49 protein-coding genes and 3 pseudogenes (1 of these 52 cut by a window edge) are annotated in these 46891 nt (G+C 59.1%); 36 read left to right on the forward strand and 16 right to left on the reverse strand.

Annotation, left to right across the window (positions count from 1 at the left end):
• Positions 1-194 carry the 5' portion of a hypothetical protein gene (locus ACXAED_RS24245; RefSeq protein WP_027255794.1) on the reverse strand. Its footprint begins 130 nt before the window's first position, so the window shows 194 of its 324 coding nt (coding positions 1-194); the start codon lies at positions 192-194; its stop codon lies beyond the left edge, outside the window.
• 313 nt (positions 195-507) lie between these two features.
• Here ACXAED_RS24245 and ACXAED_RS24250 point away from each other — a divergent pair, with 313 nt between their 5' ends.
• The 26 genes and pseudogenes from ACXAED_RS24250 (at position 508) to ACXAED_RS24375 (ending at position 20590) form a co-directional block, all read left to right on the forward strand.
• Positions 508-936: a MerR family transcriptional regulator gene (locus ACXAED_RS24250; protein WP_211235972.1), complete on the forward strand. Its 429-nt coding sequence runs from the start codon at positions 508-510 to the stop codon at positions 934-936.
• Positions 937-947: 11 nt separating this feature from the next.
• Entirely contained in the window at positions 948-1613 is a 666-nt protein-coding gene (locus tag ACXAED_RS24255; protein ID WP_475054284.1) for a hypothetical protein, read from the forward strand.
• A gap of 99 nt (positions 1614-1712) precedes the next feature.
• On the forward strand, positions 1713-3185 hold the full coding sequence (locus tag ACXAED_RS24260) for a hypothetical protein (RefSeq protein ID WP_475054286.1): 1473 nt from the start codon (positions 1713-1715) through the stop codon (positions 3183-3185).
• 4 nt (positions 3186-3189) lie between these two features.
• Positions 3190-5682 (forward strand): heavy metal translocating P-type ATPase, encoded by a 2493-nt coding sequence (locus ACXAED_RS24265; RefSeq protein ID WP_475054289.1) that lies wholly within the window; start codon positions 3190-3192, stop codon positions 5680-5682.
• The gene (locus tag ACXAED_RS24270; protein ID WP_475054292.1) at positions 5679-6401 is read left to right on the forward strand and encodes a cytochrome c biogenesis CcdA family protein; all 723 of its coding nucleotides are present in this window, start codon (positions 5679-5681) and stop codon (positions 6399-6401) included. The genes ACXAED_RS24265 and ACXAED_RS24270 overlap by 4 nt, the downstream gene beginning before the upstream one ends.
• A gap of 120 nt (positions 6402-6521) precedes the next feature.
• Positions 6522-6980 carry a hypothetical protein gene (locus ACXAED_RS24275; RefSeq protein ID WP_475054295.1) on the forward strand — a complete coding sequence of 153 codons (459 nt, stop codon included), beginning with the start codon at positions 6522-6524 and terminating at the stop codon, positions 6978-6980.
• Positions 6981-7120: 140 nt separating this feature from the next.
• Complete coding sequence (locus ACXAED_RS24280) at positions 7121-8566, forward strand: multicopper oxidase family protein (protein WP_475054298.1); 1446 nt, start codon at positions 7121-7123, stop codon at positions 8564-8566.
• A gap of 391 nt (positions 8567-8957) precedes the next feature.
• Positions 8958-9545: a WD40/YVTN/BNR-like repeat-containing protein gene (locus ACXAED_RS24285; RefSeq protein WP_475054301.1), complete on the forward strand. Its 588-nt coding sequence runs from the start codon at positions 8958-8960 to the stop codon at positions 9543-9545.
• 17 nt (positions 9546-9562) lie between these two features.
• A complete protein-coding gene (locus ACXAED_RS24290; protein WP_475054304.1) occupies positions 9563-10033 on the forward strand; it encodes a DUF411 domain-containing protein in 471 nt (156 codons plus the stop codon).
• Between the two features lie 132 nt (positions 10034-10165).
• Positions 10166-10342, forward strand: coding sequence for a hypothetical protein (locus tag ACXAED_RS24295; protein WP_475054307.1), 177 nt, complete (start codon positions 10166-10168; stop codon positions 10340-10342).
• A 2-nt stretch (positions 10343-10344) separates the two neighbouring features.
• A complete protein-coding gene (locus tag ACXAED_RS24300) occupies positions 10345-10815 on the forward strand; it encodes a c-type cytochrome (protein WP_475054309.1) in 471 nt (156 codons plus the stop codon).
• On the forward strand, positions 10812-11384 hold the full coding sequence (locus ACXAED_RS24305; RefSeq protein ID WP_475054311.1) for a DsbE family thiol:disulfide interchange protein: 573 nt from the start codon (positions 10812-10814) through the stop codon (positions 11382-11384). The genes ACXAED_RS24300 and ACXAED_RS24305 overlap by 4 nt, the downstream gene beginning before the upstream one ends.
• Positions 11381-11902 (forward strand): TlpA family protein disulfide reductase, encoded by a 522-nt coding sequence (locus ACXAED_RS24310; protein ID WP_475054314.1) that lies wholly within the window; start codon positions 11381-11383, stop codon positions 11900-11902. The genes ACXAED_RS24305 and ACXAED_RS24310 overlap by 4 nt, the downstream gene beginning before the upstream one ends.
• Positions 11903-11905: 3 nt before the next feature.
• A complete protein-coding gene (locus tag ACXAED_RS24315) occupies positions 11906-12181 on the forward strand; it encodes a hypothetical protein (RefSeq protein ID WP_475054317.1) in 276 nt (91 codons plus the stop codon).
• A gap of 26 nt (positions 12182-12207) precedes the next feature.
• On the forward strand, positions 12208-12462 hold the full coding sequence (locus ACXAED_RS24320; protein WP_475054319.1) for a hypothetical protein: 255 nt from the start codon (positions 12208-12210) through the stop codon (positions 12460-12462).
• Positions 12463-12524: 62 nt separating this feature from the next.
• The gene (locus ACXAED_RS24325) at positions 12525-13283 is read left to right on the forward strand and encodes a DsbA family protein (protein WP_475054322.1); all 759 of its coding nucleotides are present in this window, start codon (positions 12525-12527) and stop codon (positions 13281-13283) included.
• Positions 13284-13377: 94 nt separating this feature from the next.
• Positions 13378-13929, forward strand: coding sequence for an SCO family protein (locus tag ACXAED_RS24330; protein WP_475054325.1), 552 nt, complete (start codon positions 13378-13380; stop codon positions 13927-13929).
• On the forward strand, positions 13926-14366 hold the full coding sequence (locus tag ACXAED_RS24335; protein WP_323780771.1) for a copper chaperone PCu(A)C: 441 nt from the start codon (positions 13926-13928) through the stop codon (positions 14364-14366). Before ACXAED_RS24330 ends, ACXAED_RS24335 begins: the two co-directional genes overlap by 4 nt.
• The gene (locus tag ACXAED_RS24340) at positions 14363-14968 is read left to right on the forward strand and encodes a TlpA family protein disulfide reductase (RefSeq protein WP_475054328.1); all 606 of its coding nucleotides are present in this window, start codon (positions 14363-14365) and stop codon (positions 14966-14968) included. The genes ACXAED_RS24335 and ACXAED_RS24340 overlap by 4 nt, the downstream gene beginning before the upstream one ends.
• Positions 14969-14983: 15 nt before the next feature.
• A complete protein-coding gene (locus ACXAED_RS24345) occupies positions 14984-15712 on the forward strand; it encodes a cytochrome c biogenesis CcdA family protein (protein WP_323780766.1) in 729 nt (242 codons plus the stop codon).
• Between the two features lie 392 nt (positions 15713-16104).
• Positions 16105-16767 (forward strand): annotated as a pseudogene (gene tnpC / locus ACXAED_RS24350) (IS66 family transposase); the annotation flags it as partial.
• A complete protein-coding gene (locus tag ACXAED_RS24355; RefSeq protein WP_141889230.1) occupies positions 16767-17063 on the forward strand; it encodes a hypothetical protein in 297 nt (98 codons plus the stop codon). The pseudogene tnpC (ACXAED_RS24350) and the gene ACXAED_RS24355, both read left to right, overlap by 1 nt.
• 794 nt (positions 17064-17857) lie before the next feature.
• Positions 17858-18259: an IS66-like element accessory protein TnpA gene (tnpA, locus tag ACXAED_RS24360; protein ID WP_167510219.1), complete on the forward strand. Its 402-nt coding sequence runs from the start codon at positions 17858-17860 to the stop codon at positions 18257-18259.
• On the forward strand, positions 18256-18603 hold the full coding sequence (gene tnpB, locus ACXAED_RS24365) for an IS66 family insertion sequence element accessory protein TnpB (RefSeq protein WP_141889229.1): 348 nt from the start codon (positions 18256-18258) through the stop codon (positions 18601-18603). Before tnpA ends, tnpB begins: the two co-directional genes overlap by 4 nt.
• A gap of 62 nt (positions 18604-18665) precedes the next feature.
• A complete protein-coding gene (tnpC, locus tag ACXAED_RS24370) occupies positions 18666-20294 on the forward strand; it encodes an IS66 family transposase (RefSeq protein WP_141889295.1) in 1629 nt (542 codons plus the stop codon).
• A complete protein-coding gene (locus tag ACXAED_RS24375) occupies positions 20294-20590 on the forward strand; it encodes a hypothetical protein (RefSeq protein WP_141889230.1) in 297 nt (98 codons plus the stop codon). The genes tnpC (ACXAED_RS24370) and ACXAED_RS24375 overlap by 1 nt, the downstream gene beginning before the upstream one ends.
• Here the strand turns inward: ACXAED_RS24375 and ACXAED_RS24380 are convergent.
• From ACXAED_RS24380 to ACXAED_RS24410, 7 genes are all read right to left on the reverse strand, one after another.
• Complete coding sequence (locus ACXAED_RS24380; protein ID WP_475054331.1) at positions 20568-21173, reverse strand: competence protein CoiA; 606 nt, start codon at positions 21171-21173, stop codon at positions 20568-20570. The genes ACXAED_RS24375 and ACXAED_RS24380 overlap by 23 nt on opposite strands.
• A gap of 73 nt (positions 21174-21246) precedes the next feature.
• A complete protein-coding gene (locus tag ACXAED_RS24385; RefSeq protein WP_475054334.1) occupies positions 21247-21618 on the reverse strand; it encodes a ubiquitination-like system serine protease family protein in 372 nt (123 codons plus the stop codon).
• A 1-nt stretch (position 21619) separates the two neighbouring features.
• Positions 21620-23014 (reverse strand): ThiF family adenylyltransferase, encoded by a 1395-nt coding sequence (locus ACXAED_RS24390; protein ID WP_475054336.1) that lies wholly within the window; start codon positions 23012-23014, stop codon positions 21620-21622.
• Positions 23011-23862: a multiubiquitin domain-containing protein gene (locus ACXAED_RS24395; protein WP_475054338.1), complete on the reverse strand. Its 852-nt coding sequence runs from the start codon at positions 23860-23862 to the stop codon at positions 23011-23013. The genes ACXAED_RS24390 and ACXAED_RS24395 overlap by 4 nt, the downstream gene beginning before the upstream one ends.
• 69 nt (positions 23863-23931) lie before the next feature.
• A complete protein-coding gene (locus ACXAED_RS24400) occupies positions 23932-27330 on the reverse strand; it encodes a UvrD-helicase domain-containing protein (protein ID WP_475054341.1) in 3399 nt (1132 codons plus the stop codon).
• The gene (locus tag ACXAED_RS24405; protein WP_475054344.1) at positions 27314-27862 is read right to left on the reverse strand and encodes a hypothetical protein; all 549 of its coding nucleotides are present in this window, start codon (positions 27860-27862) and stop codon (positions 27314-27316) included. The genes ACXAED_RS24400 and ACXAED_RS24405 overlap by 17 nt, the downstream gene beginning before the upstream one ends.
• The gene (locus tag ACXAED_RS24410; RefSeq protein WP_475054345.1) at positions 27855-28658 is read right to left on the reverse strand and encodes an RNA polymerase sigma factor; all 804 of its coding nucleotides are present in this window, start codon (positions 28656-28658) and stop codon (positions 27855-27857) included. Before ACXAED_RS24410 ends, ACXAED_RS24405 begins: the two co-directional genes overlap by 8 nt.
• 122 nt (positions 28659-28780) lie before the next feature.
• On the opposite strand from ACXAED_RS24410, the gene ACXAED_RS24415 reads away from it, so the two are divergent.
• From ACXAED_RS24415 to ACXAED_RS24425, 3 genes are read left to right on the forward strand one after another with little or no spacing between them, the layout of a single operon-like run.
• The gene (locus ACXAED_RS24415) at positions 28781-29374 is read left to right on the forward strand and encodes a DUF6088 family protein (protein WP_170497075.1); all 594 of its coding nucleotides are present in this window, start codon (positions 28781-28783) and stop codon (positions 29372-29374) included.
• Entirely contained in the window at positions 29374-30399 is a 1026-nt protein-coding gene (locus tag ACXAED_RS24420; protein ID WP_475054346.1) for a nucleotidyl transferase AbiEii/AbiGii toxin family protein, read from the forward strand. Before ACXAED_RS24415 ends, ACXAED_RS24420 begins: the two co-directional genes overlap by 1 nt.
• Complete coding sequence (locus tag ACXAED_RS24425; RefSeq protein ID WP_475054349.1) at positions 30399-30701, forward strand: hypothetical protein; 303 nt, start codon at positions 30399-30401, stop codon at positions 30699-30701. Before ACXAED_RS24420 ends, ACXAED_RS24425 begins: the two co-directional genes overlap by 1 nt.
• Positions 30702-31023: 322 nt before the next feature.
• On the opposite strand, the pseudogene ACXAED_RS24430 reads toward ACXAED_RS24425, so the two are convergent.
• Positions 31024-31162, reverse strand: a pseudogene (locus tag ACXAED_RS24430) (Tn3 family transposase); the annotation flags it as partial.
• On the opposite strand from ACXAED_RS24430, the gene ACXAED_RS24435 reads away from it, so the two are divergent.
• Positions 31152-31358, forward strand: coding sequence for a hypothetical protein (locus ACXAED_RS24435; protein WP_475054351.1), 207 nt, complete (start codon positions 31152-31154; stop codon positions 31356-31358). The pseudogene ACXAED_RS24430 and the gene ACXAED_RS24435 sit on opposite strands and share 11 nt — an antisense overlap.
• A gap of 184 nt (positions 31359-31542) precedes the next feature.
• On the opposite strand, the gene ACXAED_RS24440 is transcribed toward ACXAED_RS24435, so the two are convergent.
• From ACXAED_RS24440 to ACXAED_RS24465, 6 genes are all read right to left on the reverse strand, one after another.
• Positions 31543-32688, reverse strand: coding sequence for a tyrosine-type recombinase/integrase (locus tag ACXAED_RS24440; RefSeq protein ID WP_475054352.1), 1146 nt, complete (start codon positions 32686-32688; stop codon positions 31543-31545).
• Positions 32685-33959 (reverse strand): tyrosine-type recombinase/integrase, encoded by a 1275-nt coding sequence (locus ACXAED_RS24445; protein WP_475054353.1) that lies wholly within the window; start codon positions 33957-33959, stop codon positions 32685-32687. Before ACXAED_RS24445 ends, ACXAED_RS24440 begins: the two co-directional genes overlap by 4 nt.
• 885 nt (positions 33960-34844) lie before the next feature.
• Positions 34845-36416, reverse strand: a complete 1572-nt coding sequence (locus ACXAED_RS24450) for a BCCT family transporter (RefSeq protein ID WP_475054354.1) — start codon at positions 36414-36416, stop codon at positions 34845-34847.
• 157 nt (positions 36417-36573) lie between these two features.
• Positions 36574-37596, reverse strand: a complete 1023-nt coding sequence (locus ACXAED_RS24455; protein WP_027233584.1) for a GlxA family transcriptional regulator — start codon at positions 37594-37596, stop codon at positions 36574-36576.
• A 252-nt stretch (positions 37597-37848) separates the two neighbouring features.
• A complete protein-coding gene (locus ACXAED_RS24460) occupies positions 37849-39069 on the reverse strand; it encodes a M24 family metallopeptidase (RefSeq protein ID WP_027233583.1) in 1221 nt (406 codons plus the stop codon).
• 100 nt (positions 39070-39169) lie between these two features.
• Complete coding sequence (locus ACXAED_RS24465; protein WP_027233582.1) at positions 39170-40066, reverse strand: LysR substrate-binding domain-containing protein; 897 nt, start codon at positions 40064-40066, stop codon at positions 39170-39172.
• Between the two features lie 98 nt (positions 40067-40164).
• On the opposite strand from ACXAED_RS24465, the gene ACXAED_RS24470 reads away from it, so the two are divergent.
• The 5 genes from ACXAED_RS24470 to ACXAED_RS24490 all read left to right on the forward strand — a co-directional run bounded on the left by ACXAED_RS24470 (position 40165) and on the right by ACXAED_RS24490 (position 44954).
• Positions 40165-40980 carry a creatininase gene (locus ACXAED_RS24470; protein WP_036796624.1) on the forward strand — a complete coding sequence of 272 codons (816 nt, stop codon included), beginning with the start codon at positions 40165-40167 and terminating at the stop codon, positions 40978-40980.
• Positions 40981-40999: 19 nt separating this feature from the next.
• Entirely contained in the window at positions 41000-42118 is a 1119-nt protein-coding gene (locus ACXAED_RS24475) for a polyamine ABC transporter substrate-binding protein (protein WP_027233580.1), read from the forward strand.
• An 82-nt stretch (positions 42119-42200) separates the two neighbouring features.
• Positions 42201-43046 (forward strand): ABC transporter permease, encoded by an 846-nt coding sequence (locus ACXAED_RS24480; protein WP_027233579.1) that lies wholly within the window; start codon positions 42201-42203, stop codon positions 43044-43046.
• A complete protein-coding gene (locus tag ACXAED_RS24485; RefSeq protein WP_027233578.1) occupies positions 43043-43843 on the forward strand; it encodes an ABC transporter permease in 801 nt (266 codons plus the stop codon). Before ACXAED_RS24480 ends, ACXAED_RS24485 begins: the two co-directional genes overlap by 4 nt.
• Before the next feature lie 16 nt (positions 43844-43859).
• Positions 43860-44954 carry an ABC transporter ATP-binding protein gene (locus ACXAED_RS24490; protein ID WP_027233577.1) on the forward strand — a complete coding sequence of 365 codons (1095 nt, stop codon included), beginning with the start codon at positions 43860-43862 and terminating at the stop codon, positions 44952-44954.
• Between the two features lie 62 nt (positions 44955-45016).
• On the opposite strand, the gene ACXAED_RS24495 is transcribed toward ACXAED_RS24490, so the two are convergent.
• Positions 45017-45727 (reverse strand): IS6 family transposase, encoded by a 711-nt coding sequence (locus ACXAED_RS24495; protein WP_027233576.1) that lies wholly within the window; start codon positions 45725-45727, stop codon positions 45017-45019.
• On the opposite strand from ACXAED_RS24495, the pseudogene ACXAED_RS24500 reads away from it, so the two are divergent.
• A pseudogene (locus tag ACXAED_RS24500) lies at positions 45707-46333 on the forward strand (biotin/lipoyl-containing protein); the annotation flags it as partial. The gene ACXAED_RS24495 and the pseudogene ACXAED_RS24500 overlap by 21 nt on opposite strands.
• Positions 46334-46891: the final 558 nt, after the last annotated feature.

Genomic DNA, 46891 nt, shown 5'->3' on the forward strand with positions numbered 1-46891 from the left:
ACAGTCCATGCCGAAAGCAAGACTGCGGTTGAGATACCAAGGACGTAGTAGCTTGCGGCGGCGATTTTCCCAAATATTGCAAGCCAGCTTCCACCAAGTCCGAACAAAATCATCGTCATCGGCAAGACGCAGCACGCCGCAACACCAAGTGATGAGAGCGATCCAACATAGCTGGCCCAGATTGATTTTTTCATGAATTCACCTCACGCCAAAGGGCGACCATATCATGGGAACGCTTATGCACCCTGTAGCAACCACAGGATCAAGAAGAGATTCTTCACGTGATCGCGATTGAAGAAAGGTAAGGTTCCGGGGACAGCCGGACTTATCATCGGATCGTAGCCGCGATCAGACAGCAGCCCCCGGAACCTCACAACGGAGGGGCTCATTCAGGCCTTATTTTTGGCTGCCGTTCACGTTGTTGCGCTCGATCTGGCAACCTGTTGACTCCGTACTACTGTACGGAGTGTATCCGTGGAAAAACTTTGGTGAGCTATGGCACGGCGAATGACCATCAGCCGCGCTGCCGATGAGGCTGGCGTCGGCGTCGAGACCATCCGCTTTTACGAGCGCAAGGGATTGATCGAACAACCGCTTCGCCCAAGCGGCGGATATCGCGAATATGACCGCGAGACAGTGGAGCGCATCCGCTTCATCCAACAGGCGCAGGAGCTGGGCTTTACGCTGCGAGAGATTGGCGAACTGCTGGCGCTGAGGACGGACAGGAAGGCAGATTGCGCCGATGTGCGCAACCAGGCAATTGCCAAGCGCGATGAGGTCGAATGCAAGATTGCACGGCTTGAAGAGATACGGGCCGCTCTCGACGCCGTAATAGCAACATGTCCGGGCGGTGGGAGCCTCAATTCCTGCACGATTATGGAGGCGCTGAGCGACCATCGTGCAAAGGCCGCGGTTACCACTGAGTCTCCAGACTAATGGAATTCGGCTTGTTCAACCTCCTGGTGCTGCCTGCCGGGCTTGGCCTCTTCGGCTTCATCGAACCGTGTTCGATCGGATCGAGCCTGATCTTCATCAAGTATCTGGAAGGCAAATCCGGGGCGCAAAAACTCTTTGAAACGGTGCTTTTCGCCCTGACCCGGGCGCTGTTCATCGGCGGGCTCGGGGCAGCTGCGGTTCTGGTCGGCGCCGCCTTCGCAGGGTTTCAGCGTGGTGCATGGATCGTGCTTGGGTCCGCGTATGCGGCAATCGGCATCCTGTTTCTCGTCGGGCGTGCCGGGTTTCTGATGCGGACCATCGGACCCCGGCTACGCGGGTTGAACGGCGCGCGCGGCTCGGTCGGGCTCGGTCTGATCTTCGGCCTCAACATTCCTGCCTGCGCCGCGCCCTTACTTTTGGTGTTGCTTGGCTTCGCCGGCGCCGGCGGGGCGAGTGGGAATGCCGTTCTGGGGGGCTTCGTTTCGCTTGGCGTGTTCGGTCTGGCGCTGTCAATGCCACTCGTCGCGGCCGCCGCCTATGCGCCGGCGCGGCGGCTCCTTGACCGGCTGGCCGCGCTGACGGACAGAATGCCGTTCTGGGCGGGGGTGCTCCTTGTCGCCCTTGGCCTGTGGTCAATCTGGTTTGGCATCTTCGCAGCGCTACCCGAACCCGCCTGAATTGCTCATCTGCGTCTCTTGACACCGTATCATGGTACGGAGTGCAGAATGGCTTTTGAAGCGGTTCCCATAAGGGAGCCCGAGGAAATGGAGGCTGTCATGAAGTTACTCTCCAGATACGCGCGAACCGGCGTCGCCACGCTTTTCGCAGGGGCTATGGCCGCTGCGACTTACACCCCATTGCCAGCCCACGCCGAAGAGGAATTTCATTACAACGAGACCAATGTAGCTCCGGCAGTCTATTATGCGGCGCTGTCAAATCTAGCCAGTGCGGTGATGTTTTCCGGACTGGGCGAGGCGTTGGTGATTTCTCCCTACGAGCGCGACGAATGGCTGAGGCGTTCGGGTTTCGTCACGCGGCCAGCCATGCCCGACATGGCGGCGGTTGGGCCACTCTATGCCGGGGCCGAGCCGCGCTTCGCGGAGGCGCCGGATTTTTCTGCTCCTGCAACATTGGCCTGGGACCGCTCCACCTTTAACCGGACGCTGGACCCCGCTGCGCAAGCCTGGGCAATGATCAAGATCACCAGTCCCGAATTTCACCTGCAATTTCACGACATGCCTGAAAACAAGCTGGCTGGGCTGATGATGATCCCGCAGGCCCGCGCGCAGGCGCAGACGCTGGAGGCGCGGTTGACGAACGGCGAGGGGCTATTCGCGCTGCGCTCGCCCGATGGCGCCTTTGGCAAGGCACTGCCGCGTGATCAGGTCGCAGTGCTTTGGGCGGCATCCAACATGGTGCTGGCTGGGATCAGCGGTCGCGGCGACTACTGGCATGCCGCCTACCGGGATCTGACGGACCCGGACATTTATCGTGATCTTTTGGAGGAGGCCCTTGCAGCCGTCAGGACGATGCCGCCCGAGACCCCGGGCGACCGTGGCCTGGCTATCGCAGCATTGGCGCGCTTCACCGTTGCCACCGATGACGACACACAGCGCAGCGAGGCTTTGGCACTTGCACGCGAACAGGCCGAAAGCCTGACCGGCGATCCCGGCACGGGCATAGAGGAGCTGGCGCTCGCCGTCTATGGGTTGACCGAGGCGGGACGGCTTCTGACTGAACCGGCTTTCGCGGAGGCCGCGCGGGGGATCTTCAACGACCGTCTGCTGCCGCTCTGGGACGACGCGGCAGGGCTGTTCCGGCAGGGCGAGGGGGCGCAATCCTATAGTCCGCGCTCAGCCGGGGCAGTGGTGGCCGCTCTGAGTGCGATGCGCTGGCATGGGGAAACTGCCGAAGCCGGCCGGGCAGCGGCGCTGTATCCGCGCTTTTTCGAAACGGTGATTATCCGCTCCGGCCTTATGCAGGCCAGCCCGCTGCCGCTTGTGGCCGCGCCCTACCTGGAAGGCGTGCCGCCCGAACATTTCGCCCACCCTGCCTTGCCAGGGGCGGATACTTTGGCGCCGGTCTTTGCCTCGGAAGTATTATTCGAGGATGGCACATGGCGGGTCAGCGACCCCGCCTTCCGAACCGGCGACGCGCTATTTCTGGCCAACATGCTGGCGCTCCGGAGCGAGGGCGGGCGGAGCGATCTGTTCCTCTCCGACGACCTGCTGGCCACCTTGAGGAGGTAACGCCATGACCACCGCAACCTCGGACCCCAGCACGCTGCAACTTAAGATCGGCGGCATGAGTTGTTCGTTCTGCGCCAATTCCATCTCCTCGGCGCTCAAACGGGACAGAGGCGTCAGAGAGGCGCATGTATCGCTCGCGCATGAAGAGGTACTGATCCGCTTCGCGCCAGACCAGACCGATGAGACCCGAATCAAGCGCACGCTGACCGATCTGGGCTTCACCATTCGCGATCCCCGTAAAGTGAGCGCTTACGAGGAACAAAAACGCGCGATCCGCGAGGAAGCGACGGACTTGGCCATGGCGGCCGCGGCCGCGCTTGTCCTGTTCGCGGCCATGGCTGCCATGTGGCTGGGTTGGTGGCAAATGCGTGACTGGCATGTCTGGATCGCCTGGGCGATTGCTACCTTTGTCTTCCTCTGGAACGGGCGGCGCATCACCCGCATGGCCTGGGGCGCGGCGAAACGCGGGATTACGAACCAGCATGTGCTTCTTTCGGTGGGGGCCATCGGCGCCTATATCGGGGGACTTCTTGGCGCGCCGATGCCGTGGTTCGACTGGTACGGATTCGTCGGCTTTCCCGCGGTCGATTTCTTCGGCGTCGTGGTTTTTCTGACTGCATATCACCTGCTGTCGGGCTGGGTATCACTGATCGTTCGTACAAAGGCATCGGAAAGCGTGCGGCGGCTTCTATCCATGCAGCCGCCAGTGGCGAACGTGATCCGGGACGGCACCGAACGGGAAGTTTCCATCGAAGAAGTTATTGTCGGCGATCATGTGCGGGTGCGACCCGGCGAGCGCGTGCCCGTCGACGGGCGGGTTTTGTCGGGCGAAAGTGCGGTGGACGAGGCAATTGTCACCGGAGAATCGGTGCCCGTGGAAAAGGTGCGGGGGGCGGAGGTGATTGGCGGCTCGATCAACCAGACCGGTGCGCTTGTGGTCGAGGCCACTCGCATCGGCGAGGATAGTTTCCTGCATCAGGTCGCCCGTCACGTAGAGGAAGCCAAGGCCATGAAGCCCGGTATCGTGGTGCTAGTGGACAGGGTGCTGAAGCGCTACGTGCCTGCCGTGCTGGCCATTTCCCTTGCAGCGCTTATGTTTTGGGGGCTTGCGCCCGACAGCTGGAGCCGTGAGCCGCATTGGGTACGTGCCATCTATGCCGCAGTCACTGTTCTGGTCATGGGTTACCCATGCGCGCTCGGTATGGCGACGCCGCTGGCATTGATCCGGGGCGGCGGCATTGCCGCCACACGGGGTATCCTGATCCGCTCGGGCGAAGCTTTCCAGATCCTCAAGGACATCACGCATGTGGTATTCGACAAGACCGGCACGCTGACCGAAGGCAAACCGCGGCTGGTCGAGGTCATTTCCCTTAACGGGTTTGAACGGGGCCGGGTTCTGGCCCTTGCCGCCGCCGCCGAGGAACAGTCGGAACATCCACTGGCAAAAGCGATTGTTACCAGCGCGCAGGAAGAAGGCGTGACCTGGACGCAAGCAAAGGATTTTCATTCGGTGACGGGCGGCGGTGTATTCGCCCGTGTCGGGGAGCTATCGGTTCTGGTCGGCACAGCGCGGCATCTGCGCGGCCGGGGCGTTGATACCAAAACCGCCGAAGCAGTGCTGCTTGAGCAGGAAGCCCGCGCACATACCGCCGTACTGCTGGCAGTAAACGGCGAGCCCGCCGCCGTGCTGGCGCTTGCCGACACGTTGAAACAGGATGCGGCAGTGGCCATCGCGGCCTTGCATCAACAAGGCATACGGACCCTGCTGGTAACCGGGGACAACCGGCGGACGGCAAAAGCCATCGCGGAGCAAGCGGAAATAGCCGAGGTGCGCGCGGAGGTTCTTCCCCAGGACAAGGCCGGGTTCGTGCGCGAACTGCAAGCAAATGGCGCACGCATCGCCATGGTGGGAGACGGCATCAACGACGCTCCGGCGCTGACCCAGGCCGATGTCGGCATCGCTATTGGCGCGGGCACCGACATTGCAATCGAATCCTCCGACGTGGTGCTCACCGGCGGACGCGTCGGCGCCGTGGGCGAGGCGGTGCGCATTGGTGCCATCAGCTACCGCAAAACTGTGCAGAACCTTTGGCTTGCCTTCTTCTTCAACGGGCTAGGTGTGCCTCTGGCGACAACCGGGCTGGTGCATCCCTCCTGGGCGATGATCGCTATGGCGCTGTCGGTCTCGGCGGTGCTTGCCAATTCCTTCGGAGGGCGGCTCTTTGACAAACCGCCCGCGCCGCTTCAATCCTCATCAAGAAAGGCCAGTACCATGCAGAAAACCGCCACGCTTTCCGTGCCGAGTATCCATTGCCAAGTCTGCGTCGATACTATCGCTGCCGGGTTAAGCCTGACCCCCGGCATAGCTGAGGTCAGTGGCGACCCGCTGGCCAAGACGGTGCGCATTTCCTACGACCCTGGGCAAGTAACACCCGACATGCTGCCCGATGCCATCCGCCGTCTGGGGCACAAAGTGGACGGAAGTGTCAGCCTATGATCGACGTTGAATCCCTGTTGCAGAATATCGGCGACCTGACACCGGCCAGCGTTGCGCTCGTCGCCCTGGCTGGACTGATCATCGGAGTCGCACCCAGTTCGTTCCCCCTGCTTGCGGTGGCCGGCGGATTGGGCACCCGCGATGGGACCGCCGCAAACGGCGTTTCCCGTCTGCGCGGGTTCTGCCTGGCGGCGGGATTCGGGCTCGGGATTACTACGGTCGATGCGGTACTGGGGGCTCTGTTCGGCTATGCCGGGTTTGCGGTGCTGCGGGTTCTCAATAGTGCCATGGCCTGGGTCTATGGCTTGCTCACGGTCATTTTGGTTCTGACCGCTCTGACGCTATGGCGCGTGGTCCATTTGAAAATACCTGTCCTGCGCCCTTCCGCGCGTACCGCGCAAAGTTTCGTCGGGGCGTTTGCCTTGGGGCTGCCATTCGGACTGTCCACATGTCCTGCTTGCACTCCCCTGCTTCTGCCCGTGGTCGTGGCGGCCACCTCCTCGGCAGATCCCGTCAAGGGCGCGGTGCTGATGGGAAGCTTCGGTTTGGCCCGGAGTATTCCGCTCGTTGCCGCTGGAATCGCGGCATCCAGCCTGGCGCATTGGCCCGGTGCCAGCCCGGTCATGCGCTGGACCGAACGGATTGGGGGAGGGCTGCTGATAGCCGCGGCCGCTTGGTTTGCTTGGCAAACAGCTATCTATGCTGGATGGGTTGGTTAGGGCTGACGCTGACCGGACATAGCAACTTTCGCGCCACGATTATTTCGATTTGCGCATCACAGATTATTAGGCACTTCAACCGGTGCGGCCGAAAGTGAATATAGAGACAGAAGCCGAGTAGTGCTGATGAATGTTCTGCAAGAGCCTGTTCTGGCGCGGAACACCGCTGCTGATTTTGCCGCACGCCAGTGTGAATCGACATTCCAGAATTTTTGTCCTATCTCGATAACCATGCGAAAGTTCGTGCATATGCTTGCCATCATGTTTCTCGCCCTGTTTGCGGTGGGCAGTGTTGTGCATGCGGTTAGCGCGAATTCAATGGCACTGGATATGGCTGCGGCAGCGGGGGACACAGATGTCATGCCCGATTGCCAAGGATGCAAGGCTGACGAAGCAGGCACCAGCAACTCCGGCTCTTGTGACATCGACTGCACAACGCCAGGCATTGCGGCGCTTGATGCCGCTCCCGGGCCGCTAAATGCAGTGTTTCCCTGGCGCCAAAATCGCATGCCCGGTATGGCCCTGCCATCTGGTCTACGCGGGGTGCCGGACCCATTTCCTCCAAGATCTCTCATCTGAGGTGACGTAGCGATCGCGCTTTCGCGCTATCGCAGACGCGCACCGTTCAAGCCGGTCGCACCTTCTGGGCGCCGGTGCCGCATTTTGGCCAAGCTACACAGGCTTGGTTGTTCCAGACGGTGATCAGATGAGATTGAAACATGAAACCACTCCCTCGATCCGCGCTGTCGCGACGGTCTTTCCTTGCCGCGAGTGCTGCTGCCGGTGCCGCGCTCCCCTTCCAGGGCGCTCTGGCTGATACCTCCCGCACTTATGTATTGCGCGCTGCCCCGGACCGCGCACGCCTCGTCTCCAAGCCTTGGGGCGAGACCGATATTTGGTGCTATGGCGGCACTGTACCCGGCCCGGAAATCCGCGTCCGGCAAGGGGACCGCCTGCGCATCGAGGTCGAGAACGCGCTTGACGAGGAAACCACCGTTCATTGGCACGGGATGCGTTTGCCCAACGCCATGGACGGCGTTCCGCATTTGACGCAACAGCCGATCGCGCCGGGCGGAAGGTTTACCTATGAATTCGATGCAGTGGATGCCGGAACCTTCTGGTACCACCCGCATCAGCGCAGTTTCGAGCAGGTGGGCCGGGGTCTTTACGGAGCCCTGATCATCGAGGAGGCGGAGCCGCCAAGGGTCGACCGCGACCTAGTATGGGTTCTGGACGACTGGCGGCTGACCGCAGAGGTCGAGATCGCCGGCGGCTTCGGCGGGTTTCACGACAAAAGCCATGCCGGGCGGCTCGGCAATACCGTCACAATCAACGGCCGGGTTCCCGATCAGGTTGCGGTGCGCAGCGGTGAGCGCATCCGCTTGCGCCTGATCAACGCGGCCAATGCCCGGATTTTCGCGCTGGATTTCGGGGGGCTTGCGCCGCAGGTGATCGCGCTCGATGGCCAGCCGGTCACGCCGCATGAGCCCGGCGGCCGCGGCTGGGTTCTGATCGGTCCGGCGATGCGGGTGGATCTGATCCTCGACATGACCGGCGCGCCGGGTGAGCGGGTAACGGTTTCTGACCGGTTTTATGTCGAAAACAATTTTCAACTGATCGATCTGGCCTATGCCGATGCACCGCTCCGCGACGCCTCACCGGATTGGCCGGTGCAGCTTCCCCCCAATCCGCTTCCCGAACCCGACCTGAACAGCGCCCGCCGCCACGAAGTGACCTTCACCGGCGGCATGATGGGCGGGATGGTCGAGCGGCAGATGGGGCTTTCCGGCGAGGGCCGCATGGCGGGCAACGACATGATGGGGATGATGCATGGCGAGGACATCTGGTTCGTCAATGGAATCGCCGCCAAGGGCCACATCCTCGACCCGCTGCTGGTGCTGGAGCGGGACCGGAGCCACGTCATCGCGATGACCAACGCCACGGCATTCCACCACCCGATCCACCTGCACGGCCATTCCTTCCGGGTGCTGAGCCGGAACGGGCAGCCCACCCTCCATCGCGAATGGCAGGACACGGTGCTGATGGCCCCGCGCGAGCGGGTCGAGATCGCCTTCGTCGCCGACAATCCCGGCGACTGGATGTTCCACTGCCACATCCTCGAACACCAGGCGGGCGGGATGATGGGGGTGATCCGTGTTGCATAAGGAGACGGGAATGGAACGATCTGGCGCCTTGAAAAAACCGCCCGAAGCGACTGGCGGCGGGGACTCGGGGACCCTCTGCCGGCGGATGTTCCTCGCCATGACAGGCGGCACTTTCATTGCCGCGCTTCTTCCAGGGCGCAGTGCGCAGGCCACTGGTTATGCGGCTTCGGCGGTCACTTTCAGCGGCCAATCGGTGGTCGTGGCAGGGGATGGCGTCCGATCTGTTGATGTTTCAACGGGCACAGCCTCCGGTCTGACGGCAACCGACAGGCCAATTCGAGCGCTTGCCAATCACCCCGATCATCCAGACCGGCTCTTTGCGGCACCGGCGGGTGGAGGCATCGCACGGTCGGATGACGGAGGGCGCGTATGGCGTTCATCAATCAATGGGTTGCCGGATGCACAGGTCACTGCACTCGCCGTCGCTGCGGCAGCGCCCGGCACGGTCTACGCTGCGGTTGCGGGCGATGGACTGTGGCGCAGCGAAGACGCGGGCAGGACCTGGAGCTTTGTCATGGACCGCCCCTGGATCGAAGAGGCCGAACGGGACGTGCTGGCGCTAACTTCCGTCAATCTTGCCTCCGGCATGGGCGGGATCTGGCTCTATGCGGGGACCAGAAGGGGCCTGACCCGCGTGCCGGACTGTTTCTGCCGCTGGCAGGATGTGGTGGCGGGCGATGCGATGGATGCACTTGCCGCCGGGACCGCACCGCCACCGGAGGCCCCGCTGCCCGAGGGCGAGCCGGTTCTGGCACTTGCCTCGGCTCATGCCGCTCCGGAACGGCTTTACGCGGCTCTGCCTTCCGGACTCTGGGCCTCCGCAGACAGCGGCGTGACGTGGGAACGCAGGTCGAGCCTTCACGCGCGGGCTCTTGCCGTCGACCCCGCGGACCCGAGCCATATCGTCGCCGCGACCGATGCCGAACTGAAACACAGCCGCGACGGGGGCGCCAATTGGACGACCCTCGCGGCCCTTTGAGAACAGGAAAGCTGGTAATGAAAAAGATACTTGCATTGACCTTGGGTGTAGCTGCCGCCGCCTACCTCGTCACAGATCGCGACGCGCCGTCACCATTGATGGCATCCGCTGCCGCCCAAGAGGCTAAACCCGTCACTATCTGGCGCGCGCCCGGCTGCGGCTGCTGCGATGCCTATGCCGAATACCTTCGGAACAACGGTTTCGAGGTTAATGTGATCGATGACCGGAATTTCGATGACCGCTCCGTCGAGGCTGGGGTGCCCGAGCGCGGGGTCGGGTGCCACCTTGCCATGATCGGCGGCTATGCCGTGAGCGGGTTGGTGCCTTCCGAGGTCATCGAACGCCTGCTGAAAGAGCGCCCGGAGATCACCGGCATCACCTTGCCGGGCATGCCCGCAAACGCTCCCGGCATGGCGTCGGAGAAGACTGGCACGCTGCGTATCTACTCCTTCGGACCTGAGGGCGTGGCGGTCTATTCCGATGAGTGATGCCGGGGAAATTCTGACAGAAATGATTGGCACCGCAGCGGCCATCCTGGTGATGACGCTCGTGCCACTGGCGGGGATAGCCGCGTTTGTCGCAGGCATCGTGTTCCTCTGCAGATATTTCAGGAGGTCGAAATGAACGGACAAGTTGGCGGGCCCTGCACCGGTTCCATAGGCGATTGCATGGTTCAAATGATGGGCGGACCGATGATGGGAATGATGCTGGGAGGCGGGCTGGTCGTGCTTCTCCTGATCGCGGTCCTGGTGCTCGCCGCGCTCGCACTTATCAAGTACCTGCGAGCGCCGTCATGAGGATGCCTTTGCTTGCATTCGCGGGTGTGGCGATCTCTGGCTTGACCTTTGCCGTTGGGGCCGGTGCCAAGCAGGCCGAACCGGCGCCGGTCACCTTTCTTGGCGAGGTTATCGCACCGGAGCAGATCGCGCGCGGCAAAGCACTTTATGCCGAAACCTGCGCGTCCTGTCATGGCGCCGATCTTGAGGGTGCGCCGGACTGGCGCCGTCGCAATGCCGACGGCCGCATGCCTGCGCCGCCGCATGACGAGACCGGCCACACCTGGCACCATTCGGATCGGGACCTATTCAATATTACCCGGCTTGGTGTCGGCGGAGTTGTCCCGGGCTACGAAAGCGACATGCCCGCCTATCAAGGTGTTCTGAGCGACAGAGAGATTATCGAGATCCTCTCCTTCATCAAGAGTACATGGCCCGAACGCCAGCGTGCTGCACAGGCCCGGATCAGCGAGAGCAAAGAGGATGGGTCATGAATTCAGATACAAAACGCCGGACACGGCGCTATTCCCTGATAATGCTGCTGCCGCTGGTCATGTTTGCCGGGTTTGGCGCATTTTTCTCTTGGGGGCTCTTCAACAACGACGACCGGCTTCCCTCGGCTCTTATCGGGCGGCCAGTGCCGGAATTCACGCTACCGCCCATCGAAGGCCGGGAGGACGGGTTCTCCTCGGCCGACCTGACGGGGCACGTTTCCCTTGTCAATGTCTGGGCGTCCTGGTGCGTGCCCTGCCGGGCCGAAAACCCGCTGATGGTGGAACTCGCCGGAACGGGCGAAGTGCCGATCTACGGTATCAACTATAAGGACGCAGCCGCCGAGGCACAGGCGTTTCTGGACGAGCTGGGCAATCCGTTCACCCGCATTGGCGCGGATCGAGATGGTCGCGTGGCAATCGACTGGGGCGTCTACGGCGTGCCTGAAACCTATGTGATCGATGCCGAAGGCCGGATCGCACACAAGCACGTCGGGCCGTTTAACCGGCAAATCCTGGAGACGGAAATCCTGCCGCTGGTGCGCAGGTTGCAAGAGGAGGCCGCGCAATGAAACGGCGACTTTTTCTGACGGGAGCGATGGCGCTGGCATCCGGGCCCGCCTTTGCACGGCCTTTGATACAGCTCCATGACAATCCGCGTCCGATGCTATCGCCGCCTTTCGTGGATGGCGAAGGTAGTGACCTCACGCTCGATGATTTCCACGGCAAGGTTGTGCTGCTGAATATCTGGGCAACTTGGTGCGTGCCCTGCCGCGAGGAAATGCCAACGCTTGACACGCTCCAGGCGCGACTTGGAAGCGACGATTTCCAGGTTCTGCCGCTCTCAATCGACCGCGCTGGATTACCGGTGATCCGCCGGTTCTATGAAGAGATCGGGGTTCAACATCTCGGAATGTACCTGGCTGAAGATATCCGCGTCATGATGGCTTTTGCGGCCTATGGGCTGCCGACGACGATCCTGATTGACCGCCAGGGCCGCGAACTCGGCCGATTGGTTGGTCCTGCTGAATGGGACAGCCCTGAGGCGATCGCGCAATTCCAATCCATTATCGCGAGAGGGAGAAACTGACCGATGCCTGACACACCTGACCTGACAAACCCGACCCGGTCTCCAGGCTTTCGGCTGCCGCTTGGCCGAAGGGGTCTGGTGATTGCCGCCATGGCTGTCATCGGCGCCGGCATGGCGCTGAACTGGGGATGGCTAACTGCAATCGGAGCGCCCCCCCTGATCCTCAGCCTCGCTCCCTGCGCTGTGATGTGCGCCACCGGATACTGCGTCATGTGCAAAAGCAAGGGCTGTGATGCCAAGAAAACGCCGAAAAGCGCGCCCGTCGATACGAGTGACTGAATTTCAACCAAGGAAAGGAACTGAAGATGAAAACCGCATCCAAACTCGGTCTTTCGGCCGCACTCGCTATGGCCCTGACCTCTCCGATCGCATTCGCACAAAACGACGAGTCACAGGGACAAATGATGCAAGGAAATGGCATGATGATGGGCGAGGGCAACATGTCCGGCATGATGGGCATGATGCAGCAGATGGGACCTATGATGGAGGCTTGCACCGAGATGATGCAGGCCATGACAGACCACATGGGGCAGCACGACCACTCGACGGACAAGGGCTGAATGAAATGGACCGGGGGAAGGGACCCCCCCCCGGTCTTGCAGCAGATACGAAAGGAAATGGCATGACTGGAATTAGAGCGCGCATTCTCGGCGCCGTCACGGCTTTGCTGACCGGCGTGGGTCCGGCCGCCGCGCAGCAATCGACACCGTTCAGCGACATGCAGCAGGATGCGATCCACGCTCTGATCCTGGACACGATCAGAGAAAACCCCGAGGTCATCATCGACTCGATTATGGCTTACCAGGACCAGGTTGCGGCCGAGACTGAGAAAAGGCGGCGCGCGGCGATTGCGGATCTTAGAAGTGAATTGCAGTCCGATCAGAATGCCGCAAGCCTCGGCAACCCCGATGGCGGCACCGTCATTGTCGAGTTCTTTGACTACAACTGCCCGTATTGCCGGCGGGCTGCGCCGGAGGTGAATGCCCTTATTGACGAGGATCCCGATTTGCGGGTTGTCATGCGAGAGTTTCCGATCCTCGGGCCGGATTCCGAGACCGCCGCCCGTGCGTCTCTCGCAGCGCGGGCTCAGGGAAAATACGCTGAGTTTCATGATGCTCTGATGGCACAACCTCGGGCCAACGCAGCCACGATCCGCCGTACCGCAAATGAGGTAGGATTAGATTTCGAACGGCTTCAAGCCGATATGCACGCCCCCGAAGTCGATGAACATATCGCCCGGTCGCGCGAACTTGCGCAGCAGCTCGGAATTTCCGGCACGCCAACCTTCATTATCGGCGGCAACATTGTGCCCGGGCTTGCGAAACAAGACCAGCTCGCAGCCATGATCGCCGAAGCGCGGGACCTATCTGGAGAACCTTAAGATGCAGAGAACGAGCCTTTACAAGGTCCGGCTAGCCATCTGGGGCTTTGCTGCCGTGGCTGTGCTCACGTTCGCAGGAGCTTTTTTCTGGCGAATGTTACATCCGCCTGAACTGCCCGCCCCTGTTGTCACTGGTGAGGCCGCGATCCGCAATGCCTATTCCCTGACCGATCACACCGGGCAGGCCGTGACGGCGGAAAGCTATGCCGGGCGCTGGCAGCTTGTCTTCTTCGGCTTCACCTACTGCCCCGACATCTGCCCGACGACGCTGGCTTATCTGGCTAGTGTTATGGACACTCTCGGTCCGCAGGCCGAGCGCGTGGTGCCGATCTTCATTACTGTCGATCCAGCGCGAGACACGGCAGAGGTGATGGCTGAATATGTCTCCGCCTTCCATCCGCGAATGGTCGGACTGACCGGCACCGAAGCACAGGTGGCCGAGGCGGCCGGCAATTTTCGCGTCTGGTATGAGCGGTCCGAAGACGAGGCCGCGCCCGACGGCTATCTCATGGCCCATCCCGGCCACATCTACCTGATGCGCCCCGATGGACGTTTCGAGGATGTATTCATTGAGAGCGACCAGTCGGCCGGGGACCTGGCGGAACACATCTCAAGCCTGATTGAAAACGAGGAACGATCTGGATGAAACATTTCTTAGGTGCGGCATTCATTGCCGCTCTGCCAACGTTGTCCATAGCTGAGGTGACAGTCACCTCCCCGTGGGCGCGCGCAACGATCATCGCGAACCGTCCCGGCGCCGGCTACCTGAGCCTGACCAGCGATACGGGCGACCGCCTGCTGTCGGTGTCTAGCCCGGTTGCGGGCATGGTGATGATCCACGCGGTCGAAACAGACGGAAACGGTGTCTCTCGCATGGTGCATCTCGACGCGCTCGACCTGCCCGAGGGCGAAACCGTGACGCTTGCGCCCGGTGACATGCATCTGATGCTGATGCAGCTCACACAGAAGCTCGAAGAGGGCACGAGCTTTCCGCTGACCCTGACTTTCGAAACCGCGGGTGAGATCGCGGTCGAGGTGAGGGTTCTGGGCATTGTCGCCACCGGTCCGGAGAGCGCGGAATGAAACGCATGGTTGTTGCCCTCGCGCTGCTAGCTGGGACTGCCATGGAGGCCTCCGCCCATCACCCCGGCGAGAGGATCGACGAGGTGATGGCCGAGCGGGAGCCGGCATTCGAACCGACCGACCTGAGCCGGACACCGCAATTGGCGCTGACAGATGCCAGCGGCTCGGTTGTCCAGATACACGATATGAAAGACAAGATCGTGGTACTCAGCTTCATCCCAAGGACCTGTGGCGCCCCCTGTGCGGCGCAGCAGGCCCTCCTGAGAGAAGTTCAGGAGTCGGTGAATGTCACGCCAATGCGCGAGATGGTTGTCTTTCTGACTGCTGGCACCGCACCTGATCCGGGCTGGGACGACGCGAACTGGAGCCGTGTCGCCGTGGAAAACGGAACGGCACCCGCCGCCGCCTCATTCTCTGCCCTGTCTGAGCGTGAAAGCGAGGCGCCCATGGTCCACATCATCGCATGGGGCGGGCGTCATGCGGGCATTTTCCATGGAGTGGAGTTCGGCCGGGTCAACCTTGTTCTCTATATCAATGAGTTGACCCGCGCGCCCTTGCCAGAGCCGGGACTTCTGGATCGTGTCCTTGGAATTTTCAACTGAAATTGGAGATAGCGCATGGCTGATCTTTCACTTCTGGGGATGATCGCGGCCCTTCTGGCCGGAGCGATCTCCTTCGTATCGCCCTGTGTGCTGCCATTGGTGCCGGGCTATGTCTCCTATATTGCAGGGCGGACCACTTCTGGCGATGCCGAGGCCGGCCGGGCTCAGACCCTTTGGCTCAGCCTCTGCTTCGTGCTCGGGTTCTCAACGATTTTCATGGCACTCGGGGCTTCGGCAACGGCCCTGGGTCAGGCACTGTTACGGTGGCGGTATGAACTCAACCTCATCGGCGGCGGCATCGTGATCCTGTTCGGGTTGTTCATGATCGGCGCGGCGCGGATCGGCGCCATGGAGCGGGATCTTCGGTTCCAAATTGACATCCCCGGCGGCAGGCCGACCGCGTCCTATGTTCTGGGGCTCGCGTTCGGTTTCGGCTGGACTCCTTGCATCGGCCCTATTCTCGGCGCGATCCTCACTGCCAGCGCGGCGAGCGCAACGGTTGGGCAAGGTGTCACCCTGCTGGCAGTTTATTCGGCCGGCCTCGGCGTGCCGTTCCTGATTGTTGCCGGGTTCACCGATCGGCTTGTTGGCCGTTTGCGAGGTGCCAGACGGTTCGGGCGCCGCCTGCATCAGGCCGCCGGTGCGGTGATGGTTGTGATGGGACTGGCGATGATGACCGGGCAGCTCACCGCGCTGTCCTACTGGCTGCTCGGTGTCTTTCCGGTCCTCGGGCGGATCGGGTAACTGCCAAATGCTTGTCAAACGCTGATAATTGATCCGGGGATCAAACCTGTCTGTTCCACCGCCACGAGTACAAGACCGGCATCACAGGTGCATTCTATTTGCACGAGCCGACAGTCAGCCAACCAGTCAATCCTCGCGGTTGGATCCAGCGCATGAACGTTCCGGGCGAGTTGGCCGTAGTCCGTCTCGCCCGTATAGAATGGGACATCAATGATCAGCTTTCGGTTCATTGCCAAACACAATGCGATGTTCCGGCGCTGGAGGGTCAAGACTTATCCGGTACGGCACAAGAGCTGCGCCACGTCCATAACGAAGATCTGCGTGTCAATCGGCATGATACCGGGACGTGGCATATGCATTCAAAAATGGCCCTGAATCAATACTGATACAAGACCAGCGGCATTCTCCAGGCTGATGGCTACAAGGGGTATGCCAAGCTCTATGCCGCGGACCTGGACGGCAAGAGCCAGTTCCGGGAGGCCGCGTGCTGGGCGCATCTTCGCCGCGACTTTCACGATGTCTGGACCGCGACGAAATCCGCAATCGCGCGCGAGGCGCTCGACCGTATCGGCAAGCTCTACGACATCGAACGAGAAATCAGCGGCAAGCCTGCCGAACTGCGGCTGGCCGTGCGCCAAAAGGAAAGCAAGCCCAAGGTTGATGCGTTCCGGGACTGGGCCGAAAGGCAGCTCACCCGTATTCCCGGTAAGAGTGATCTGGCCAAGGCGTTCCGCTACGGGCTGAGCCGTTGGGCTTCATTCACGCTGTTTCTGGAGGACGGGCGCGTGGCCATCGACAACAATCCCGCCGAGCGCGCGCTGCGGCCCATTGGCGTTGGCAGGCGGAACTGGCTATTCGCGGGTTCGGATACCGGCGGTGAAACGCTCGCCCGCGCCATGACCGTCATCGAGACGGCAAAGATGAACGGCCTCGATCCGCAGGCCTACCTCGCAGATGTCTTGGACCGTATCCACGATCACATGGTCAACCGGCTGGCCGAATTGCTCCCTTGGAACTGGAAGCCGGCAGATCAGAGCCGCAGCGAGGCTGCGTGATGGCAGCGACGACCTACGTCTGCTCCATCGCCCATGTCGCCAGCCTGCTGGGCGAGGATCCTGGACTTCTCGAGGCCATCGTCAGCAACGACGACAACCTCTCCTACGGCAACATCGTCAGCGTCCACATCGGACGGGACGACTACATTACGGCGCTGACCGACGAGGGCATCGACGAATTGCGCGACATGCTGGCATCAGCACGAGTGTCCGTTGAGGCTTGGCACAGCTTCCTCGAAGACTTCGTCGCTGAGCCCGGCATCATCGCCCGCGTCAACAATCAACCGCTGCGGTAAAAATCGGGCGCTTACGATACATCTACGACGTCCCCCATATCAGAACACTTTAACGAGCCGTGCCCTGAACAGGTCGATGTTCACCCTGCTATCGAAGCCGTCGCGTGGCGCGATGGGGCAAAGCCGAACATATGAGCAGCTTGGGTCAATGGCAGGTTTGTCTGCGCGACCTGTGAGTTCGACTTCTGATCCTCGCTGCGGTCTGCATGAATGACCGTTCCTACCGCTGCACAGCGGCGCCAAATTTCTCGCGCACGCGGCATTTCTGAAGCTGCGAGCACACGCAGCGAAAAATACCAAGGAACAGGTTGGGCTCACCGCCGTCATGCGGCGGCGCGGCACCAGGGGCAGCTGCCAATAGCACCGCACGTGGCGAGCTGCTCCAACGCAGGCAGCCCGAAGCGGTCCCATGCCTAGTGACCACTCAGGCGGGCTAGCACGTGCAGGTCGGGCGGAGAGTCGCCATTCGCTGCACGTGCGGAATGACTAACCTCACAACCTAAAAGCTGACATTGAGAAGCCAATCTAGGAATCGCTTCAGGCACCAGACAATCAGCCGCTAAGAAGCCGCCTTATTAGTCAAAATCTGGCCCGGCGGCGATGGTATCTTGCTGTCCGACGTTCAGGCTGGCCAAATAACACATCGGGGATGGGCCTGCTTTCAGAGATATGCTCGAGCAGTTTGAGTTTCGGGTACTCAAATCCATATACCCAATCGTTCGTAACCGCCCGATTTGAACCGCCTGCTCGTGTGTCCTGGAGATTGGTAAGAAACGTCCATAAAGACGTCTTTAATGACGTCTCCTACAGGGAGGGAGGCAGCTGTGCGGGGCGAAATTCTTGGCTTGGAGCGTCGGCGCCGCTGGAGTGACGACGAGAAGTTGGCGATTGTGCTTTCGGTCGGGGTGAACGGCGCGACCGTGTCGCAGGTCGCACAGCGCCACGAGATCAGGCGGCAGCAGATCTATGCCTGGCGATACGAGCTGAGGAGGAAGGGGCTTCTGACGCCAGACGACGCGACGCTATTCCTGCCCGTCGATATTACGTCGCCGCCGGAACCGCAGGAAGCGTGCGCCCCTGAAGCGAGCTTGGCGTTGATTGAGGTGGTTCTACGCAATGGTCGCAGCTTGCGGGTCGATGCCCATGTGGATGCGGCGGTGCTGACCCGTTTGATCCAGGCGGTGGAGGCGGCATGATCGGCCCGGGAACCGGCATTCGCGTTTACCTGGCCTGCGGTCACACTGATATGCGCAAAGGTATCGCGGGGCTTTCAGCGATCGCGCAGGATGTCTTGAGGCAGCGGCCATCGAACGGTGCCGTGTTCGCGTTTCGAGGGCGCCGCGGCGACAGGGTGAAGCTTCTGTATTGGGATGGCCAGGGCTTTTGCCTGTATTACAAAGTCCTGGAGAAGGGTCGTTTCCCATGGCCTGCGGCGACGGATGGCAGCGTGCGTCTGACCGCCGCTCAATTGGCCATGCTCTGGGAGGGGATCGACTGGCGCAGGCCGGATTGGGGCGCGCCACCAGCCCGGACGGGCTGATTTATCTCCCTGGAATCGTTTGTTTTTATGGCGTCCGACCTTGGAGAATGGTATCCACCACCATGTCCGTAGAAGCCACGCCTCTCCCCAATGATCCCGCCGTTCTGAAGGCGATGATCGCCGCGTTGCAGGCGGAAAACCAGAAGATGTCCGCCAGTTTGCGGGCGCATGATCTGCTGGTTCAGGCGCTGCGCGTCCGGATTGCCAGATTGCAGAAGCAGAAATTCGGCTCCAGTTCGGAAAAGATCGAGCGGGAGATCGAGCAACTGGAACTGGCGCTGGAGGACCTGCAGGTTGCGCTCGCCGAGGCGGATGAACTGCCGCCGGAGGGCGACGATGAGCCGGAGACGGACAACCAGACCCCGGAACCAGCCGAACCGCGGGAGTCGAGGCGCCGCCGTCCGAAGGTGTCGCAGGACACGCCGCGCGAACGCCGCGAGCTTGACCCCGGCGACAGTTGCCCGGATTGCGGGGGCGATCTGCGTGTGGTCGGGGAGGATGTCAGCGAGCTGATCGACATGATTGCAGCCCAGCTGAAGGTCATCGAGATCGCGCGTATCAAGAAATCCTGCCGGCGCTGCGAGCGTATGGTTCAAAGCCCGGCACCCAGCCGTCCGATCCCACGGAGCATGGCGGGCCCGAACCTTCTGGCTTATGTGCTGACCTCGAAGTTCGACGACCACGTGCCGTTGTATCGTCAGAACGAGATCTTCGCCCGCATGGGGGCAGACATCCCGGACACGACCCTGGTCGACTGGTGCGGCGGGGCAATGAAGGCGCTGGCGCCGCTGATCGAGAAGATCGAGGCCGAGATCATGGCCAGCAATCTTCTGCACGCAGATGACACGCCCATCCGGGTTCTCGATCGCGGCCGCCGCGACAAGGGGCTCGGAAAGGGCGTCAAGAAAGGCCGGATCTGGGCCTATGTCCGGGATCAGCGCCCATGGGCGGGCACGGCCCCGCCCGGTGCGGTCTATCACTTTGCCCCGGACTGGAAGGAAGAGCATGTCCTCGCCCATCTTGGCGAGACCAGCGGCATTCTCCAGGCTGATGGCTACAAGGGGTATGCCAAGCTCTATGCCGCGGACCTGGACGGCAAGAGCCAGTTCCGGGAGGCCGCGTGCTGGGCGCATCTTCGCCGCGACTTTCACGATGTCTGGACCGCGACGAAATCCGCAATCGCGCGCGAGGCGCTCGACCGTATCGGCAAGCTCTACGACATCGAACGAGAAATCAGCGGCAAGCCTGCCGAACTGCGGCTGGCCGTGCGCCAAAAGGAAAGCAAGCCCAAGGTTGATGCGTTCCGGGACTGGGCCGAAAGGCAGCTCACCCGTATTCCCGGTAAGAGTGATCTGGCCAAGGCGTTCCGCTACGGGCTGAGCCGTTGGGCTTCATTCACGCTGTTTCTGGAGGACGGGCGCGTGGCCATCGACAACAATCCCGCCGAGCGCGCGCTGCGGCCCATTGGCGTTGGCAGGCGGAACTGGCTATTCGCGGGTTCGGATACCGGCGGTGAAACGCTCGCCCGCGCCATGACCGTCATCGAGACGGCAAAGATGAACGGCCTCGATCCGCAGGCCTACCTCGCAGATGTCTTGGACCGTATCCACGATCACATGGTCAACCGGCTGGCCGAATTGCTCCCTTGGAACTGGAAGCCGGCAGATCAGAGCCGCAGCGAGGCTGCGTGATGGCAGCGACGACCTACGTCTGCTCCATCGCCCATGTCGCCAGCCTGCTGGGCGAGGATCCTGGACTTCTCGAGGCCATCGTCAGCAACGACGACAACCTCTCCTACGGCAACATCGTCAGCGTCCACATCGGACGGGACGACTACATTACGGCGCTGACCGACGAGGGCATCGACGAATTGCGCGACATGCTGGCATCAGCACGAGTGTCCGTTGAGGCTTGGCACAGCTTCCTCGAAGACTTCGTCGCTGAGCCCGGCATCATCGCCCGCGTCAACAATCAACCGCTGCGGTAAAAATCGGGCGCTTACAATCGTTCTTAATTCGACGGAGGATCCAAACTGTGTCTTTGCCAAAATCGAATGCAACGATTACTCCGACGTGAACCCATTCTTTGATCAGCCGTAAATCATAGACCCAAATCTGTTGAACAAGCCCATCCTTCGTTGGGTGTTCTAAGCCGTCTTTCAGTGCTGTTTGAAACTGCTTGGGATCCGTCTTTCGCCTAGTTCCATCGACAACCCAAAACATCGGGTTATGAAACTCCGTTCTCTTACGGGCCTCTGTCGGCTTGATGTAAGAGTGCTGAAACTCGACAACCAAACCCTTTGGCGTCTTGATGTCTGCGATATGAAGTTCACCCGCTTCATCTCGAGCTGGGATCTCCTGCCAATCAGACGGGAAGTGGTTCTTCCAGTCCCGATGCCACTGCGTTTCGTTTTCCCACCAGTGGTCGCAATGCCGCTGACCTTTATGCGCCCAGTGCCAAACTTTCTTGGTTCCGCATCGTGCGATGAGTTCTGCACCACATCCTGGGCATTTGCCTTTGGCGCCTGGGGTGGCTTCAACTCGTTTGCCCTCGTCTAAAGCGAAACGCATCGATACGCCCCCACCTGTGCGGGCCGTGTGCCGCGATACCCCGATCGCTTTATTCGCTCGCAAACCATTTGTGTCATTCCATTCTCTTGTTCGGTGATTGCGGCCGCCCACCCTTGCACCAATGAACCTGACCCTTTTTGACCCAGAAATGGCATCCACAGTCATTTTGCTGATGCACCGACGGGTGGAGTGTGGGTCTCTGCCAGAAATCTGTCCTAATGCTCCAGCGAGGTCGGCGATCTGGGTTGAGAGACAAAGCGATCCTCTCGCCGCAGCCGCCAGGGCAGGAGAGACAGGCCCATTTTTGGATCGCGCCGCTCTCGACCAAGATTAACTCGTCCGGTTCTGATTCAGGCGTTTGCGGAAAGGCGTCCTGCCTGCTCACCAGATAGTCATACCTCAGCACTCCAAGCTGCCGAAGCAGGTTTGCCAATAGCTTTTTCATCTCACGTCACCATGTCCATAAAGGGTGTCATGTCCCCCCGGCCCAGCGTTTCAGTTGCATCACAACACGGGCAACCCGGGCGCGGCGAAATCTCAGGAAAACGCTCATCGCGCGCGTGAAACCGGCGCATCCGCGTCGGTGCCATTCCGTTTGCTCCGGCAAACCCGGTGATACCGGTCAGCCATTCATTGACCGCCATGGCACCCGCCTCTGTCGTGAAGGTCACAACGGCAGGGGAGGGGTCACCCTCACCGAGCAGATAGGCTTCCTCTTTCAGTTTTTCATAAGCCTCTGGATCAGTTCGCTGCAAGGCTTCCTCGCGAGCGCGTTGCGGGTTGATGAACCCGCCGCAAAGCAGACAAGGGTGTCCGGGCACAAGGGTGGTAACCCGGGCAAACAGATCGAACGACTGAGCATCGCGACGCTGCATTGCCAGACCGACATCGATGACCGCAATGCCATAGAAACGGGCGAAGCGGTTCAGAAAAAGCCGACCGGCGTGGTCATCCGTGCAGCAGAAAATCACATCACAAGATTTCAACGCGTCCCATGTGCATGGCTCTCCGGCCCAGGCATCGATGGTTACCAACGACATGCCAAGATCGGCCTCCGCAACTGTCCGCGCGTGAATGTCGGCCTTGGCTCGATGAGCATCAACATCCTCCTGTCGTGCGCCATGGAGCCTGTTGAGATTTGTATCTTCAGCATGGTCCTTTTCGAAGAGGACCGCTTCGCGCACGCCAAGACGCATCAGTAAGGGCAACACTGCGCTTCCCGTAGCACCCCCTCCGGAAATGCCGCAGCGAAACTGCGTGATCATTGCATTGGCCTGATCGCCGAAGAGACGGTTTTGACGGTCCAGAAAGCCCAGATTGCTGCCGTTCTCCGCGGTGAGGGTCAGGCGCGGTCCTGTGTGAAGAATACGCGTGATGGCCGTTGACTTTTCGGCCGAGCGCCAAATCCTCACGGCAATCTCGCCGTCGCTCGCAATCAAAACGCTGATCAGTCCGGGTGCACTCTTGGTCAGGGCGGTCCGCGCAAGTTCCGCCTCGTTCCGGTTATCTTGTTTGGAAAAACGGGCCCGGCCCTTTGGATGGGTATGAACGATGGCGGGAACCAGGCCATCGGACTTGGCGCGACCAAGCAATCGCATGAAGCTGTCGGTTTGCCACGTCACGTGGCGCTCGGAGGCTGAGACCACGTCGTCATCATCGAGGTCGATGAAAGCATGCGAAACGAGCCGTGTGCGAGCAGTGTCCGTCCAGGGGTCTTTCTCAATCGCCGCCGTCCCAAAAAGCATGTAGGCGGAACGCTCGGCACCGGCACCCTGCGCGAGCAGGGACCGGATACCGGCTTCGTGCGGACCAGCCAGAATAATATCTAACGGGCCCTTCATGGCCGCGCCTCGGCGAGAGCGGTTTTGATCCGTGCCACCATCGTGCGCAAACCATCAATCCCGGGCCGCCAGGCGTTGTTGTGGCGCGACCAGCGCTGCCAAACACGACCTGCATAGGTGTGCTGCACCGTACAGGCTTTCGGGACCTGACCACACGCCAGCGTCAAATGCGGAGATGCATAAAACATATCAGGCGCGCAGTCGGGGTACCCGGCTGGCAGGAGAACGAGGATGTCCGCGGCTTCGACATTGAATTTGCCTTCCGGCAGGTCGAGCGACTTCAGGATGATGCCGGTCTCACGGCCTTGCTGAACGACGTCGAACTGATAGCCGTGGTCCACCAGAAAAGTCTGATCGAACGACGGAAGGGTGTCCCCCTCCGTCGTCTGATCGATGAGCGAGATGAACCGCTCCACACCCTTGGCATCGAGATTGATGACATCGCTGTCCGCAATCTTGCGGTCCTGCTGGCCCGGAATTTCCTGCCAGAGATTGTAGTTCGCCGGCAGGTCCGCAAGCTTGCGCAGTACAAATCCGCTGATGCACGCGCGCGGCCATTCAAGATCCTTGTCGTCGATCTTAAACTTGAAGACACGGTCCGTCCGCGCGACCAGCACTTTCTCAGCACCGCGACCGCGCAGATCATAGCTTTCGTCGAGGCGAATGTCTTCGAAGTCCCCATTTGGCAAAATGGCGATTGCCACATGCTCATCAACAGGATGTCCGCCGGCAGCTTCGATCAACTGGCGACCGAGAACCTTTGGGTCATCGAAAACGTGTTTTTTGTAGTTGAGGCTCTCATCAGCGATGAAGACCGGGAAGCGAGGATCATTTCCTTGCGATTTCATTGTGTTCGTCCTTAAGAAGTTGGCGGACGCAAACCTCATGTCTGCGCCTTCACAAGGACAATCGCGGCGTCAGGAGGAATCCGGTAAGCCTGATCCAATTTTTTTTCTGAGTAGTCCCGAGGGCGGTTCGTTGCAGATGAAGAAATATGCGCAGCGGGCGCAGCGATCGCTGCGTTTTGGAGGAAAACGCCCTTCCAGGATCGCAATTGCGGCTTGAGCGATCTTTGTTTTCCGGTTCCCCAACTTCGTGCTGCTCATGGTCAATCGATCCTGCGTCGCGCCGGTCAGGAATACGAACTCTGCCTCGCCATGGCCTTCAGCGGCGAGCTGAAAGGCGGCCGCATCTAAGGACTCGACAGCGTTCGTGGTCTTGCGTCCTGTTTTGATGCGCCGCAATACCCTGCCAGATGCAGCATCGACTTCCTCATGTGCAGATACGACAATTTCCGCCTCACCGAACTTCAAAGAAATTGGTGTTGGTGCGCGCCGTTTTTCGCCTGTTCGAACCAATCGGAAAAAACTCAGCAGCTCGTCTGATATCTGACGGTACTCGGCAGCGTAACCATGATCCACCGGACCATTCTCCATCCACGCCTTATCCATAATGGCTGCGAGTTCTGCATCGCTTGGTTCATCGTTCAAACGAGACGTCAGCTCATCGACTACGCCCTGGACTGCGTTGTGCATACGCATAAGGGGAGACTCTGCGCGACGACCGCCCACTTGCAACACATGTGCAAAGAAAAACCGCCGTGGGCACTTTTCATAGGCCGCAAGCTGGGAAGGCGATATGCGAGCGATGCCATCAACCTCCAACTTTATTCCATTCGCTGATACCGCGCCTTCAGCCGAAGCCGATTGCGGAGCTTCGCTCGGAACATGACCAGATATGTCATCCACGAACTTCGATCTCTTGCTGTAGGCATAAAGTATCAGTCGCTCCTCCGCTCTGGATAAAGCGACGAAAAACAAACATTGCTGCTCCTCGTCATGCCCAGACGTGAGCGCGTCACAGCCCTTAAAGGGCGCACCCTCGATCATGCCGTCAGGAGGCGCAAGTCCGCGGTTTTGCTTAGCTGACAGCGGAATGGATCGGCTGGTCAATGCCGGCAAATGCAGGACTTTGAACTCAAGCCCTTTGCTTCCATGAATTGTCATGATCCGGACGGCATCGATGCTCTGTGCGGCGTCTGGCAGGTCCCGCAAATCCCGCTCATCCGACAAAATGACCAGGCGCCGAATATGATCGAGCAAATCGCGAATGGGATATCCGGATCTTTTCGGCAATGTGGACCTGAGAAAGCTCTGAAACTGCCATAAGGCAATCGCAGGATTTGCGTTCCCCGATTTTGCCTCTTTGGCAATTTCGGCCGCCAGACGCGTCCGATCGAGGTATATCGTTGTGATCACGCGCCAGGCCGTTGATGTCGGCTCAAAGTCCCCAAACGCCTCTATCAATCTGGCAAGGGAAATTAGACCGCCATCGCTCAGGGCCTCCAGACCCGAAAGCGTTTGCCGCCAGTCCAGGGGCAGTGGTTTCTCGGTAGAGCGGACCGCCTCAACACAAGATGAGACATCCTCGATTGTCAATTGGAAGGGAAGAAGAGACGCGACACATGTCAGCCCCATGGCCCGCGGATCGACCACCAGCGAAAGAAGGGAGAGCGCTTGCTTGATCTCGGGCCTGTCGAAAAGAGGCCCTAGAAACAAGACCGGAATGCCCCGTGCCTCCAGGCCGGCAGCAATCTCCGCCAGTCTCGCATTACCCTTACAAATGACGGCCTGATCACGGAAGGACGTGGTCTCGCTACAAGCGTCTCTGATGCGTGATGCGATTTCGTCGATCTCCCGATCCTTGGAATCGACACTCACAAAGACCGGGCTAATGCCGTTAGAGCCCTTGTGTGATTTCGCTTCAAAGCCCGGCTCGGCTGCTGCCATGCGTGTTTGAGCGAAGCCTTTGAAGGTGTCACAAATCTCCTGTGAGGACCGGTAATTGATGCTGAGCGGAAGGGAAGCGCCGCCCAAAAAATCTTCTGTACCAAACCGGTCGATGTTGAACGAGGACGCGCCTCGAAACCGATAGATCGATTGTTTGGCATCTCCCACGACCCAGAGATTTGTACCGTCCGGCTTGAGGGCTTTCAGCAATCGCACGCTGGCGCGGTTCACATCCTGGTACTCATCCACGAGAACGTGGTCATAATGCCGCTGAAGTTCAGTCCGAACCTCTGCGTCGCTCTCCAGCAATATCGTCGGCCGGGCAACCAGATCCCCGAAATCAACCTCGCCGCGTGCCGCCTTCAACTCCTCATAGAGATCGAAGACCGCGGCGATCTCGAGGCACTTTTCTGCCGCAACGATATCTTCGTCTGTGGTTGCGACTGCCATCATCTGCTCTGCAAGCTCGCGATAGCGAATGTTGTCGACGACCTCATCCTTGGCGCGCGAAATGGCTGAGAGGATATTGCGCAGGGTATCTGTCGGATCCCAAAGTTCGTTGAAATGCTTCAAACGCAGCCGTGGGAATTCATCCTCCAATAGGGCAATGGCTTCCGTCGTATCAATCATACGTGGATCCGCAGGAAGACCCACGCGGTCGTGAAACCTACGCAGGATATCAAGCCCAAATGAGTGAAAGGTCCCAATCCAGGCGGCACCAGCAGCTTCCGGCCAAACCCGCAGCGCCCGATCGGTCATCTCTCCGGCGGCCTTGTTGGAAAATGTCAGAAGCAGAATGGACTCTGGCTGCACAGCACGGTCTCGTAGCACAGACAGGCGGCCAACGAGCGTCTGAGTTTTTCCCGTCCCGGGTCCCGCCTTCAGCAGAAGCGCCTTTCCGTCATGATCCGCAGCAAGTTGTTGCTCACGGTTCAATGGTTTGGGCGGGCTTGCAACATCCGGCGTGTCCTCCAACACCGGTAACAAAAGCGCATCAAATAGCTGGACCGCGACCATGTCGTAGGGGGCGCCAAGACGCTCCGAAATCTCCTTTGCGCCAAGGTTGTCTTCGACATGCCAGGACCAGGCCAAACTGCGCGGAAAGAGGAACTCCCGCGCAAACATATCCATCTGGACTTCCTGGCGAGCACGGTTGCTGTAATCGACAACGCGATCCGCCCCAACTGAGGCAGGAGCAGACGATCGTGCCGGATCGATGTTCACGGTTGGCGGGACATCAATACCTCCGCCAAATTCGTCATGACCTAGCTCATGGGCAACAAGAAACGCATTTAAAAACTCATTGCCGGTATCCTCATGCAGGATGACTTTGGCACTCGGCTGCAAGAGCGCTCGTCCCCCTTTGAGCTGGGGATGGTCTGGAGCGAGCTTGCGGACTTCGTAATCCCGAGCTTCTGCCTCTTGGAAAGCAAATGAATAGGGCTGGGTTGGATCGCCTCCCTTGCTCCTACGCTCAGTGTGAAGACGCGCGGCGCATCGACGAACGGCTTCAATTCGATCCATCATCTGCAAGCAACTCTTGCAATGCGCGTTGCTCCTCCTCGGTCAATCCAGCCTGGTCTACATAATCTTGGAATTCGATGGCCGGTTGCGCTTCAGGTTTCACATCAGATTTCATCGCAACGGCCTGTTGATCGCCAATTTGCATGCCGCTGATGACATCCTGCAGTCTCACATCCAGCAGTTTTGCGAGCTTATTAAGGAGCGAAATCGGCATCGAGCCAATATGGACAACACTTGCTTGCAACCCCATGAGGAAACTCCGCGGCAACCCCAACGTTTTTGAGAGTTCACGAACGTCGGCGCCGTACAGTGCTTGCTCGACCTTCTGAACCCGCAAGACGCTGGACTTCATAGCTTTGGTCTCAAGCGGGAGACTTGCCTCGACCGCTTCCATGTCGCTCATTGTCAGCTCGTGGAACAGATCCAAGAGATCGTCTGCAAATTCAGGGTATTTGCTCAAATAGGTTTTCAGCACGGCAGGCGACATTTCAGGCTCAATCGTGAAGTCGCTGAGGACATCTTCTCTATTAGTCATCATTGTCCTCCAGTTTGAGTGCGCGTCTGATCTTTTCAAACGCACGATCACGCCTGTTTCGTACGGTTTTTTCGACGCAGTCGAGCAGTTGGGTCATTGAAGGCTCACCGTCTTTGTTTGTCTCAATGGGAATCTCTGCGAGCATCAAATCGATCACCTTTCGTTCTTCCTCGGGTAAGGCGTCAATCGCGCGACGTATGCGAAACCGGTAATCAAAATCTTCTTCTTTTGTCAGGCCTGACTTTTTGTATCGCTCAAGCGCCTCTTCGACCTCCTCGCGGATATCCTCGCTGCCATCGTGGTGCACAACGGATTCTGTGGCGTTTTCCCGACCACTTACCTGCCGAAATTTGTCTATGCGAACGGAGCGAACGGCCCGGTCAAAAAACACCTCATATGCGTCAAGCTGTTCTACGTAGCCCTGCCGGTCCTCAAACATGAGCTCGGTGACACGTTCTACTGTTTTGTCGCGGATCTCGGCGACGCGAAAATCCTCGACGTCCTTATCGCCGCGTCGGCTATTGGGCCGGGGACAGGCAGCTTCAATCCGATCCAACAAAATGTTGTAAAGTGCCACAAACCGGCCATCCGCATTGTCGGTCTTGGTTTGTCTCAGGTGATAGAGCAGCACTTCGGAAGGCACGTAGTCGGCGTGCTGCCGATCTCGCATCGCAGCTTTTTCCAGGAGTTCCTCAAAGGGCCAATCAAGGCTCAAGCGGATAAACGCTGTAATCTCATCCCGCCGGGTATATAGCTTTCCGCTTACTGTTCGTTTTCTGAGGGGTTCAATGCACATATCAAGTTCATAATTGCCGTAAATCAATTCGTTAGTTCGGTTTCTCTAGCGCGTTCCCTGCTTTGCTTTTACCTTGCAAACTGTCAGAAAACAAGCTATATATCTGACGCAAAGGAGCTGACATGAGAACCACATCCGAAGCGATCAAAGCCTATGCGGCAGTGTTGCCGGAAGGCGCGACCCTTTCTGCAAAAGAGCTTCTCCACCTTGGAGAGCGCGCTGCAATCGACCAGGCCTTGTCTCGTTTGGTGAAGCGTGGCGAGCTCATGCGCGTAAAACGTGGTCTGTTCGCCCTGCCTGTAAAGACCCGCTTCGGGGCGCGTGCGCCATCTGTTGAGGCTGTTGTTGAGAGCATCGCAAAAACCACAGGAGAGCGTGTGTCCCTAAGCGGTGCCTCCGCGGCCAATATACTTGGTTTGTCGACGCAAAACCCCTCCCGCCAGATCTACTGGACGTCCGGTCCCAGTCGCAATCTGAAGCTTGGAGCCCAAAACGTGGAATTGAAGCATGTTCCGAGTTGGCAGCTGCGTGCGCCAAACAGCCGGGCCGGGCATGCCTTCAGGGCATTGGCTTACTTTGGGAAATCAGAAGCAGGCAAGGCTTTGGGGCGTATCAAGTCCCAACTGAGTGAAAACGAGCGGCGTGAGCTACTCGCCTTACGCGCCAGCGCGCCGACTTGGATGGCGAAAGAACTAAGCACCCTAGCCGCGGCGTGATGACACGAACCCCAAGCTATTTCGATCTAACCGAAAGCGACAAAATCGATGCACTCGAAGCGGCTGCCTCAAATTTGGGGCGGCCCGCTGATCTCCTCGAAAAAGACATCTGGGTCGTTTGGGCGCTCAATGCTCTTTTCGAAAGCGAATGGAGCGATCATCTCGTATTCAAGGGCGGCACGTCCCTGTCAAAAGTCTACAAGGCGATCGACCGATTTTCTGAAGACGTCGATGTGACCTATGACATTCGACAGATTATCCCCGATCTCATCTCAGACCCCGAGACCCCGTATCCACCAAGCCGGTCCCAGGCAAGGAAGTGGTCAGAGGCCGTGCAAGAGCGCCTGTCAGCTTGGATCGAGACCGACGTAATGCCTTTGTTAATTACTCAATTTGAAAGCCAGAAGCTCCCAGCATCACTGCGGCAGGACAATGGCCGACTTTATCTGGATTACGAAGCTGTGCGCGGCAACAACGGATATGTGCGACCCGCGGTGCTCCTGGAGTTCGGTGCACGCTCAACGGGCGAGCCTGCCGAACGGCACAGAGTAACCTGCGATCTAGTCGAGGGGGTCGAAGGGCTCATATTGCCCACGGCCCATCCAAGGGTCATGATTGCGGAACGCACATTCTGGGAAAAAGCCACTGCCGTTCACGCGTATTGCCTGCGCGGAGCCTTTCGCGGTGGCGATCGTTATGCGCGGCATTGGTACGATCTTGACTGCTTGGATCAGATCGGGATTGCCCAAAAGGCCTTTGATGATCGAGGGCTCGCTAACGCTGTAGCCGAGCACAAGCAACATTTCTTTCGGGAGACTGACAATACAGGAAAGGTGATCGAATATGCGACAGCAGTATCCGGTTCACTTTGTTTGGCACCCGAGGGCGAGCCTTTGGAGGCGCTTCATCAGGATTACCAAAAGATGATCGATGCCGGGCTCCTGCGATCCGACGCAATCGGTTTTGATGAACTCATGGAAAGAATGGCCGATCTGCAAATCCGGGCCAATACGATGGTGAAATAGTGTCTCGATCACCGAACGAAAATCCGTACTGGCACGAATTCAAAAAACCACTCGCCTTTGATTGCGACGCAATTGAAGCCATGTGCCTTGAAGCGTTAGAGATCACACTCGCAACGAGAGGTGTTGAAGCCTTTTGGAATGATGACCTTCAGGAATTTGGCGAAGATCCCGCTTGGTCGCACCCATTGCTGGTCAAACGGCACCAAGACGCGGCCGAGGAGCGACTATCGAGGATTCTGCTGACCATGGCGGCGTCCTACCGCGCTCTCGATGACCAGTTGCGAGAGGAACAAGGGTTCTAGACATTCAAAGCCAAACAGCTTGCAGCACATGGCGGGTTTCTCACCATCCATGAAGGCGAGGAGATCTCCGAAACACTTCGCGAATGCTGCAACAAAATTATCCACACCGATGACTTTCGTCCCGTCTATGACAATGGATCACAGCCTCGAGATGAGGGCATTTGGTCGATGACCGGAGAAATCGAACTCGAGGGAACAATGCGGCGCAAACCCTGGCAAGTTGCGTTTGACCTTTTCAGCATGCTGGAGGCCATGCTCGAGACGGTCGATTTCCTCCAAACAACTTAGCACGGTTCTAAGGACCAAACACCTGTACAACAAGGCTTGTACTGTCGCGGACTTCCCCCTGACGGCAGATCCGCAGAGCTTTCTTCAGAGTATTTTTGGGCCTCATCTTTATTGAGGCCTATTTGAGCGCGACGCGGCATGTCGGTGTCGAGCAGCCACTCGATGATGAACATCCAAGTCAAAGCACAGACCCTTAAGTTGACACTGAGCACCAATGGCTGCTTCGACTGGCCGCACCGCAGCAACGGCATGTGGCGTTCAGGTCCGATATGGGCCGGTCAGGTTCCGAAGAGCGAACAGGGTTCGCAACTTTGCAGCGGCAGCTTTCTGCGCTCTGCTGCCGCCGGCGTGACCCGCAGCATCATATGAGGCAGCTTGGCCTGCCGAGGGTCCGCTTCCGGGAAATTGACCAAGGAATTTGGCGCCGGCAGCATCTTTGGCGCGACACCCCTTGTCTACGGCCGCTTTGGGCTGAGCCTGTATGCTGCGCCTGCGAAGCAGGCAGCCCAGGCGTTCGTTTCTCAACACGCCTGAGCTACACCGCTTCGTACCTCTAACCGCCTAACAATCCGTCGACTTTCCTGGCCACTTTTTCTGCAGCCTTAGCCAGGTAACTTGCATCGAGGTGCGCGTAACGCTCGGTGCTGTCCGGTGACCTGTGGCCGAGCAGCTTACCGGTCATGTGCAGGGTTTCCCCTGACATGATGGCGTGAGAGGCGTAGGTGTGGCGGAGATCGTGCAACCGGATTCCGTCGGGCAAACCGGCCAGATGTTTGAAGGTTTTCCAGGCGTGATCGATGGATGTGCGATGCGGCTTCTTGGTGCGCTGAGCCGGGAACACGTAGCTGGACCGGCGCTGTTTACGCAACCGGTCGAGGTACTGGATAGCAGCATCGCTCAGATTGACCTCGCGCGGTCCCGTCTTGGTGCGCCGGAGGGCAAGCTTGTCCTTCCGGACCTCATCCCACCTCAACCGCAGGATCTCGCCGGAGCGGCAGCCTGTCAGCAGCATCAGCCAAATTGCGTCCGCAGCGTCCCGCTGTCTGGCGGTTGCGGAGTCCAGCACGGCCGCCAGCCGCCGGAGCTGGTCGCCGCTCAGCATGCGCCCGCGCGCCAAGCGCCGGTTGAACCGCAGAGGCGCGGCCGGATTGGGAAAGTCTGCGGAGAGATGACCCGCTTCCCGGGCCCAGTTCAGAATTGTCGTAAAGTGACCAAGCGCCTGGTTGGCCCCGCCCGGCCGGGAGCGGGAATAGGCATAGAACCACTCGGCAATCTCCGGCGTCGTAATCCGTGCAATCTTCCGCGGACCAAAGGCGGGCAGAAGCTGGGTGTCCAGATAGTACCCCAGAGAGGAAAGCGTGGAGGCGGCATAGACCCCGCGCTTGGCGTCCAGGAAGGCGGCGCAGAGCGCCGCAAAGGTGAGCGTGTTGCGCTGCAGCGGGGCAGGGGGGTGCTGGCGGTTGCCCATGTGCCCGTGGAAGGCTTCGCGTGCCGCATCGGGATCCATGTCCTCAAAACGGCCCAGGGTGACGCGCCGGGTCTTGCCGGCGTCCCGTTTCCAGCAGACCCAGGATTTTGCGCCGCCGGGCTGGACACGCAGGGCTAGGCCTTCGCATTGCGCGTCATGCAGCACGTATTCCTTCTTGCGCGGTTTGAGGGACGACAGGATCAGCGGGGTGAGAAGGCTGACGGTCTTCATGTGCCTGCCCTCCGGTTCTGGCTCGCACGTCTCCATGCGACCAGCCCTTTCCGGAAGGTGGCAGGGTCGATCCCGTTTTCAGCACAGAAGGCGTCGATGGAGAGGGACGATCTGCAGAAGCGCTGGTAAAGGGAACGGCCCGCCCCGCGCCCCGAGGCCGGAGCCTTGACGATTTTTTCCAGATGGGTGCCGACGCGCTGGCTTGCAGCCTTGATGGTGCGGTCCTCCAAATGCGCATAGCCTTCGGTGGTTGCGAGATCGGAATGGCCGAGCAGCCCGCCGATCACGCGCAGATCCAGCCCGGCATTGATCCCCGCCGACGCAAAGCTGTGGCGCAGATCGTGCAAGCGGACTTGTCCTAGCTTTGCGCTCTGCCGGACCTTGCGCCAGGCCCTGTCGATCCGGTGATCCGGCAGCGGCTCTTTACCCTCACCGAACACGTATAGGTTGCTGCGCGGAAAGGAGGCCAGAACCCGTTTTGCGGGTCGCCCGAGCCAGATCGCGCGCGGTCCGGACTTGGCATCCGGCAGAGCACAGCGCGGCCCGTCGATCATGTCCCACCGCAGCGCCAGCGCTTCCCCCTTGCGGCAGCCGGTGAGGGCGAGAAAACGGAAGCAGCCCGCCTCGCGCGGGTGGGTTTCCTCCAGCCGCCGCAGAGCAACGCCCAGCCGGGCCCATTGCGCCTCAGTGAGGTAAGTGGCAGTGAAGCTTGTCTTGCGGCGCCTCAGCCCCTTGCAAGGGTTGCTGCCGGGCGGCTGCAAGCCAAGCAGTTCCGCGTGCCGCATCATACCGGATAGCACGGCGAGAGCGCGGTTGGCGCTGGCGGCACTGCCGGGCAGGCCGTCTTTCCAGGAAATCAAATCTGCCCGAGTCACCTGATTGAGCCGCTTGCTGCCCAGGAAGGGTATGATGAGGTGCTCGACGTTGTGGGTGTGGCCGCGCAGCGTCGCCGGTTTCCAGCTCGGGGCGAGATCCTTGAGATAGCGGCGGCTGAAGGCGGCCACAGTCGGGGAACTGTCCGGAGCGGCCCCTGCTTCCACGCCATCGAGCAGCGCACGGGCCAGCTCGCGGGCCTGGGCCAGGGGGATCGCATCGGCCCGCCCGAGCGTTTGTTTCCGGGTCCGGCCGCCGGCGCGCCATTGCACTATCCAGGAGCGCGTGCTGCCGCGCTGCCTGAGGCCGAGCTTGGGAACCTCGGTGTCCCAAAGAACGGTCTCCAGCGTTTGTCTTCCAGTGCCGGATTTGGCGGTGTTCAGAGCGGATTTGCGCATGGCTGTCTTCCTTCTCTGCTTCAGGAAAAAATCCACGCAGTTTCCCGGGAAGCGTCCAGGAAAAGCGGGGAAGCAGCATAATTCAGGAAGAGAAACCGCCGCAGCGGCGCGTTCCGCAGGCGGGAAAGCCAGTCAGTTGAATGGCTTACCGGGTGCCTTGGAACGCCGGTTTCGGCCCGGGGGCCTCAGATTTGTACCACACATGACGCAGCAAGCTGCAGATCACCTCAAGGCACAGATTTAATTAGCAAAATTGGCTTCTTAATAAGTTAGCTCTTCTAGACCCGTTTTTGCCCGCATTTTAAAGGGGGTCATCGGCGCACCAAAAGCGCGTAAGCGAAATTATGTAAAATAAGTCAGTCTATCTGACCTGAATTCCGCCTTCTATGCCTGCGCCTGGCTTCATCTGGCCTTTAGCTCTTAGTGTCATGAAGAGATCAATCTAGAAGAATGCTGTATGAAGTGGTTCTTGCTGGAGCTGTCTAGGCAGTCCGCGGCTGCAGTGAAACTCGCTAAATATGACTTATCAAAAATGGTGCTGTGATCTTGGGATGCTCGAGCAAAACCATGCAGAGACTGAAAGCGCCATTTGGAGAAGCCGCCTTCAGGGGGCCGCAACCTACCAAACTGGACATCAACTAGGGTTTGTTCAGTTTTGCTGACCGGGAGCGGGGGTAAAGGTGAGCATCCGGTTCCTTAGGGCGGTTACCGTCACATCGGTGCTAGGAAGCCCGGCTACACAAACCTGCGCCGAGCCGGTCTGGCCGGAGCTGGCAACTTTTGTTGTGCATCCTGTCCCTAGAAATTTAGGTTAACGGGTATTCAAAAATTACACGCCACCCCACATCTTTTCGGGAGTGACGTGTAAACTTTATGCCCGATGCGCTACCTGGTAGGTATTTCCTCCTTCAGCGCTCTGTACAAGCTGATCATCATGAGAAGTATCACAAAGGAGAACGGCAGAGCAGCGGCGATCGATGCTGTTTGCAGAGCAACAAGACCTCCCGCGACCAGCAGCACGCTGGCGACTACTCCCTCGGTGACGCCCCAGAAGATCCGGACCAGGCGCGGCGGATGCTGGCTGCCCATCGCAAGCATGGTGCAGATCACCAAGGTGCCGGAGTCCGACGAGGTGATGAAGTATGAGGCAATCAGGAAAGTGACGATTGCCGCAAAGGCAGTGCCCCAGAGACCAACGTCCATGCCCTCAAGTGTTGCGTAAAGCGCTAGAGTCGGACTTTCATTCACCGCTTCGATGATACCGCCAGCGCCTTGCAATTCGATGCTGACCGCGTTGCCGCCGAACATTGCCAGCAGGAACATAGTGACAAGCGGCGGGACGATCAGCAAGGCAACCACAAACTCGCGCAGGGTCCTGCCTCTAGAAACCCGGGCGATGAACAGGCCGACAAAGGGTGACCAGGCAATCCACCAGCCCCAGTAGAAGACGCTCCACCAGCCCTGCCATTGCCGCCCCGGCTCTTCGTCCACCCACAGGCCCATCGGCACGAAGTTCTGCACGTAGTTACCTACGAGATTTACGTATTGACCAAGCAGATAGACGGTCGGGCCGGCAAAGAGGAAGAAGGCCAGGATGGCAAATGTCAGCCACATGTTCAATTCACTGATAATGCGGATACCTTTGGACACGCCCGAGACGGCCGAAAGCGTGGCAATGCCGGTCACTACAGCAATCAGGATGATCTGATTGGTAGTCGAATTGGCAATTCCGGTAAGCAGGTTTAGCCCCGTGTTCATTTGCTGAACGCCCAGCCCCAATGTGGTGGCAACGCCAAAAATGGTGCCAAAGATGGCCAGCAGGTCAATGGCATGGCCCCAGAACCCGTAGATCCGGTCGCCGATCAGCGGATAAAGGGTGGACCGCATCGAAAGCGGCAACCCTTTGCGGTAGGCAAAAAAGGCCAGAGACAATGCAACAATCACATAGACCGCCCAGCCGTGGACGCCCCAGTGAAAGGCAGTGATCAGCATTGCCGTGCTGGCGGCCAGCGCCGAGTTCGCCTCAGTTCCGGCCATTTCGATGAACGGGTTGCCTTGCAGGTGATACATCGGCTCGGCAATGCTCCAGAACAGCACACCATTGCCCATGCCTGCGCTGAACAGCATGGCAAACCACGAGAAGTTGCCGAATTCCGGCCGGTCGCTGTCCTTGCCCAGCCGGATGTGGCCGTAGCGGCTGAAGGCCAGCCAGATGCTGAACAGCAGGAAGATGCTGATCATCAGGATGTAATACCAGCTAAGGGTGCTGGTGATCCACAGCTTGATCCCGTCGAACACGCCGGAGGCGAATTCGACATTGGCTACCGTGAACAGCACAAAGGCGATGACCATGAGTTTCGAGGCTATGCTCATCCGAGCATGTACGCCTTTCAACAGGCCGGTTCTGGCGACGGCGTTATAGGGGTAGTGGCCGTCAAAGCCCTGTTCGAGTGACATTGTTTCTCCCTGTTTTTGTGTTTCGACTGGACCTGGGCGGGCCAGCCATGACCCGGCCTCCTAGGCCGGCAACAGGCAATAGGTGTTCAGCCTGAGACCTTAGCGGAGCAGTGGGGAGGCAGGTAATGAGAACTGCAAATACCTGGATTAAGGATGCTTATGGCGCGCAGCTGCTAAGCGACCAAGATTTGCGGAAACTGTGCGGCGAACGATCAAACTTCCGCTTGAATTGCCTGGAGAAGTACGAGGCATTTTCAAAGCCCGAGGCCATGGCGACCTCCCGCACGCTAAGGTCGGTTTCGTTCAGCAAGGAAAAGGCCCGCTCCAGCCGCAGGCCGAAGTAGAACTGCCAGGGCGACTGCCCGACATACTTTTGGAACAGGCGCTCCAGCTGGCGGCGAGAGACAGCCAGCGCACTTGCAATTCTATCCATGTCCAGCGGCTCTTCCAGATTCGCCTGCATTAAACGCACGGCACGGATCAGATTCTGATTGCGGCAGCCAAGCATTGATGACACCGGCGAAATCTGCCGCGACATGCCTGCTCCCGGGCGTTTGTGCAGGCACATGTCGGCAACGCAGGAAGCAAGGTGGGCCCCGCAGTGGGCCTCAATGATTTCAAGCATCATGTCTGTTGCGGCATGGCCACCACCACAGGTGTAAAGCCCGCGGTCGGATTCATAGAAGTTGCCGGACGGCTTGAGACAAGGAAACAGCTCGACAAAACCCGGGGCATTTTCCCAATGCAGAGTAAACCGCCGCCCGGTCAGAACACCTGTTGCCGCCAAAGCAAAGGCGCCGGTGCAGATGCTTCCAACGCTTGCACCATGCGCTTTCTGGCGACTGATCCAGCTGACAACCCGGCTGTCATAGGATTGCGCTGGCTCCGTCCCTGCACAGACAAAGAGCGAAGCGTTGCGGTCCAGGTCGACCAGCCCGGAATCAACCTGTATCGGAATGCCGTTCGAGCAGGTTACCGGAAGGCCATCCGGGCTGAGCGCATGCCATTCAAAAAGCGCCTTCTGCGTTAGCTGATTGGCAATCCGCAGCGGTTCGATTGCGGCGCTGAAGGCCAGCATCGTAGTTTTGGGCAGCAGAAGAAAATGGAATTTCTTCGGTGGCGCGTCGCTGTCGAAGCGTACAGTGGCAGCGCCTTTCGGAAGGAAGCGGTTGTCTTGCATGGGCGGTCTCCAGGACATTAGAAAGCAAGCTTCTGTCCGGGTTTTGATATTCAGGCATTTTCAAGCACCGCACACGCGGGCGCGGTGTGTTGTTATTGCGGGACGGGGAAGGCCAGACGCAAATAGACCCATTTGGCGGCGCTTTCGCTGGTCCGCTGCGGATCCGGGGCCAGCGAAAGCAGGCTAATGGACCCAGCCAGGACAACTAAACAGGTCAGCCCCTGCAGCAGTATTCCGGTCTTCCCCTGCATCTTAGGCCTTACCGCCGACAATGTTGTGCTCCGGGCCGTAGGGGAATCCGGTTATATTCTCGGCACCGTCTTCGCCTACGATCAGAATGTCATGCTCGCGATAGCCGCCTGCGCCCGGCGTGCCTTCTGGCAGCATGACCATTGGCTCCATCGACACCACCATGCCGGGCTTCAGCTCGGTATCGATATCCTCGCGCAGCTCGACCCCGGCCTCGCGGCCGTAATAGTGGCTTAGCACCCCAAAGCTGTGACCGTAACCGAATGAGCGGTACTTCAGCAGATCCCACTCCCGGTACATCTCATTTAGCTCCAACGCGATATCCTTGCACTTTGCACCGGGCTTGATCAGCTCCAGCCCGCGCTCATGCACGGCGACGTTCTTTTTCCAGATGTCCAGGCTGGCGTCGTCCACATGGTCGCAGAACAAGGTCCGCTCCAGCGCAGTGTAGTAGCCAAAGATCATCGGAAAGGTGTTGAGGCTGAGGATATCGCCGGACTGCACAATTCGGTTGGTGACGGGGTTGTGGGCGCCGTCGGTGTTGATGCCGGACTGGAACCAGGTCCAGGTGTCCATCAGTTCAACAAAGGGGAACGAAGCTGCAATCTCACGGATCATCGCATTGGTTCCTGCAATTGCCACTTCATGCTCGGCCACACCTGCCTTCACCGCATTGGCCACCGCTGCGCCGCCCACATCACAAATCCGCGCGCCTTCGCGGATCAGTTTCAGCTCCTCATTGGATTTGATCGTCCGCATCCACATGGAGGGGCCAGACACATCGACGAATTCCACATCCGGCAGCGCATCCTGCAGCGCTTGGCGATAGTCCAGCGACACGTGGTCGAACTCGATACCGACACGCTTAGCACCCTTGGTAAGCTCCTGCACAGCCCGATAGAAATTGTCGCGGCGCCAGTCGGTATAGGTGATGTTGTTTCCGAAGCTGCGGCGCCAAGGCTGACCGCCATCAATGCCCGCGGAAATCGTGGTCGCATTTTTCTGGTCGATTACCATACCGTACTTGCGCCCGAAGTAGCAGTACAGCCAGCCAGAATAATAGTTGATGCAGTGGTAGGAAGTGAACAGCGCCGCATCGACATTTTGTTTTGCCATCCAGCCGCGCAGCTCGTCCTGGCGGCGTTTCATTTCCTGGTCAGAGAATGGCGAAAAATCCTTCTCGCCATTGTGCCATTCCATGACGTGGAGCATATCTTCAGACATGTTTGATCCTTTCTTCGGAGCGTGTCCCAGTCGGTAACACCGAAAAAAGATCTCAAAAAATTAATAGATATGATCCTACTATAAATATCCCAAATTCATCCTACCCGGACGTCGGCTTCAGAGTCTTACGGAAGCCCCCAACGCCTCCTGCTATCTGTTCGATCAATTTCAGTGCAGCCTCACTCTGGCGCACATGTTTGTAGAACAACCCGACATGTATTCGCGCCAGCTGCGGAAATCCGATGTCCGGTGTCAGGATACGCATGCCCGGGAGCAGGGTCTTAGTTGTAAGGGCAGAAATGCCCCAGCCGCTGGCCACCGCGTTCTGCAGTGCCGAGATGCCGGGGCTCTCAAAAGCGATCCGCCATTTGCGCCCTTCACCATTCAGCGCTTCGATCACCCGGCCCCTGTAAACGCATCCCTCCGGGTGCAGAACCAGCGGCAACGGCTCATCCGGATTGAAATGAAACCCCTTTGCGCAAACCCATTTGGGACGTTCAGACCAGTAGTGCGAGACATATGGCGCCGGCATGGAGTCGGTAATGGCAATTGTCATATCCAACTCGTCCGCATGCAGCTTACTCAAAAGATCGCGGCTCCAATTGCAGCGAATGTCCAGCGTGACGGCCGGGTTTTCAGAAACAAAGTCCGAAATGATCTCCTGAAAGAAACCGATTGCATAGTCGATCGGCAGGCCGACCCGCAGCACGCCCTGAATGCTGGAACGCGACAGCCGAGCCACAGCGCTGTCGTTCAGCCGCAGTATTTCACGGGCAAACCCGATCAGAGCATGGCCATCTTCCGTAAGCGTCAGCTCCTTGCCCTGATGCACGATCAGTTTGCAGCCGCTGAGCTCTTCCAGACGGCGAATTTGCAAGGAAATCGCCGGCTGGGTCCGGCCAAGAGTTTGTCCGGTTTCAGTATAATTCCCTAGATCGACTGCCGTCACAAAGGTGCGCAGCAAGTCAGTTTGCAGGTTCGTGAACTTTCGAGACATTTACAAATCTTATTCTATCATTGCCACTATCAATTTCCCACATGGCGCATCTGGAGTCAAAGTAAAGCCAACCTTAACTTCCCGGATTGAGCCTCCCCATGAAGAACGCTTCAGTTTTTGCCGCCGAGCTGCCTTGGCCGGAGTATAAATCGCGCGTCACAGGTGGCAGCACCCCCATTCTGATCCCGATCGGATCGATGGAACAGCACGGGCATCACATGCCAATGCATGTAGACGTACTGCTGCCGACCGAGTTTGCCCGCAGGGCTGCGTCAGAAACCGGCAGCCTTGTCGCCCCGCCCTTTACCTATGGTTACAAATCACACCAGAAATCCGGAGGCGGGAACTTCTTTCCCGGCACTACTAGTCTGGATGGCAGCAGTCTGGTCAACGCACTGAAAGACGTGATCAAGGAATTCGCCCGCCACGGCAACCGCCAGATCTGCCTGGTGAACGGCCATTTTGAAAACTCCTGGTTCATCGTTGAGGGCATCGATCTGGCCCTGCGGGAACTGCGCTGGGACGGCATCACCGATATGAAAATTGTGGTGCTGTCCTACTGGGATTTTGTCGGCGATGACTCAATCGCCAAGCTCTACCCCGACGGCTTCCTGGGTTGGGACATCGAACACGGCGGTGTGTTGGAAACTTCGCTGATGCTCAAGCTTTACCCGGATTTGGTGTGGCTGCAGGACGCAATCGACCACCCGCCGGCCGAATTTCCGCCCTATGACGTCTACCCCCCGCACGAGGACTGGACACCCTCCACCGGCACCCTGTCCTCCCCCAAGGATGCCTCGGCGGAAAAGGGCGAGCTGCTTCTCAATGTCTGCACCGCAGGGATCGTCAAAGCGCTGCGGAAAGAATTCGGAGAACGCTCTCCGGCAAGCGCGGCGGCTACAGCTGCGCAATAAAACCAGCAAGGAGACTGACATGACTGCCAAACTTACCCATCCCACCCGGCGGGCGCTGCTGAAGTCGGCCGCAGGCGCGGCCCTCGCAACCCCGTTTCTGTCTATCCGGGCCGCGGCCGAAACCGTGAATCTGTCGATGCTGGCGTGGTATGGCCATGCAGAGCCTGATGTCGTTGGCGAATTTGAAGAGCTGCACAATGTAAAGTTCACCCCGAAATACTACACCGGAGGCGACAACATGCTGGGCCTGATCGCCCAGTCGCCGCCGGGCACCTATGACGTCATCCTGTCCGACGCCGAATATGTTCAGCAGTTGAACGCGGCCGGATACATTGAGGAACTGGACCCAATCGACTATGCCTTTGATGACTTCTTCCCGGAGTTCCAGCAATTCCCGGGTCACTGGAAGGACGGCAAGCTCTACTCGGTGATCACCCGGTTTGGCTTCCTCGGCATATCCTATAACGCCGATGTGCTGAGCGAGAGCGATGCGGCCAGCTACAACGTCTTCGGCGACAGCCGCCTGACCGGCAAACTGGGCCACTTCGACTGGCACCTTCCAAACTTGGGGCAGATCAGCTTGCTGAACGGCAATCCCAATCCCTTCGACCTGAGTGACAAGGCTTGGCAGCAGGTGCAGGACAGCACCATGGCGCTGCGCGGCCAGGTGGGCGGATTCTTTGACTATGGCGGTACTTTCTCGTCGCTAAAGAACGGTCAGATGACCGCATTTGCGGGCATTGGCGACTGGATCACCGGCGTGCTCGAAAAAAACGGCGCCAATGTGCGCACCGCCATTCCGGAGGAAGGCGGCCTGCAGTGGACCGAGAGCTTCTCGATCGGCAAGGGCTCCCGCAACCAGGAGATGGCGCGCAAGTGGATTCAGTACATCACCTCGCCGGAAGGCCAGGCGAAATCGGCGGATATGGCGGCCTACCCGGCGCTGATCCCCAACAAGAAGGGCTGGGTCGTGCTGAATGAGGCGAACCCGGCCGAAGCCAAGAGGCAGAACATGGTGCTGGGCCAGCACAACGCCATGGACCTGATCCGCGAAGACCGCATCAAGTACCGCCAGCTGCCAGTGCAGCAAAGCCTCGAGGACTGGAACGACTTCTGGTCCGATTACAAAGGCGCCTAACCCCACCAGCACCGGAGCTGTCTCCTCCCCCGGCTACCGGTGCCCAACTGAAGGTCAGCTGCCTCCCGGCGCTGAAAGACCAATGAATACACGGCCGAATTTGTTTTCACTGACGTTCTCGCTGCCTCTACTTATCTGGCAGCTGGCCTTCTTTTTGTTTCCCCTGGCGTTTCTGGTGGCGCTCAGTTTCTGGACGGTGCGGAATTTTCAAATGCAGCCCGATTTTGACACTGTGAACTGGGTCAAGATCTATTCCCGCAGCGTGTTCTGGGATGCCTACTTTAGGACCCTGCTGCTGGCTTCTGCCAGTGCGGTGCTGATCAGCTTGACGGCTTTCCCGGCGTCTTATGCGATCTCGTTCAAACTGGGCGAAAATGCGAAACGCTGGATGATCTTCGTCCTGATCATCCCTTTCTTCACCAGCTATCTGGTCCGGGTCTATTCGCTGCAGGTTTTCCTGTCCGACGCGGGCATCCTTAATGCCTTCCTGGGTTACTTTGGCCTCGGCCCGTATCCGATGCTCAACAACAGCTTTGGCACCCTCACCGGTTATGCCACCCTGTGCCTGCCGCTGGTAATCCTGTTGCAGGTCTTCAGCCTGAATTTTGTGAACCGTGATCTGGTCGAGGCCGCCCACAACATGCGTTGCGGCCGCCTGCGGACAGTATTGGAAGTGATTATACCTTCCGCCAAAGCCGGTCTGGTGATCGCGGGTCTCTTCGCCTTCATCCTCAGCTTTGGCGACTTTGTGAGCCCCCTTTACCTGGGCGGAGGCAACCCGCCGACCCTTTCGATCATGATCACCGACATCACCAAATCCGGGCAGCAATGGCCGCGCGCCGCGGTAGTGGCTCTAACGATGATCGCCACACTCCTGACAGTAGCCTTTGCCGCCATCAAATTCGCTTACAGGGAGGCTGGAAAATGACCGGTAACCGCAACCCCATTATCGACGGCCTTCTGAAACTGCATATCACGCTGTGCCTGATTTTCATCTTTGCACCGATTGTCGGCAGCTTTGTTTTCTCACTAAACTCGGACCGCTTTCCTTCGCTGCCGCTAGGCTCGTTCTCAACTGAATGGTACCGGCTAATCTGGGAAGATCCGCTGGTCTGGGCCGGCTTCTTCAACACTCTGCTGGTTGGCGCCTGCGTTGCAGCGATTGCCACGCTGCTGGGATTTGGCGGCGCCTACACCGACTTCCGCTACGAGTTCTTCGGCAAAACCGCCTATCTGGCCCTGGCCCTGCTGCCGCCCACCATCCCGGTGGTAATCATGGGCCTGGCGATGCTGGCTTTCCTTTCCCGTATCAGCCTTTCCGGCAATGTGGTCTCAGTCATCATTGCCCACGGCGTGATGTGCAGCCCCTTTGCCATGGCCATCATCCGATTGCGCCTGTCGCAGATGGACCCGGATCTGGAAGCCGCAGCCTGGAACCTGGGCGGTAATGAATGGGTGACCATGCGCCATGTGATCATCCCCTTCACCAAACCCGCAATCTATGCCGCCTTGTTCATCACCATGGCTGTTTCCTTTGACGAGTTCGCGGTGGCCTGGTTTGTGTCGGGCCTGAACGAGACCCTGCCAGTCAAGGTTTTGGGCTTCCTTCAGGGCCAGGTCAGCCCCCGGATCAATGCCATCGGCTCGCTCGCCTTTGTCAGCTCAATCTCCTTCATCGTGATTGCCCAGCTTCTGATGCGCAATCCAAACGCCAAGACCTCTTAACAGACAGGACAGAGCCATGCTGGACACTCCAATCGTGCATTTTGACAACGTTGTTAAAAAGTTCGGCAGCTTCACCGCTGTTGAAAAGGCCGACTTCCAAATAGCCCGCGGCGAATTCCTGGCGATCATGGGCTCTTCGGGCTGCGGCAAGACAACCACCTTGCGGATGCTGGCCGGACTTGAGGACCCGACCGAAGGCAGCATTTTTCTGGACGGGGAGAAGATCAACGGCAAGCCGACTTGGGAGCGGGACACGCCGATGGTCTGGCAGAGCCTGGCCCTGTTCCCTTTCCTTACGGTGCAGGAGAATGTCGAATTCAGCCTTAAAATGCGCAAAGTGTCCAAGGGTGAACGGCGTGAGCGGGCCCGCAAGTGGCTGGACCGGCTTGGTATCCTGGAGTTTGCTGACCGCAATATCTCGCAGCTGTCCGGCGGCCAGCGCCAGCGTGTCGCGCTCGCCCGTTCGCTGGTGACCGAACCTAAGATCCTGCTGCTGGACGAGCCGCTTTCCGCTCTTGACGCCCACTTGAAAGTGCGCATGCAGTCGGTACTTTCGGGCCTACAAAAGGATCTGGGCATCACTTTCGTCTACGTGACCCATTCGATGTCCGAGGCCTTCTCCATGGCCGACCGGGTGGTGATCATGAGCCGCGGTAAGATTGAACAGATCGGTACGCCCGAGGAAATATACCGCGAACCGCACAACCGCTTTGTTGCGGACTTCCTGGGCTCATCCAACGTGTTTGCCGGCAGCCTCAAATCAGGCGGAAATGAAGCTTGGCAAGTTGCATCAGAACACTCGGCATTCACATTGAAAGCGCCTTCAGAAGTACAAAAGACTGAAGGATCTTCGCTGGCTTTTGCGGTGAGTTCTGAGAACATGTCATTAGCCGCCATTGGGACGCCCTGGACAGGAAACAGCATTGAAGCCACGGTTGTCGGCGGCGAATTTGCAGGGGCCTCTGCCACTGTCTTCTTGGAAACCGATCAGGGTCAGGAACTTAAAGTGCAAAAGGGACATGACGAACTTAAGACGGTAGACATCAGAGCAGGACAGAGACTTTTGGTTCACTGGCTGCCGGAGCATTGTCACGTTCTGCCTGGCGAATGAACAGTCTAACGGGCATTGCCAACTTATTTGCACCCGGCTGAATGCGGCCTGCTCCGCGCCCGTCATGCGGTCATCTCGAGTGCGTAGCCGTTCCAAAGATCAAAGGCATCGGATCGGGCGTGGCGGTACGATGTGGCGGTAAGACGATAGCGGCGGGGACGGAAGAACATGTTGATCTGGTCATGTGCGTCCAGAAATCTCTGAGCCTGTCCGGGTGACTTGAACCGCCCCATGAGTTTCTCTCGCTTGCGGGTTGGCCGATGGGATCCTTCGATCCGGTTGTTCAAGCCCTTGTGCGCCCGATGATCAGCATTCGCCACGAGGTTGCGGATCGGCCTGATGTAACTGCGCAGCTTGTCGGTGATCACGACCCGCGGCGCGCCAAACCGGTCGATCAGCCGCTTCAAGAACCGGCTGGCGGCCTTTGCATTACGTTGCTTTTGCACGAGAATGTCGAGCACATTCCCATTCGCGTCGACTGCCCGCCAAAGCCAGAACTTCACGCCATTGATCGGAACAACGACTTCATCCAAGTGCCATTTGTCACTGGCGCCCGGCCTGTCGCGCTTGATGCAATCGGCGAAATGGCGGCCAAACCGGTTCACCCAGTTCCGGACGGTTTCCCGGCTGACCATCACGCCGCGTTCGGCCAGCAGATCCTCGACATCTGCCGTGCTCAGCGCAAACCGATGGTAAGCCCAGACGGCATAGGAGATGATCTCGCGGGGAAAACGAAAGCCCTTCAGGCGTCGAATTGTCGCCACGGTTTTCATGATGACCGCCTATCCCGACGGAACCCCGTGATCAACTTGGCAATGCCGTCCAAGCAGCTGGAAGGCTTTAAGGTCGATGACGAGGACCTGAACGGTTATCTGATGTATCCCAAGGTGTTCCTGGACTACATGGGCCGCCACCGCCAGTACGGCCCGGTCCGCACCCTGCCGACCCGGACCTTCTTCTATGGCATGGAGCCGGGCGAGGAGATCACCGCCGAGATCGACCCGGGCAAGACCCTGGAAATACGTCTGCAGGCGATTTCCGACACCGACGAGAAGGGCGAAGTGAAGGTCTTCTTCGAGCTGAACGGCCAGCCCCGCGTGATCCGGGTGCCGAACCGTCTGGTCAAAGCCTCGACCGAAGCCCGCCCGAAGGCACAGGCCGGCAACCCGAACCACGTTGGCGCGCCGATGCCGGGTGTTGTCGCATCGGTTGCGGTGCAGGCAGGCCAGCAGGTGCATGAAGGCGACCTGCTGCTGACCATCGAAGCGATGAAGATGGAAACCGGCATCCACACCGAGCGCGGCGCGGTGGTGAAGGCCGTGCACGTTCAGGCCGGCGGCCAGATCGACGCCAAGGACCTGCTGGTTGAGCTGGAATAAGCAACAAGCTCTGCTTGGGCTGGGTCTTCTTGCGTCAATGTGCCGTTGCGCTGCTCCCCAACCTTGGACCGCCAGAAGCTGGATTTTTCCGGCTCTGTCACGATGACGGGCTGGTGACGCCATCGGGATAATGCATGGCAATCGGGACGTTGTATCCGATTGCGCTGTGGGGTCTGTTCTCATTCTTGTACCGACGCCAATCCTCCCGCCGGGCAATCCTGAGATGGGCCGACAGGAAACGCGTGGATTGGAATTACATCGCCCCCGGAAAAGGCGCAGGTGGCTAAAAAAAATCCGTCCGTTTCGAGAGGAAACGGACGGCGAGAACAGGAAGGTCAATGGGGACTTGACTGTTCACATGTATGTTCGCGCTTCTCGGGAGCAAGGGCTGGAGAGTATGGGGGGCGGAGTTGGCAAGTATCCGCCATAGGCAAGTTCGTGTCTTCGCATTAAGGCTTTGGACGGAGGGCGGGGGGCAATCGCCTACTGACTTTGGAAAAGCGAACCTGCGGGCGTTTGCAGCATGCGCCCGCCGGGATCGCGCCTAGTTGACAAGGA

The sequence above is a fragment of the Leisingera sp. ABM4_103 genome (genome assembly GCF_056158685.1).

Bases quoted from the DNA above. Each gene is read 5' to 3' on its own strand.
- ACXAED_RS24250 (WP_211235972.1), top strand. From the start codon at position 508: ATGACCATCAGCCGCGCTGCCGATGAGGCTGGCGTCGGCGTCGAGACC.
- ACXAED_RS24260 (WP_475054286.1), top strand. From the start codon at position 1,713: ATGAAGTTACTCTCCAGATACGCGCGAACCGGCGTCGCCACGCTTTTC.
- ACXAED_RS24265 (WP_475054289.1), top strand. From the start codon at position 3,190: ATGACCACCGCAACCTCGGACCCCAGCACGCTGCAACTTAAGATCGGC.
- ACXAED_RS24270 (WP_475054292.1), top strand. From the start codon at position 5,679: ATGATCGACGTTGAATCCCTGTTGCAGAATATCGGCGACCTGACACCG.
- ACXAED_RS24280 (WP_475054298.1), top strand. From the start codon at position 7,121: ATGAAACCACTCCCTCGATCCGCGCTGTCGCGACGGTCTTTCCTTGCC.
- ACXAED_RS24290 (WP_475054304.1), top strand. From the start codon at position 9,563: ATGAAAAAGATACTTGCATTGACCTTGGGTGTAGCTGCCGCCGCCTAC.
- ACXAED_RS24295 (WP_475054307.1), top strand. From the start codon at position 10,166: ATGAACGGACAAGTTGGCGGGCCCTGCACCGGTTCCATAGGCGATTGC.
- ACXAED_RS24300 (WP_475054309.1), top strand. From the start codon at position 10,345: ATGCCTTTGCTTGCATTCGCGGGTGTGGCGATCTCTGGCTTGACCTTT.
- ACXAED_RS24305 (WP_475054311.1), top strand. From the start codon at position 10,812: ATGAATTCAGATACAAAACGCCGGACACGGCGCTATTCCCTGATAATG.
- ACXAED_RS24310 (WP_475054314.1), top strand. From the start codon at position 11,381: ATGAAACGGCGACTTTTTCTGACGGGAGCGATGGCGCTGGCATCCGGG.
- ACXAED_RS24315 (WP_475054317.1), top strand. From the start codon at position 11,906: ATGCCTGACACACCTGACCTGACAAACCCGACCCGGTCTCCAGGCTTT.
- ACXAED_RS24320 (WP_475054319.1), top strand. From the start codon at position 12,208: ATGAAAACCGCATCCAAACTCGGTCTTTCGGCCGCACTCGCTATGGCC.
- ACXAED_RS24325 (WP_475054322.1), top strand. From the start codon at position 12,525: ATGACTGGAATTAGAGCGCGCATTCTCGGCGCCGTCACGGCTTTGCTG.
- ACXAED_RS24330 (WP_475054325.1), top strand. From the start codon at position 13,378: ATGTTACATCCGCCTGAACTGCCCGCCCCTGTTGTCACTGGTGAGGCC.
- ACXAED_RS24335 (WP_323780771.1), top strand. From the start codon at position 13,926: ATGAAACATTTCTTAGGTGCGGCATTCATTGCCGCTCTGCCAACGTTG.
- ACXAED_RS24340 (WP_475054328.1), top strand. From the start codon at position 14,363: ATGAAACGCATGGTTGTTGCCCTCGCGCTGCTAGCTGGGACTGCCATG.
- ACXAED_RS24345 (WP_323780766.1), top strand. From the start codon at position 14,984: ATGGCTGATCTTTCACTTCTGGGGATGATCGCGGCCCTTCTGGCCGGA.
- ACXAED_RS24355 (WP_141889230.1), top strand. From the start codon at position 16,767: ATGGCAGCGACGACCTACGTCTGCTCCATCGCCCATGTCGCCAGCCTG.
- tnpA (WP_167510219.1), top strand. From the start codon at position 17,858: ATGACGTCTCCTACAGGGAGGGAGGCAGCTGTGCGGGGCGAAATTCTT.
- tnpB (WP_141889229.1), top strand. From the start codon at position 18,256: ATGATCGGCCCGGGAACCGGCATTCGCGTTTACCTGGCCTGCGGTCAC.
- tnpC (WP_141889295.1), top strand. From the start codon at position 18,666: ATGTCCGTAGAAGCCACGCCTCTCCCCAATGATCCCGCCGTTCTGAAG.
- ACXAED_RS24375 (WP_141889230.1), top strand. From the start codon at position 20,294: ATGGCAGCGACGACCTACGTCTGCTCCATCGCCCATGTCGCCAGCCTG.
- ACXAED_RS24380 (WP_475054331.1), bottom strand. From the start codon at position 21,173: ATGCGTTTCGCTTTAGACGAGGGCAAACGAGTTGAAGCCACCCCAGGC.
- ACXAED_RS24385 (WP_475054334.1), bottom strand. From the start codon at position 21,618: ATGAAAAAGCTATTGGCAAACCTGCTTCGGCAGCTTGGAGTGCTGAGG.
- ACXAED_RS24390 (WP_475054336.1), bottom strand. From the start codon at position 23,014: ATGAAGGGCCCGTTAGATATTATTCTGGCTGGTCCGCACGAAGCCGGT.
- ACXAED_RS24395 (WP_475054338.1), bottom strand. From the start codon at position 23,862: ATGAAATCGCAAGGAAATGATCCTCGCTTCCCGGTCTTCATCGCTGAT.
- ACXAED_RS24400 (WP_475054341.1), bottom strand. From the start codon at position 27,330: ATGATGGATCGAATTGAAGCCGTTCGTCGATGCGCCGCGCGTCTTCAC.
- ACXAED_RS24405 (WP_475054344.1), bottom strand. From the start codon at position 27,862: ATGACTAATAGAGAAGATGTCCTCAGCGACTTCACGATTGAGCCTGAA.
- ACXAED_RS24410 (WP_475054345.1), bottom strand. From the start codon at position 28,658: ATGTGCATTGAACCCCTCAGAAAACGAACAGTAAGCGGAAAGCTATAT.
- ACXAED_RS24415 (WP_170497075.1), top strand. From the start codon at position 28,781: ATGAGAACCACATCCGAAGCGATCAAAGCCTATGCGGCAGTGTTGCCG.
- ACXAED_RS24420 (WP_475054346.1), top strand. From the start codon at position 29,374: ATGACACGAACCCCAAGCTATTTCGATCTAACCGAAAGCGACAAAATC.
- ACXAED_RS24435 (WP_475054351.1), top strand. From the start codon at position 31,152: ATGATGAACATCCAAGTCAAAGCACAGACCCTTAAGTTGACACTGAGC.
- ACXAED_RS24440 (WP_475054352.1), bottom strand. From the start codon at position 32,688: ATGAAGACCGTCAGCCTTCTCACCCCGCTGATCCTGTCGTCCCTCAAA.
- ACXAED_RS24445 (WP_475054353.1), bottom strand. From the start codon at position 33,959: ATGCGCAAATCCGCTCTGAACACCGCCAAATCCGGCACTGGAAGACAA.
- ACXAED_RS24450 (WP_475054354.1), bottom strand. From the start codon at position 36,416: ATGTCACTCGAACAGGGCTTTGACGGCCACTACCCCTATAACGCCGTC.
- ACXAED_RS24455 (WP_027233584.1), bottom strand. From the start codon at position 37,596: ATGCAAGACAACCGCTTCCTTCCGAAAGGCGCTGCCACTGTACGCTTC.
- ACXAED_RS24460 (WP_027233583.1), bottom strand. From the start codon at position 39,069: ATGTCTGAAGATATGCTCCACGTCATGGAATGGCACAATGGCGAGAAG.
- ACXAED_RS24465 (WP_027233582.1), bottom strand. From the start codon at position 40,066: ATGTCTCGAAAGTTCACGAACCTGCAAACTGACTTGCTGCGCACCTTT.
- ACXAED_RS24470 (WP_036796624.1), top strand. From the start codon at position 40,165: ATGAAGAACGCTTCAGTTTTTGCCGCCGAGCTGCCTTGGCCGGAGTAT.
- ACXAED_RS24475 (WP_027233580.1), top strand. From the start codon at position 41,000: ATGACTGCCAAACTTACCCATCCCACCCGGCGGGCGCTGCTGAAGTCG.
- ACXAED_RS24480 (WP_027233579.1), top strand. From the start codon at position 42,201: ATGAATACACGGCCGAATTTGTTTTCACTGACGTTCTCGCTGCCTCTA.
- ACXAED_RS24485 (WP_027233578.1), top strand. From the start codon at position 43,043: ATGACCGGTAACCGCAACCCCATTATCGACGGCCTTCTGAAACTGCAT.
- ACXAED_RS24490 (WP_027233577.1), top strand. From the start codon at position 43,860: ATGCTGGACACTCCAATCGTGCATTTTGACAACGTTGTTAAAAAGTTC.
- ACXAED_RS24495 (WP_027233576.1), bottom strand. From the start codon at position 45,727: ATGAAAACCGTGGCGACAATTCGACGCCTGAAGGGCTTTCGTTTTCCC.